The 57,671-nt window shown below is 42.5% G+C and carries 62 protein-coding genes (2 of these 62 only partly in view); 58 read left to right on the top strand and 4 right to left on the bottom strand.

Annotation, left to right across the window (positions count from 1 at the left end; translation table 11 throughout):
- From I6N90_RS02665 to coaD, 27 genes are all read left to right on the top strand, one after another.
- A protein-coding gene (locus tag I6N90_RS02665; RefSeq protein WP_197933957.1) for a hypothetical protein crosses the window boundary here: on the top strand, positions 1-223 show its 3' portion. The gene continues 59 nt to the left of window position 1, outside the view; the window shows 223 of its 282 coding nt (coding positions 60-282); its start codon lies beyond the left edge, outside the window; the stop codon is at positions 221-223.
- 117 nt (positions 224-340) lie between these two features.
- Entirely contained in the window at positions 341-1,141 is an 801-nt protein-coding gene (locus tag I6N90_RS02660; protein ID WP_232242500.1) for a hypothetical protein, read from the top strand.
- The gene (locus I6N90_RS02655; protein ID WP_197933955.1) at positions 1,068-1,919 is read left to right on the top strand and encodes an ATP-binding protein; all 852 of its coding nucleotides are present in this window, start codon (positions 1,068-1,070) and stop codon (positions 1,917-1,919) included. Before I6N90_RS02660 ends, I6N90_RS02655 begins: the two co-directional genes overlap by 74 nt.
- Positions 1,920-1,938: 19 nt before the next feature.
- Complete coding sequence (locus I6N90_RS02650; protein ID WP_197933954.1) at positions 1,939-2,130, top strand: hypothetical protein; 192 nt, start codon at positions 1,939-1,941, stop codon at positions 2,128-2,130.
- A 753-nt stretch (positions 2,131-2,883) separates the two neighbouring features.
- Entirely contained in the window at positions 2,884-3,330 is a 447-nt protein-coding gene (locus tag I6N90_RS02645) for an ArpU family phage packaging/lysis transcriptional regulator (RefSeq protein ID WP_197933953.1), read from the top strand.
- Between the two features lie 181 nt (positions 3,331-3,511).
- Positions 3,512-3,682 (top strand): hypothetical protein, encoded by a 171-nt coding sequence (locus I6N90_RS02640; protein ID WP_197933952.1) that lies wholly within the window; start codon positions 3,512-3,514, stop codon positions 3,680-3,682.
- A gap of 198 nt (positions 3,683-3,880) precedes the next feature.
- Positions 3,881-4,363 (top strand): phage neck terminator protein, encoded by a 483-nt coding sequence (locus I6N90_RS02635; RefSeq protein ID WP_197933951.1) that lies wholly within the window; start codon positions 3,881-3,883, stop codon positions 4,361-4,363.
- A gap of 1 nt (position 4,364) precedes the next feature.
- On the top strand, positions 4,365-5,366 hold the full coding sequence (locus tag I6N90_RS02630) for a DUF3383 family protein (protein ID WP_197933950.1): 1,002 nt from the start codon (positions 4,365-4,367) through the stop codon (positions 5,364-5,366).
- A 14-nt stretch (positions 5,367-5,380) separates the two neighbouring features.
- On the top strand, positions 5,381-5,773 hold the full coding sequence (locus I6N90_RS02625; RefSeq protein WP_197933949.1) for a phage structural protein: 393 nt from the start codon (positions 5,381-5,383) through the stop codon (positions 5,771-5,773).
- A 47-nt stretch (positions 5,774-5,820) separates the two neighbouring features.
- On the top strand, positions 5,821-6,126 hold the full coding sequence (locus tag I6N90_RS02620) for a hypothetical protein (RefSeq protein WP_197933948.1): 306 nt from the start codon (positions 5,821-5,823) through the stop codon (positions 6,124-6,126).
- A complete protein-coding gene (locus tag I6N90_RS02615; protein ID WP_232242669.1) occupies positions 6,089-6,283 on the top strand; it encodes a hypothetical protein in 195 nt (64 codons plus the stop codon). The genes I6N90_RS02620 and I6N90_RS02615 overlap by 38 nt, the downstream gene beginning before the upstream one ends.
- A 37-nt stretch (positions 6,284-6,320) precedes the next feature.
- Positions 6,321-9,242, top strand: a complete 2,922-nt coding sequence (locus tag I6N90_RS02610; protein ID WP_232242498.1) for a phage tail tape measure protein — start codon at positions 6,321-6,323, stop codon at positions 9,240-9,242.
- Positions 9,242-9,760: a phage baseplate protein gene (locus I6N90_RS02605; RefSeq protein WP_197933946.1), complete on the top strand. Its 519-nt coding sequence runs from the start codon at positions 9,242-9,244 to the stop codon at positions 9,758-9,760. The genes I6N90_RS02610 and I6N90_RS02605 overlap by 1 nt, the downstream gene beginning before the upstream one ends.
- 5 nt (positions 9,761-9,765) lie before the next feature.
- Positions 9,766-10,086 carry a phage baseplate plug family protein gene (locus tag I6N90_RS02600; protein WP_197933945.1) on the top strand — a complete coding sequence of 107 codons (321 nt, stop codon included), beginning with the start codon at positions 9,766-9,768 and terminating at the stop codon, positions 10,084-10,086.
- Entirely contained in the window at positions 10,079-10,867 is a 789-nt protein-coding gene (locus I6N90_RS02595; RefSeq protein ID WP_197933944.1) for a phage protein, read from the top strand. Before I6N90_RS02600 ends, I6N90_RS02595 begins: the two co-directional genes overlap by 8 nt.
- Entirely contained in the window at positions 10,864-11,253 is a 390-nt protein-coding gene (locus I6N90_RS02590) for a Gp138 family membrane-puncturing spike protein (RefSeq protein ID WP_197933943.1), read from the top strand. Before I6N90_RS02595 ends, I6N90_RS02590 begins: the two co-directional genes overlap by 4 nt.
- Positions 11,241-11,597, top strand: a complete 357-nt coding sequence (locus I6N90_RS02585; protein ID WP_197933942.1) for a DUF2634 domain-containing protein — start codon at positions 11,241-11,243, stop codon at positions 11,595-11,597. The genes I6N90_RS02590 and I6N90_RS02585 overlap by 13 nt, the downstream gene beginning before the upstream one ends.
- Entirely contained in the window at positions 11,590-12,669 is a 1,080-nt protein-coding gene (locus I6N90_RS02580) for a baseplate J/gp47 family protein (protein ID WP_197933941.1), read from the top strand. Before I6N90_RS02585 ends, I6N90_RS02580 begins: the two co-directional genes overlap by 8 nt.
- Position 12,670: 1 nt before the next feature.
- Positions 12,671-13,084: a phosphoglucomutase gene (locus I6N90_RS02575; RefSeq protein WP_197933940.1), complete on the top strand. Its 414-nt coding sequence runs from the start codon at positions 12,671-12,673 to the stop codon at positions 13,082-13,084.
- Positions 13,085-13,090: 6 nt separating this feature from the next.
- Positions 13,091-14,116 carry a DUF2793 domain-containing protein gene (locus I6N90_RS02570; protein ID WP_197933939.1) on the top strand — a complete coding sequence of 342 codons (1,026 nt, stop codon included), beginning with the start codon at positions 13,091-13,093 and terminating at the stop codon, positions 14,114-14,116.
- A 12-nt stretch (positions 14,117-14,128) separates the two neighbouring features.
- Positions 14,129-14,623, top strand: coding sequence for a tail fiber protein (locus I6N90_RS02565; protein WP_197933938.1), 495 nt, complete (start codon positions 14,129-14,131; stop codon positions 14,621-14,623).
- Between the two features lies 1 nt (position 14,624).
- Entirely contained in the window at positions 14,625-15,236 is a 612-nt protein-coding gene (locus I6N90_RS02560; RefSeq protein WP_197933937.1) for a putative phage tail protein, read from the top strand.
- A 4-nt stretch (positions 15,237-15,240) separates the two neighbouring features.
- Positions 15,241-18,063, top strand: coding sequence for a pyocin knob domain-containing protein (locus I6N90_RS02555; protein ID WP_197933936.1), 2,823 nt, complete (start codon positions 15,241-15,243; stop codon positions 18,061-18,063).
- 162 nt (positions 18,064-18,225) lie between these two features.
- The gene (locus I6N90_RS02550) at positions 18,226-18,696 is read left to right on the top strand and encodes a phage holin family protein (protein ID WP_197933935.1); all 471 of its coding nucleotides are present in this window, start codon (positions 18,226-18,228) and stop codon (positions 18,694-18,696) included.
- Positions 18,697-18,793: 97 nt separating this feature from the next.
- Positions 18,794-19,399, top strand: coding sequence for an N-acetylmuramoyl-L-alanine amidase (locus tag I6N90_RS02545; protein ID WP_197934772.1), 606 nt, complete (start codon positions 18,794-18,796; stop codon positions 19,397-19,399).
- A 175-nt stretch (positions 19,400-19,574) separates the two neighbouring features.
- Positions 19,575-20,171 carry a 16S rRNA (guanine(966)-N(2))-methyltransferase RsmD gene (rsmD, locus tag I6N90_RS02540; RefSeq protein WP_332262381.1) on the top strand — a complete coding sequence of 199 codons (597 nt, stop codon included), beginning with the start codon at positions 19,575-19,577 and terminating at the stop codon, positions 20,169-20,171.
- Complete coding sequence (gene coaD, locus I6N90_RS02535; protein WP_197933933.1) at positions 20,158-20,700, top strand: pantetheine-phosphate adenylyltransferase; 543 nt, start codon at positions 20,158-20,160, stop codon at positions 20,698-20,700. The genes rsmD and coaD overlap by 14 nt, the downstream gene beginning before the upstream one ends.
- Before the next feature lie 3 nt (positions 20,701-20,703).
- Here coaD and I6N90_RS02530 read toward each other — a convergent pair whose 3' ends face one another.
- Complete coding sequence (locus I6N90_RS02530; RefSeq protein WP_197933932.1) at positions 20,704-21,936, bottom strand: nucleoside recognition domain-containing protein; 1,233 nt, start codon at positions 21,934-21,936, stop codon at positions 20,704-20,706.
- A 114-nt stretch (positions 21,937-22,050) separates the two neighbouring features.
- Here I6N90_RS02530 and I6N90_RS02525 point away from each other — a divergent pair, with 114 nt between their 5' ends.
- The gene (locus I6N90_RS02525; protein ID WP_197933931.1) at positions 22,051-23,124 is read left to right on the top strand and encodes a S16 family serine protease; all 1,074 of its coding nucleotides are present in this window, start codon (positions 22,051-22,053) and stop codon (positions 23,122-23,124) included.
- Here I6N90_RS02525 and I6N90_RS02520 read toward each other — a convergent pair.
- Positions 23,121-24,365: a nucleotidyltransferase gene (locus I6N90_RS02520; protein ID WP_197933930.1), complete on the bottom strand. Its 1,245-nt coding sequence runs from the start codon at positions 24,363-24,365 to the stop codon at positions 23,121-23,123. The two genes, I6N90_RS02525 and I6N90_RS02520, sit on opposite strands and share 4 nt — an antisense overlap.
- Before the next feature lie 160 nt (positions 24,366-24,525).
- Here I6N90_RS02520 and I6N90_RS02515 point away from each other — a divergent pair, with 160 nt between their 5' ends.
- The 18 genes from I6N90_RS02515 to trmD all read left to right on the top strand — a co-directional run bounded on the left by I6N90_RS02515 (position 24,526) and on the right by trmD (position 41,044).
- Positions 24,526-25,047, top strand: coding sequence for a YceD family protein (locus tag I6N90_RS02515; protein WP_197933929.1), 522 nt, complete (start codon positions 24,526-24,528; stop codon positions 25,045-25,047).
- A 33-nt stretch (positions 25,048-25,080) separates the two neighbouring features.
- Positions 25,081-25,254, top strand: a complete 174-nt coding sequence (rpmF, locus tag I6N90_RS02510; protein WP_006036546.1) for a 50S ribosomal protein L32 — start codon at positions 25,081-25,083, stop codon at positions 25,252-25,254.
- A 341-nt stretch (positions 25,255-25,595) separates the two neighbouring features.
- Complete coding sequence (fapR, locus tag I6N90_RS02505) at positions 25,596-26,189, top strand: transcription factor FapR (RefSeq protein WP_197934771.1); 594 nt, start codon at positions 25,596-25,598, stop codon at positions 26,187-26,189.
- Positions 26,173-27,162, top strand: a complete 990-nt coding sequence (gene plsX / locus I6N90_RS02500; RefSeq protein WP_197933928.1) for a phosphate acyltransferase PlsX — start codon at positions 26,173-26,175, stop codon at positions 27,160-27,162. Before fapR ends, plsX begins: the two co-directional genes overlap by 17 nt.
- Before the next feature lie 9 nt (positions 27,163-27,171).
- On the top strand, positions 27,172-28,158 hold the full coding sequence (locus I6N90_RS02495; protein WP_197933927.1) for a beta-ketoacyl-ACP synthase III: 987 nt from the start codon (positions 27,172-27,174) through the stop codon (positions 28,156-28,158).
- A 49-nt stretch (positions 28,159-28,207) separates the two neighbouring features.
- The gene (fabD, locus tag I6N90_RS02490; protein WP_197933926.1) at positions 28,208-29,140 is read left to right on the top strand and encodes an ACP S-malonyltransferase; all 933 of its coding nucleotides are present in this window, start codon (positions 28,208-28,210) and stop codon (positions 29,138-29,140) included.
- Between the two features lie 20 nt (positions 29,141-29,160).
- Positions 29,161-29,910 carry a 3-oxoacyl-[acyl-carrier-protein] reductase gene (fabG, locus tag I6N90_RS02485; RefSeq protein WP_197933925.1) on the top strand — a complete coding sequence of 250 codons (750 nt, stop codon included), beginning with the start codon at positions 29,161-29,163 and terminating at the stop codon, positions 29,908-29,910.
- A gap of 93 nt (positions 29,911-30,003) precedes the next feature.
- Positions 30,004-30,237, top strand: coding sequence for an acyl carrier protein (gene acpP, locus I6N90_RS02480; protein WP_087572610.1), 234 nt, complete (start codon positions 30,004-30,006; stop codon positions 30,235-30,237).
- Positions 30,238-30,390: 153 nt separating this feature from the next.
- Positions 30,391-31,632: a beta-ketoacyl-ACP synthase II gene (gene fabF / locus I6N90_RS02475; protein WP_197934770.1), complete on the top strand. Its 1,242-nt coding sequence runs from the start codon at positions 30,391-30,393 to the stop codon at positions 31,630-31,632.
- Positions 31,622-32,320, top strand: coding sequence for a ribonuclease III (rnc, locus tag I6N90_RS02470; protein ID WP_197933924.1), 699 nt, complete (start codon positions 31,622-31,624; stop codon positions 32,318-32,320). The genes fabF and rnc overlap by 11 nt, the downstream gene beginning before the upstream one ends.
- A gap of 225 nt (positions 32,321-32,545) precedes the next feature.
- Positions 32,546-36,121 carry a chromosome segregation protein SMC gene (gene smc, locus I6N90_RS02465; protein WP_197933923.1) on the top strand — a complete coding sequence of 1,192 codons (3,576 nt, stop codon included), beginning with the start codon at positions 32,546-32,548 and terminating at the stop codon, positions 36,119-36,121.
- A 61-nt stretch (positions 36,122-36,182) separates the two neighbouring features.
- Positions 36,183-37,181 carry a signal recognition particle-docking protein FtsY gene (gene ftsY / locus I6N90_RS02460; RefSeq protein WP_197933922.1) on the top strand — a complete coding sequence of 333 codons (999 nt, stop codon included), beginning with the start codon at positions 36,183-36,185 and terminating at the stop codon, positions 37,179-37,181.
- A gap of 134 nt (positions 37,182-37,315) precedes the next feature.
- The gene (locus tag I6N90_RS02455) at positions 37,316-37,720 is read left to right on the top strand and encodes a putative DNA-binding protein (protein WP_197933921.1); all 405 of its coding nucleotides are present in this window, start codon (positions 37,316-37,318) and stop codon (positions 37,718-37,720) included.
- Positions 37,699-39,090, top strand: coding sequence for a signal recognition particle protein (gene ffh / locus I6N90_RS02450; protein ID WP_197933920.1), 1,392 nt, complete (start codon positions 37,699-37,701; stop codon positions 39,088-39,090). The genes I6N90_RS02455 and ffh overlap by 22 nt, the downstream gene beginning before the upstream one ends.
- Before the next feature lie 57 nt (positions 39,091-39,147).
- Positions 39,148-39,420 carry a 30S ribosomal protein S16 gene (gene rpsP / locus I6N90_RS02445; RefSeq protein WP_197933919.1) on the top strand — a complete coding sequence of 91 codons (273 nt, stop codon included), beginning with the start codon at positions 39,148-39,150 and terminating at the stop codon, positions 39,418-39,420.
- Positions 39,421-39,445: 25 nt separating this feature from the next.
- The gene (locus I6N90_RS02440; protein ID WP_197933918.1) at positions 39,446-39,676 is read left to right on the top strand and encodes a KH domain-containing protein; all 231 of its coding nucleotides are present in this window, start codon (positions 39,446-39,448) and stop codon (positions 39,674-39,676) included.
- Positions 39,677-39,766: 90 nt separating this feature from the next.
- Entirely contained in the window at positions 39,767-40,291 is a 525-nt protein-coding gene (gene rimM / locus I6N90_RS02435; RefSeq protein ID WP_197933917.1) for a ribosome maturation factor RimM, read from the top strand.
- Positions 40,292-40,294: 3 nt separating this feature from the next.
- Entirely contained in the window at positions 40,295-41,044 is a 750-nt protein-coding gene (gene trmD, locus I6N90_RS02430) for a tRNA (guanosine(37)-N1)-methyltransferase TrmD (RefSeq protein WP_197933916.1), read from the top strand.
- A 46-nt stretch (positions 41,045-41,090) separates the two neighbouring features.
- Here trmD and I6N90_RS02425 read toward each other — a convergent pair whose 3' ends face one another.
- Positions 41,091-42,545: an S-layer homology domain-containing protein gene (locus I6N90_RS02425; RefSeq protein ID WP_197933915.1), complete on the bottom strand. Its 1,455-nt coding sequence runs from the start codon at positions 42,543-42,545 to the stop codon at positions 41,091-41,093.
- A gap of 201 nt (positions 42,546-42,746) precedes the next feature.
- Here I6N90_RS02425 and rplS point away from each other — a divergent pair, with 201 nt between their 5' ends.
- The 7 genes from rplS (at position 42,747) to I6N90_RS02390 (ending at position 48,251) form a co-directional block, all read left to right on the top strand.
- Positions 42,747-43,088, top strand: a complete 342-nt coding sequence (rplS, locus tag I6N90_RS02420; protein ID WP_197933914.1) for a 50S ribosomal protein L19 — start codon at positions 42,747-42,749, stop codon at positions 43,086-43,088.
- Between the two features lie 96 nt (positions 43,089-43,184).
- On the top strand, positions 43,185-43,889 hold the full coding sequence (lepB, locus tag I6N90_RS02415; RefSeq protein ID WP_197933913.1) for a signal peptidase I: 705 nt from the start codon (positions 43,185-43,187) through the stop codon (positions 43,887-43,889).
- A gap of 13 nt (positions 43,890-43,902) precedes the next feature.
- Positions 43,903-44,790 carry a ribosome biogenesis GTPase YlqF gene (ylqF, locus tag I6N90_RS02410; RefSeq protein ID WP_197933912.1) on the top strand — a complete coding sequence of 296 codons (888 nt, stop codon included), beginning with the start codon at positions 43,903-43,905 and terminating at the stop codon, positions 44,788-44,790.
- Positions 44,762-45,427, top strand: coding sequence for a ribonuclease HII (locus I6N90_RS02405; protein ID WP_197933911.1), 666 nt, complete (start codon positions 44,762-44,764; stop codon positions 45,425-45,427). The genes ylqF and I6N90_RS02405 overlap by 29 nt, the downstream gene beginning before the upstream one ends.
- Before the next feature lie 241 nt (positions 45,428-45,668).
- On the top strand, positions 45,669-47,582 hold the full coding sequence (locus I6N90_RS02400; protein ID WP_197933910.1) for a flagellar hook-length control protein FliK: 1,914 nt from the start codon (positions 45,669-45,671) through the stop codon (positions 47,580-47,582).
- Positions 47,579-47,893: an EscU/YscU/HrcU family type III secretion system export apparatus switch protein gene (locus tag I6N90_RS02395; RefSeq protein ID WP_197933909.1), complete on the top strand. Its 315-nt coding sequence runs from the start codon at positions 47,579-47,581 to the stop codon at positions 47,891-47,893. The genes I6N90_RS02400 and I6N90_RS02395 overlap by 4 nt, the downstream gene beginning before the upstream one ends.
- Positions 47,880-48,251: a YraN family protein gene (locus I6N90_RS02390; RefSeq protein WP_197933908.1), complete on the top strand. Its 372-nt coding sequence runs from the start codon at positions 47,880-47,882 to the stop codon at positions 48,249-48,251. The genes I6N90_RS02395 and I6N90_RS02390 overlap by 14 nt, the downstream gene beginning before the upstream one ends.
- A gap of 291 nt (positions 48,252-48,542) precedes the next feature.
- Here I6N90_RS02390 and I6N90_RS02385 read toward each other — a convergent pair whose 3' ends face one another.
- On the bottom strand, positions 48,543-50,108 hold the full coding sequence (locus tag I6N90_RS02385; RefSeq protein WP_197933907.1) for a YifB family Mg chelatase-like AAA ATPase: 1,566 nt from the start codon (positions 50,106-50,108) through the stop codon (positions 48,543-48,545).
- A 344-nt stretch (positions 50,109-50,452) separates the two neighbouring features.
- Here I6N90_RS02385 and sucC point away from each other — a divergent pair, with 344 nt between their 5' ends.
- The 5 genes from sucC to trmFO form a co-directional block, all read left to right on the top strand.
- A complete protein-coding gene (gene sucC / locus I6N90_RS02380) occupies positions 50,453-51,613 on the top strand; it encodes an ADP-forming succinate--CoA ligase subunit beta (protein WP_197933906.1) in 1,161 nt (386 codons plus the stop codon).
- A 57-nt stretch (positions 51,614-51,670) separates the two neighbouring features.
- Positions 51,671-52,603 (top strand): succinate--CoA ligase subunit alpha, encoded by a 933-nt coding sequence (sucD, locus tag I6N90_RS02375; RefSeq protein ID WP_197933905.1) that lies wholly within the window; start codon positions 51,671-51,673, stop codon positions 52,601-52,603.
- 176 nt (positions 52,604-52,779) lie between these two features.
- Positions 52,780-53,916 carry a DNA-processing protein DprA gene (dprA, locus tag I6N90_RS02370; protein ID WP_197933904.1) on the top strand — a complete coding sequence of 379 codons (1,137 nt, stop codon included), beginning with the start codon at positions 52,780-52,782 and terminating at the stop codon, positions 53,914-53,916.
- 28 nt (positions 53,917-53,944) lie between these two features.
- Entirely contained in the window at positions 53,945-56,044 is a 2,100-nt protein-coding gene (gene topA, locus I6N90_RS02365; protein WP_197933903.1) for a type I DNA topoisomerase, read from the top strand.
- Positions 56,045-56,763: 719 nt separating this feature from the next.
- Positions 56,764-57,671 carry the 5' portion of an FADH(2)-oxidizing methylenetetrahydrofolate--tRNA-(uracil(54)-C(5))-methyltransferase TrmFO gene (gene trmFO, locus I6N90_RS02360; protein WP_197933902.1) on the top strand. The gene runs 424 nt beyond the window's last position, so only the first 908 of its 1,332 coding nucleotides appear in the window; its start codon is at positions 56,764-56,766; its stop codon lies beyond the right edge, outside the window.

Below are 57,671 nucleotides of genomic sequence, written 5' to 3'. Positions count from 1 at the left end.
TAGAACAGTTGAAACAGGAAATTCGGCTCTAGATCAACGTGAATATATGACTAGTGAGCTTAGGTTAGGAGGTTTTATCGTAATCGATGAATGTGGTCATGTTCATTTGACTGAAAAAGGGAGAATACGTGCAGGAGCACGATTGGACAAGCTTCCGATTGGAGAGAATCTCCTGCTCGAAATTGCAATTTGCGAAGCGTATAGTATGAAGCCCAATTTGTAGATCCGGTAAATCATATATTCGTCTGCTATAGAAACTAGTTAAAGGATGTGAGGAAGATAAATGGAAGGCTGGATATGTATTCATCGTAAACTTCGAAAAAATGCAATTTTTAATGATATGGAATTGTTGAGACTGTGGCTTATTTGTTTGACAGAAGCAACCTATATTGAACGTAATCAGATGATCGGTAGACAGACCGTTCAGCTTCAACCTGGTCAGTTCGTAACGGGAAGATTTGACCTCCATGACATGTATAACAATGGGCTAAAAAGTGATCAGAAAAAAAGTCCAAAAACAATTTGGAGATGGCTCGAAACATTGCAAAGGGGACATTTTTTGACCATCCAATCGACAACGAAATTTTCAGTTGTAACGATACTTAATTGGGATTTATACCAAGAGCAAAAGAGTGAAAATGACCAGCAAATAACCAACAAGCGACCAGCAAATGACCAACTAGTGGCCACAAACAAAAATGATAACAATGACTACAAGGTAAACAAAGAGGAAAACAAGATAACAAATAAACGAAAAACGTATGCCGAAGATACTTCTTCTTACAGAATGGCAGTATTTCTTTTTTCAAAAATCACTGAATGGACGGGTAGCCTGAAACAACCAGATTTCCAGCACTGGGCAGACGATTTCCGGAAAATATATGAGATCGACAAACGGGAGACGGAGCAAGTAAAGGCAGTAATTGAATGGGTAACAACGGACACCTTTTGGCGGAGAAATATTTTAAGCCCAGGCAAACTTCGGAAGCAATTTGATCGGTTAGTCATCGAAATGGAGAACAAAGCTGACAAAAAGATTAAAGCGCAGCGTTATGGAGGTGGAACGAATGAACGTAGAAGCGATCACGGAAGCGATATTATCAGTTCCAAACAAAACTATGACCTCTTTGTACGCCGCTGACCCTGTCGAAGGTACATATTGCTGCTTGAGTTGCCGAGTTGAGATGAAAAGAGTATTTTTCCCGCTATTTCAGAAATACGTCATGCCCTCTGCATGTAAATGTGATGCGGGTAGGATGGAAAAGGAGCGGCAGGACCTTGAACGGAAAGTACGTCGGGATCGGCTTGAGAGGCATTATAAGCGTAACATCATAAGTGACAGTCTTAAACGTGCCTCCTTCGAAAACTTTATTATTCGTAGAGGTACAGAAAATGTGTTTAATGAAGCAAAGAAGTTTGCAGATACCTTCGATACACAACAATTAGGGTTAGTGTTGTATGGGAAGCCAGGCAACGGTAAAAGCCATCTGATGGCATCCATTCATCATGAATTAGATAAACGAGGGTTTGTGTGTTTGTTCCTCGATGTTTCACAGCTCTTTAATATTGCAAAAGATACGTTCAAGTTTAGCAGCAAAGTTTCATTAACGGACATTATTACGGCAGCGGTTGATTGTGACCTGCTGACATTGGATGAAATCGGTTCTGGTATATTGTCCGAAACGGAGTTTAATGACATCTTATTTCCAATTATAAACGGTAGAATGGGCAAAAAAACGAACTACTCTACCAATCTAGATCTCAATCGACTAAGCAAGTGGTTTGAGAAAGGTAGAAATGGGGAGCAATTGGATGTAGACGGAAGATTGATTGATCGTATTATTGGATCTTGCAGAGTGTTTGAAAACATGGCTACTTCAAAACGGCATGAGGACGCGCTCAAAAGAATGTATGATTAAGTATAGAAGGAGTTAAGTAATGATTAATTCGAAATTAAAAAATAGATGGAAAATAGATATTAAACCGACAAAGGAGCTGTGTGAGGCCCTTAAGGAGATTGAGGTAGGCGAAGAAATGGTGTGGTGGAACGGAAGTGAACCTTTTATTATAACTCGTGCAACGGATGATGATATAGAACGAATCGGAAGAGGAGTTTTTTGTTTAGATTAAAAGATCCTCGTCGCTTGGCAGTATAACAATCTTGTTGCAAACGTGAATTGAATTGAAATGAAGTATGGCTTGGAAGTATGAAAAAGACACATTCCTGTGCCTTTTTCTCCTTCATCAGTTATTGTCTGATAACTAAAATATCACGTGGAGGGACACCTGTACGTTGGATCTGTTGAATCTCGGCATCTGTAAGGTTGCGCCCTACTAAAATTAGTGAAGAAGTTAGATTATTGAAATTACCTAAATTAGACACGTTTTGGCGCCCACGAAATACGCGAGTGGATCCCTGAAAGTTAATTCGTGAAAATAAAACAAGTGTAACAGAATCTGTGGTTGAGACATTTCTTAGACGAAAACTGGAAAGAACATTATCAAAACGAAATGCTCCCAAGTCTTGAACTGCTACGCCTCCACGTCTAAAAACAATCCGCCGATTTGTGAAGTTATTGCCAGAGAATAGTTGGAGCCTTACATCAACGTTTGCCAATTCTATCACCCTTTCTTTTGGGATGATATATTCTATGATTGATTCATAGGAAAGGTTTGGACAAATATGCAAGGCGAGATCACCGTTTCTTGTAGACTTGATGAACAAAAAGAATAATGGGGAACATGAGGGGCAACAGTCTCGGCGAATTTCGCGAAGAAGGGTAGCAGCAGTAGTAATCAAATAAATGTAAATAAGCACGTTGGAGAATGGTAGCAAGGGGTTTAAATAATTTTATCTATAAAATAGCAGAGGAGATGGGAGTAATGGGAGCAAAACGAATGAGTTTGGAAAATTACAAAGTGGATGACAGTGCAACGAAGGATGCAGTGGAGAAATATCTATTACAAGCCAGGGAGTACCAAGTAACCGCCTATATACCAATGGAGCAGTCTATAACAGCTTCCTATAATGACATGCCGCGAAGCTATACAGGTATGACAAGCGATCATACGGGGAGATTAGCCGCTATTAATGTAGATGAGCCCGAACGGAGGCGTCGTCACATTGAGCGAGCGGAGAGTGCTATCAGTAGGCTGGGAGCTAAACAACAGCAATTAATACGCGCTAGATATTTAGACGAGGACAGTGTGCTTGATATCGATGTAGCGATGGAGATGGGATATAGTGATCGCCATTACCGCCGGATAAAGTCAGATACTTTGTATCGCATTGCAACTATTCTAGGTTTATTGGTACTAAAAGAGTGCTAAAATACGATGTCCGCTTTATGTCCGTTCTACGTCCGCTTCATGTCCGACAAGTTGCAAAAGAACATGGTAATATTGAATTATGGAAGTATGAAATATGGCAAGTGTGCGTGAGGGGTCGTCCAATGGGCGGCCCCTTTTGCATGGGTTAGTATCCCGCTAAAGGTAGGGAGGGACCGGGGATATGAAGGAAACAGAGGAATCATCGGTTAAAGAACCGCCACTTCCAAAGCAACCGGCGAAATGTAAAGGATGTTATTGGGGTGAATGGCGAGAGACGAAGCAATTATGTCATTTGCCGAAGTGTGTTTTGGAGAAAAACAATCTACGCAAGATTAAAACGCAGCAACTCTGAACTTTTCAAGTGAAGGGGGTGATGATATGGATACGATTCAATCGATGGCTTTCACTAAGGAATGGTCTACTCTGGGACAACATAATTGTGAAGGGATACGGGAGCGTGCATCCCCCAAACGAAGTATCTACTCGCTGTTCTATTGACGATTAATAGCATGTTGTTCAGAGTAAGGTGTTATGAAAAGGGTGATTGCACTTGTTAGCAATTAGGGTAATTCGTTCTGCTATCGTTACTAATCTATCAGAACATTTGAAGTTTCCCGTTATTGAGATGCATAGCGGGGTTGATAGACCTGTAGGTTCGTTTTTTACTTATGATTTTGTTGGCGGGTTTAGAGCATCGAAGGGGCAACCGTCAATCTATTTTGAATCAAATAAACGAATCGAGAGAGAGACAGTATCATTTACGGTCTCTTTTTTGTCTCATGCAAGCGATCGTGCCACAAGCATCGAAAATGGGTTGGTTGCCAGAGATTGGTTCAAAACAGCAGGACATGTTTTATTGAAAGAACTAGTAGATGTAGTTGTAGTTAATGTTGGAGATCTCGAAAATCGGGACGTAACCAATAATAACGTGTTAGAGCTGCGTCAAGGGTTTGAAGTAGAGTTTCGAACTACGAGTGTAGTAGAAACTCTTAATGAAGTTATTGAAAAAATTAATATTCAAGGAGGAAATTAAATTGTCCATACAAGATGTAATTGTCACAATTGATATTCAAAAACCGACTCCAAAGCTGAGTTTTGGTAAAACACTAATTATCGGTTCTAGCGCTACAGGGCAGGACTACAAATCATATGCGAACTTAGAAGCGGTTAAGACAGATTTCGCTACGACAAGTGAAGTTTATAAGGCGGCTTTTGCTTTATTTAACCAAGGGGATAATGCACCAGCTGAAATTGCGGTAATGCTGCATAAAACTGCGGGAGAGACTCTTGAGGTATTTTTGCCATCGATTTTCTCAAAGGATTGGTATTTCCTTGTTTCAACAGACCGAACAGTCGACAGTATTACTACAATTGCTGATGCAGTAGAGCTTGATGGAACGAGGCAGTTCCTAACAAGTTCAAGCACCAAAGCGGATTTGGCTGCGATTAAAGCCAAGGGCTATGGCCGTACAAGCATTCTTTATCATACCAATACATCAAATTATCCAGAAGCAGCATGGATCGGTGAAACGGGTTCTGACGAAGTTGGTAGTGCTACTTGGAAGTTTAAGACGTTAAGAGGAATCGTTCCTCTTGATCTGACTGCTACAGAATTGAATGAAATTCATGAGCTGAGTGCAAACACATATGTCATGAAAGCTGGAAAAGCTGTAACGAGCGAAGGCAAAGTAGCTAGTGGCGAATATATCGATATCGTTCATAGCAAAGATTTTCTAGTCCAATCGATTGAATTCTCTGTTCAAGATTTGTTAAACCAAACACGTAAATTGAGCTACGATGACAACGGCATTGCGCTTATTGAGAGCAGCGTGCGGACCGTCTTACAACGTGCATTTAATAATGGCATGATTGCTCGGGATGAAAAGGGAATGGGTCTGTTCTCCACAACATTCAAATCGAGAAACGAAGTGGATGCTGCAGATCGAGCAAATCGTCTCTACAAGGGTGGAGAATTCTCGTTTGAACTTGCAGGTGCGATCCATAAAACAGCAATTAGAGGTTACATCAAAATTTAAGGAGATGAAAAAGTATGAGTTATACGTATGATCCCAAAAGTGTAAGTGTCATTATCCAAAATGTTCATTTAACTGGTTTCGGTGAATCTATGGTAGAAATTGAAAAAGATGAGGACAATTACGAGACTTCAGTAGGAGCACAAGGAGACGTTGTCCGTACGAAGATTAACAATAATCTCGGAACGATTACGCTAACGTTGCAGCCGACGAGCCCTCAGATTCCTTTTATGAATAACTTAGCCAATACAGGTGATTTGGTTCCGGTAACCGTTATTTATGCAGGCGAACAGAAAGAAATTACATCAGCGACACAATGCTATATCTCAAAGCCTGGTGCGCGCAAGTATGCAAATGCACTAGAAGATCGGGAATATGAAATTAAATGTCTTGATCTTGTATTTGAATAATTGTATTTAAATAATTCAAAAGCTTAAATTAAAGGAGAAGATACCGCATGACTAATTTTAATCAGAAAGATTTCATTTCAAAACAAGGAAATAAGTATATTTTCCAGCATCCCGGTGTGCGTATGGTATCGAAAATTAATGACGCATCAAAAAATAAGCATGGAGTTGTGCTAGAAGAGCGTCTGTCAGAAGAAATGCTGAAGCATGTAGTCGTCGAGCCAAAGAAACGGATTGACGATTTTAAAGACTATACTGAATATAGCGAAGTTATTAATGCTGCCTACTCTTTCATCTCAGGGCAAGATGGTGACAACGATGATGATCAGCAAGCTGGAAGCGGAGAAGAGGGCTAGAGCAAATTGGTCTCAATGGCGCTTACTTTTATCAGATATGAATATTTCCTATTCCGATCTTCAAATGATGGATCAGAATGATCTGATGGAAGCGAACGCGGCGTTAGATATATATGTTCAGCTGCAAAAGCAGGCTTCTAGAAGCAAAAAGAAATAGCGTCCTTCGGGGCGCTTTTTTGTTGCATGGGGGGTGAATGGAAGCGATGGCGGAGCAAACAATCGGAATATTGATGTACAACGTAGCGATAAACGTGAATATGGAACAAGTAGCTGAAGCAGAGGTCAAAACTTCGAAGTTTGCTGAAAGTATTAAAAAACTAAAGGCTAATGCTGCTGAAGCAGCTATAGAATTAGCAATGTCTCTCCCTGGAGCTATTATTGGAATTGGTGTAGCAGCTCAAACAGCAGCATCGAATTTTGAAAAAGCGATGTCAGATGTGCAAGGAGCAACAGCTGCAACAAAAGCTCAAATGGAAGAGACAAGTGGGATAGCGAAAAATCTTTATAATCAAAATTTCGGAAAAGATTGGGCAGATCTCGGAAATGCAATCGTAGCAGTAAAAACAGTTACCGGACAAACAGGAGATCAATTAGAAAATACGACGCGTAATGCGATCTTACTTCAAGACTCTTTTGGGTTTAAATTAACAGATAGTGTTAAAACCGCTGATACGATGATGAGGCAATTTGGCATTTCGTCAGAGCAGGCAATGAATTTACTTGCGCAAGGATCTCAGCAGGGACTTAACAAATCGGGAGATTTGTTAGATAGTGCTAACAAATATTCCAATCAGTTTAAGGCACTGGGCTTTACTGCTGAGGGAATGTTCGATGTGTTATCAGCAGGAGCAATCGAAGGTGCATACCAGTTAGATAAAGTAGGCCTTGCTGTAAAAGATTTTAATAGTATAGCTAAAGACAACTCTAAATCGACAAGAGGGGCTTTTAAAGAGCTAGGTTTTGATGCTAATGCTATGACGAAAACATTTGCTGAGGGTGGTTCTAAGGCTAGTCAGGCGTTTAGCCAAGTAATAAAGGGTATAGCAGCGATAGAAGATCCCGTTAAAAGGAATAAAATTGGTGTAGCTCTAATGGGTGCTCAATTTAAAGAGCTGGAAGCGGACGTAGTTACAGCAATGGGAAATGCAACTGACAAGTTCGACGAAACTGCGGCTAGTATGAATGAGCTAAATCAAATTAAATTTAATAAGCCTGGTGAAGCATTTGCGATGTTCGGGCGACAGATCGAGACAGGGTTTCTTATGCCTATTGGTCAGAAAATGCTTCCCCACCTGTCGAAGTTAGGCCAATGGCTGGTTGATCACAAACCGCAAATCGAAGCAGTTGGTACTGCAGTTGCTAACTTCCTTGGTAAAGGTTTTAACGTTGTAGCGGGTGCAATACCAGCATTAATATCCGGTTTTAATGCGTTTACTGGATTTATTGCAGAGAACAAAAACGCTATCCTTGCAACGACGGCCGTCTTAACAACAATCTTTTTGCCGGCTTTGATCCGAACAGGAGTCCAAGCAGCAATTAGTGGTGCAAAGATGTCAGGTTCTTTCCTAAAAGGTATTATATTGACTGGGGTAGAGTCCGTAAAAACAGCTGCAAAAATGACTGGTAGTTTAATTGTATCCATCTACAAGTACGCAGCTTCGGGATGGGTAGCGGTGGGATCGATTATAAGAATGACAGCTGCTTGGATTGCTAGTAAGGTGCCGTTAGTTACACATAAAGCGTTGTTATTAGCAGTAAACGCTGAACTAGTTGCTCTTAAAGCAAGGTTGGTTCTTTCTACGATAGCGGCTAAAGCAAAAACAGCAGCGTTAAGGATTATGACATTTACGACTACAACAGCTTCAGCAGCAATGAGAGTAATGACAATTGGAACTTGGTTATCTACAGCGGGAACATGGGCTATGACAGCAGCACAATGGGCATTGAATTCTGCTTTTTGGGCAAATCCGATAACTTGGATCGTAGCTGGTATCATTGCAGTCATCATAGCTGCCATTCTTATTTTCAAAAATTGGGGAACGATTGGTCCATGGTTATTAGCACAATGGACAGTATTTAAAAATGGATTTTTCAACATTTTTAATAGCATTGTTACTTTCGTTAGTGGATGGGGTTTGCTGATTATAACAGCCATCGTCGGTGCTATTTCATGGATAGTTACAACGGTTACCGGTTATTGGACTCAAATTACGACAATAACAACAAACGTATTTAACGGCATAGTTACTTTCTTTAGTGGGTGGGTTTTACTCATTCATACGGCTATCGTTGGCGCTATATCATGGATTGTTACAGTTATTACCGGTTACTGGACTCAGATCTCAACAATAACCACTAACGTATTTTCGGGTATTGGAACTTTTTTCACTGGAATTTGGACAACGATAACAGGATTTTTTCAAGGGATTGATTTGCAAGAAATCGGTAGGAACATTATTCAAGGCTTAATTGACGGTATTGTGAATATGGCAGGTGCTGTAGTTACTGCTATTACAAATGTAGCAGGTAAGATAACAACCGGGATCAAAAATTTCTTAGGCATTAAATCGCCCTCACGAGTAATGATGGAAGTCGGCTACTATACAGGTGAAGGGTTAGCTGATGGTATTACAGGTACACAGGCTATGGTATCAGTTGCATCGACAGCACTAGCGGGTGAAGTAATTGCACCGTACGCACAGACCGCACTAGCGGGAGAAGTAACTGCGCCGTACGTTCAGACCGCACTAGCGGGAGAAGTAACTGCGTCGTACGTTCAGAATGCACTTGCGAGTGAAGCAACTGCGTCGTATGCCCAGACTGCACTTTTGAGTGATGCAACTGCGTCGTACACCCAAACTGCTCTAGCAGGAGAAGTAACTGCACCACTTAGTGATCCTGCACAGAAAGTATCAGCTACAACCTATACACCAGAGTCTGCCCCAGTACGAGCCAACACAACTCAACGACTTGAGATCGATCTGAATATAGACATGAAAGGAAGTACTTCAGGAGGATCGGTCAATAGTGATATGGCGGAACAAATGAAGAGAGTCATTCAAGATGCTGTTGATTCAGCTATTCGTAGAATGGGGCTATTGGAGGTTGAGGTTTAGTGGCAATCTTAAACGGTCAATATATCCATGTTATTAATGAAGATCCCTCATATGAAGTAGATATTACAGACCAACCCGTTGAAAAAGGAATCAACCTTAGCGACCATGTACAACGCAAACCGCGCACCCTTTCATTAAATGGGTATATTGTAGGTGATGATGCTGCTCAGGTCCGAGCCAAAATTATTTCGAACATGGATCAAGGAATTATTGCGAAATATGTGGGAAGGAATGCTTTTACAGGTCTCATTACGAGTTTTTCATCAAAACATGATCATCGAGTAGCAAATGGTTTTTCGTTTTCATTGACGATTAAATCCGTTAGAATTGCTACGACCTCCTATGAAGGGACTTTACCTACCCCACTAGGGACACAGGTTGATGCAGTTGACAACTCGGGCTTGAAGCAGCCTAAGGAGAAGAGTCCATCTTCAAAAGGAAAAACATCATCACCTAAATCAAACGAAACGACTCAAAAGGCTGTCATTAAAATAGAAGGCCCTTGGCAGGAAGGGTGATAGATATGAGGTATATTGCGATTGAAAAAAATCTTGTGCCCTATCGGTTTGATATGGGGATAGATAATGAGTTGTTTACGTTCGAAATCCACTATAATAGTGAGTTTGATTTTTTTACAGTAGATCTTGAGCGTAATGGTGAGACATTAGTAGTCGGTGAAAAAATGGTTTACGGTGTTCAGTTGTTTGGCGATGTACTGGACAATCGGTTCCCTAAAACAGCCATCATTCCGTACGATGAATCAGGGAATGCACAAGAAGTAACTTGGAACACGCTATCGGATAGCGTGTTTTTGTTTTTGTATGAGGGGGCGGACGATGCGTAATTTTGGGCGTGTCATTGAAATTATGACGAACGATATGCGTTTTTCCAGCACCGACTTTACGATGGAGGGAACGGTACCCTTTGATGATGATCCATTACCAAACGAAAGTGAACTTAAATTATGGAATTTATCTAATCGATCTATTCAATCCCTAAAGCTAGGTAAAACGTTGACGGTAAATGCAGGTTATGGCCGAGATGTTGGTGTTATTCTTCAAGGTTTTGTTAGCAAAGTGACAACTGAAACGGACGGGGTTAATCGAATTACGACGATTCATGTGCTTGATTCAGAAGATTTTAGTAAGCGTGCAGAAATTGAAAAAACGTACACATCTGGTACGTTGGCAAGTTATATTTTGAGGGATATGGCAGAATCAATTGGCTTGAAAATTGCTCAATTCGAACTTGTTAATGATTTCCTCTATGTAGAGGGCTTTACCGCAAAAGGTGCAGTGACACAAATATTAACTGACGTGGCTACTGACTGTCAGACAGCTGCTTACATTAATAAAGGCAAGCTATATATTCGTAATCTCAAAAAAGGTAAAGATGATGTTTTTCGATTATCTGCAGATACGGGACTTATCGGATCTCCTTCCTATTTTAATGAAAATGAAGCAAAAGGATATCAGGCAACATCACAGTTGCAATATCGCTTAACGACAGCTTCTATCATTGAATTGAGATGTAATGCTTTTGAGGGAAAGCTTTTCGTCCGGAAGGGGTCACATCGCTTTAGCAATACGGGCGATTTCAAAACAGAAGTGGAGGCGGTAATGTGAAGCAAGCTGATCCATCAGCCGCGCTAGCTGCGATGCTGACTCGATGGTGGAACAAAATGGCGGGTGGTATGCACGTCGCTTTTCCGTGCAAAGTCATTTCCTATCAAGCGGCAACAAATAGAGCTAGCCTGCAACCACTTACTCGAACGACTAATGCAGAGCCAGCTATTATTGAACATGTTTCTGTTCTTGGTCAGCGTTATATGATAAACGGCTATGAAACGACGTGTATACCATATGTAAAAGCAGGGGACATAGTGCTCGTCGTTTGTTCGGATCGTGAACTAAAAAACGCACAGACGGGTAAAGTATCAAAACCGGACAGCTCTCGTATGCACGACGTAAATGATGCTGTCATTGTGGGGGTGTTTCCTTGGAGTCTTTGAAAATGGAAGGCGGCGATCTAGTCATACAAAATGGTGACTTCCAGCTGATTAGAGGTCACGAAGAAGTTATACAATGCTGTCGCCACGAAATTGCAACGAATGTTGGAGAATGGTTTCTCAATCCGAGTATGGGAATTAATTATGATCTTTTTGTTGGCAAGCAAACAAATGAAGATATGATGCGTAGTGAGCTACAGCAAGCTCTACTCCGTGATGAACGGATTGAGTCGGTAGATTCAATACATTTTGAAACAGATCGGAAAGCAAGAGCTTTGCAAATATCATTTATGCTCATAGGTAAAAATGGCGAGAGCTATCGAGGGGAGGTGGGTAATCTTGCTTAATCAGAATGGTTTTAAACGAAAACGATTTGCAGATATATTTTCTGAAATGGAAGTTAAAGCAAAGGAAGTGTACGGTCAACAGATTAATACGACTGAACGATCCGCGCTTGGCATTCTGCTTCGTCTTGTTGCATGGTTTCTTGGGCGTTTGTGGCAGAGTTTAGAAGATGTCTATTATAGCGGTCATATTCATAGTGCAACTGGTCGTAATTTGGATAGGCTAGGTGCAAATTATAATCTCGCTCGTACACTCGCTCATCGAGCAATAGGTGAAGTCACATTAACGGGGACTCCTTTATTTTCTGTACCCTTAGGATTTCGTGTGCAAACTGCAACTAATATCATCTTTGAGACTGTTTCCATTCAAATACTGGATAGCAACGGCTTGGCAAAATTACAAGTGCGGGCAGTGGAAACAGGTAGTCGGGGCAATGTTGGAGCAGGGACAATTACAAAGATCGTTAATCCAGATGCGAATGTATTCAGTGTTTTGAATGTTGCAGAAGCAAGTGGAGGACTAGATACGGAAAGTGATCCAGTATTCCGCAGCCGTATCTTAACGAAAACTCAGAATCCTGGTTCAAGTGGAAATGCAGCGGATTATCTGAATTGGGCTCTAAACGTTAGAGGTGTCGGAAAAGCAAAAGTTTTTCCTCTCTGGAGTGGACCAGGAACAGTAAAAGTTGTTTTGGCGGACACAGAGATGCTTCCGGCAAGTATTGAACTTGTTAATGAAGCGTCATTATATATTGAAAAAATGCGACCAATTGGCGCAGAAGTTACAGTTGTTGCTGCTCGTTCTAAAGCGCTAAACGTAAGTGTTCATGTCACATTAGCTCCGGGTACGTATTTACAAGCTGTTACAGACACTTTTAAAAATGATTTATTGGTTCATCTGAAAGAAAATGCACTTGTTTCTTCTTATATAAGCATAGCAAAGATTGGAACACTTCTACTTGGAGTACCCGGTGTGCTTGATTACAACCATATGCTGTTAAATGGTAGTGATACTAATGTACTCTTACAATCCGATGAGTTAGCTTTAATGGGTCTCTTGACAGTGGAGGTGTAACATGGCGTATCCGAATTCTGTGGATCAATTTAACGAAAAGCTAAATAAGCGGGCAGATGAAAGTAACTATGCAATTGAAGAAGTCATCAAGACTCATGCTGGTAAATATGAAAAATGGCTTGCACATGACAATATTGTAACTAATTCCATTAATGTATACACAGGTCCTAAGTTAACGGGGCGAGAAGTGACCACATGGAGTCTCTCATCATCTGCTGAGATGCCGTGGAAGAGACAGATACGAATTTTTGATAGTGCACCAATTCTCTATATTTCATATGAGACACCTGGTGATACGGTAGAGGCAGAAGATATAAATATACTTCAAACCTCTCTGATTACCACTCAGGTAGAAATTGAACGGTATAAATTTGAAGGCGTCATTGATGGAGGCTCGTTTAATGAAGGGGAGTAAGCAGACATGTCACAGACGATAAAAATTAAACGCGGAACAAAAGCCGAATTAGTCTTAAGAGGTGCATTACTTTCCGGAGAGATGGGTTTTTGCACGGATACAAAAGAAGTTTATATAGGCGATGGCACATCTAACGTATTTGTAGGAAGGGTGTTAACAGGTCCGTATACGTCTCGCCCAAGTGCTGCTGTTCCTGGTCGAAACTATTTTGTAACTGGTGGCGGCGCTAACAATGGTTATCTGTATTTGGATGATGGTACACAATGGGTGAGAATTAATGCATTAGCGCTTACTGATTTAAGTGGAACATTGGATGATATTGTGGACGGTGCCAGCTATGCTCGTGTAAAAAAAGCAGATATATCGAATGGCAGTGTTAATAAAGTGTCGGACGGTGTGAACACGAAAACGGCTTCTGAAATAAAAGTTCATATTGATGATGCAACTAAACATCGGGTCATTAATGATGCAAGCACAGCAACGACTGACTTGTGGTCGGCTCAGAAGATTCGTAATGAAATTGAGCTTGCAAAACATAATATTGAACCGCAAGCCTCCGTCAAGGATCAGCATCTTGTTGCTCCACCAGTAAGCCCAGTAGAAAATGATCGATATATCATTCCTACAGGGGCTACGGGAGCTTGGGCAGGAAAGACGAATCAAATTGCAGATTATACGGCTGGATCGTGGATTTATTACACACCTCAAGTTGGTTGGACTGTTTATGTAGATGATGAGCAAAAAGTGTACAGTTGGAATGGCAGTGCATGGGTAAGAACTGGCGGTGCACTCCAGACAATTACGGCAGGTAATGGATTAACTGGTGGAGGACAGTCCGATACGGTGACACTTGCTGTCGGAGCAGGAAATGGGATATCTGTAGAGGCTGACGTTGTGTCAGTAAAACCAAGTAGAGGAATTGTTGTTAATGGGACAGGTATTGAAGTAAATATCGATGCTGATAGTATCGTATTTGATTCAGTTAATGGAAATAAATTGACTTTGGGTGTTATCGATGGTGGCACGTTCTAAGGAGGTGGTCGAGTGCCACGAAAAACATTAATTCAAATTAGGCGGGGCCTCGAAGCTAATATTGGCAAGCTTGAGCCTGGGGAGCTCGGTTTTTGTACCGACACGCATAAGTTTTATATCGGAACTAGTACAAGTAATGTATTGCTTGTAGCCGCTCAGTCATCAGGAGATATGTTGAAATCCATTTACGATACAAACAATAATGGGAAAATCGATTCAGCGGAGATAGCAGACAGTGTGTCGTGGGCAGGGATAAGTGGTAAACCTACAACTTTTGTACCTGCCTCACATCAACATAGCGGGGCAGATATAACATCAGGAACAATACTTGCTGCCCGATTACCTGTTGCAAGCTTATCAACTGCTGGTATAGCACAACTTAGTAGTGCAACTAACAGTACGAGTGCAACAGTAGCCGCTACTTCAGCAGCTGTTAAAGCTACTATGGATTTTGCTGCTGCAAAGCTATCACCTGGCGTGACTTGGGGCCAATTAAAGGGGGTGTAACATGTACGGGCATAATCCATATGGTACACATGCTTATAGTGATAACAATACGGAAGATAACGACATAGAGAATACTAAACCTGATCTTCATAAGTATTTGCCTGATTGGATGCGACTAGGATTTAATGTTCGTAAATTACTTGAATTGATCGCGGATCAATTAGGCATCTTAGGCGCGTTTATTATCGAGACTCGTATGCAAAAGTCGATTGATCATGCTACTTGGGGGCTTGTTGATTGGGAAAAGGACTTTGGACTGATGTCAGAAAGTTCCCTTTCTTCAAATCGTAGAAGAGAGATTGTTAAGGCAAAATTGATTGGTGCTGGTACGACAACAAACGAAATGGTTGTACGCACTGCAGCAGCTTTCAGCGGCGGCGAGGTCGATGTTGTAGAGTATGCTGCTGAGAGCAGAGTTGAAATTGTTTTTATTGGGGTTAAAGGTATACCGCCTAATATGGCAGCTTTTATCCGCATGCTTGAAGATATTAAACCTGCGCATTTGACATACAGTTTCCGTTATACCTATTCCATTTGGGATGATATAAAGTATTTGAAATGGGCTGCAACGAAAATGAAAACATGGGGCGAATTACGAGTTTACGAGGAGTGATACGATGTTAAAGACTAGTATTTTAGGATTGAAAAAACCAGAATATACAGATGTAACGGACATTAAAGATCTTAACGATAACTCAGATATTATCGATGCCGCGATTGGTGGGAAAGTAGATAAAGTAGCAGGTAAACAGTTGTCCACAGAAGATTATTCGACCGCTGAGAAAACGAAGCTTGCTGGTATAGCTGCGAGTGCCAATAATTATGTGCATCCAGCTAATCATCCCCCTGCAATTATTATGCAAGATGCTAATAATCGTTTTGTGACAGATGTTGAGAAAGCGGCTTGGAATGCCAAATATACTAGGGCTGAAGTAAATGGAATGATTGATCCTATTAATCAGAAGTTAGATCAGGATGTTAGAAAAGCGGCTAAGCCAACATTTGCGAGGGTTGTAGCTCCTGAAATACAGAATGGAAATAAATTCAGTAAAACTCTAGGCAATATTACTACGATTGTTAATTCGAGTGTTCAGAAATTTGATATTAATTTCACTGGGCCTTTTAGTGGTTGCTTAGATGTTAGTGTTACTAGTATGCGGAATGGTAATAATAGACCTGGCAGGGTATGTAAAGGTTTCGTTATAGTCATGAGTGATAATATTAATATCAGTTCGGAGAATATTAGATATACAGATGTGATCGGTGAACTAGGTGAGATTCTTTCAATTTCGGATCTATTTTATGATGATTCAAAAGGTAAGTTGCAGATATTTATAGCATATCAACATAGTAGTGCCTATCGAGAAGTTCTTACTGTTCATGTAGAAGGGTTATCTCCGGAAGGGACAACTATAACTAGTGTTCTGGATAGTATGACACTTTCTGAAATTTATACTGGTGATGATAGGGTATTACCTAAAGCGAAAGTAGAATTTACTGGGGATGTATCTATTGGTGGACAGGCAAACTTTTTGACACCTCAAGGAATTGCCCCATTTACAGTTGATAGTTCTACTGTGGTACCAAACTTAAATGCTAAGTTTCTTGATGGTAAAGCAGCAACAGATTTTGCTCCTAGTGGGTCAGGCATCGGATCTATAGGTGCTACTATTACAAATGCAAACACTTGGACTACAAATGGATTCTTTATTGTCACTGACACTTGGGTAGGAAGCCCTTTTGCCGGTCAAAATGGCATTAATCAAGGATATTTAGAACATCATACTTGGAATGCTGGTAGTACCTATGCAATCCAGAGGTTCCATCCGATAAATGCTACTGGTTTAATGGATGTAGGTCCACGATACCGTATCAAAAACAACGGAACTTGGGGTAATTGGATTAGAATTTGGAGTTCTGAAAATGATGGAGCTGGTAGTGGTTTAGATGCTGATTTATTGGATGGGAAAAACGCAAGTGACTTTGCAAGCTCGATTGATGTTGGTGATAAAGCACAGCTAGCTACAACCTCAAAAACCAACGTAGTTAGTGCGATCAATGAGCTTTTTCAATCTGCCAGTAACGGTAAATCGTCTGTAGCTGCTGCGATTACTGGCATGGGACAAACGGCAGTGGCGGTAGATACATTTGCACAGTTAGCGACAAAGATTGGAAACATTTCTAAAGACGCTGATGCATCAACAAGCCACGTATTATCAAATCGCACTTTTTATCAAGGTGGTCTTAAGCGTACAGGTACGATGCCTGATAGAGCTGGTGATACAGCTGCAATATCTAGTGCGGTTAGTGGGACAACATTGCGATTAGGGGCTTCCGAGGGTTATCGGGATGGTGTAAATGACTTCGTAACGATTACTGATAACGATTTTGTATCATCCAATATACGCAGCGGAGTCAATGTATTTGGTCTAACGGGATCACTGGTAGAAGGAAAGTATAAGATTGGAGATACTATTCAACCTGCCTCTATGTCACCTAACGGATCGACTACTTCAACACTTAAGACTATTTTCGCTAACAATACGAGCTCAGTATACATTGATCCATTAACAGGGCTGCTTTATTATTTGACAACAGCTACTAATCGCTTTCTCATACACAAATACAATCCACTAACCAATCAAACTACTCTTGTTTTAGACAAGCCTACTAGTGACATTATTTTTAGTGGTCACAACAATATTTATTATGGAGGACATCATTACATTTGTTTGCATGATCTTGTAACAGGCAACAAAGTAATACGCAAATATAGTAATGACGGCAATTTGCAAAACTTTCAGACACTTTACGGTGGTTATTCGTCCTATGAAATGATAAAAGGCATTGATAATCATTATGCTGTTTTTAGTGATATGTTGGGAACGTCAAACTATTTAAGAATTCTAGACCTTCGAACTATGTACTTTAATAACCTGATAAATACATCGGAGAGCGTGAGATCGGTCGCATCACGTGGCATGTATTCATATATGTTGACGAACACAAAGTTACGTAAAATGACTAATGAAGGAGGTTATGTTTGGGAAGTAAACCCGAACCTCGCACAGTATGGTGGCGAACCTTACGGTGGCGCAATGTCGGTAGATGAACTTGATAATGTATACGTGGCTCATACAGCTATCTCAGGGAATGATACGCTAATCAAGTTCAATTCAACTGGAACGAAATTATGGGAGACTCGCATTATACGAGGAAATCCTGAAGGAGCTTATGCGACAGGAGAGGCAATATACGTAGGTTGCTTATCGGGGGTAGCTGTATATGATCCAGCCACAGGAGCAGAAACAGGATGGATTCCTGGTGGATCGGGTTACTTAAATATTAGTAATTCAGTAGTTGGTAACCGCATAGGGGTTATTGGGAGTTCTGCTGGAAGATATATCGAAATAGAGCCAGTACGCACGATTAATGCTTAGTATTTGTCGGTGGACATAACATAACCTATGCGCAATATTAAGTAATCACAGAACAGGGTTATATAGTATTAGTGCAGCCAAATGTCAGCAATTAAACAGACGTTATCCATTAATGGGTAGCGTCTCTTTCTTTTTATAAAAAATTAATAGGGGTGATACGATTTGGAAAATTTCACATTCAAGTTTTTAGCGAATAGAGATTGGACGATGCTTTACGCCACATCGGGATTTTTTGGTTCATTACTATCATATATGTTTGGCGGGTGGACCGGCATCTTGGAGCTGTTAATAATTGTATTTGGAATCGATTATATCTCTGGAATAGCTGCAAGCATTATTGAAAGAAAAGGTGTTAAAAGTACAGTGGGGTTTATTGGACTAGGGAAAAAAGGGCTAGTGCTGCTTACTGTTTTCCTTGGCTATAAATTGGATCAAGCACTTGGTTTAACTATTGTTATGAATGGTGTAATTTACTTTTGGCTTTCTAACGAAATGGTATCAATATTAGAAAATTATGCTCGTTGTGGACTTAAAACACCAGAAGTTTTCAAAAAAATTCTTACTATTCTTCAAGAGAAAAGCGGAGAGAAAACAGAGATTAAGCCGGATGCCATACAAACTAAAGTGGAATAAAAGTAAGTAAAGAAGGGGAGTAGATCAATTGCTATGTACATACACAAAAAATCACATCCCAAAATCTACACCTCATAATCGTCGTCCTGGGTATTATATGGAAGCGAGTACTATAACAATTCATAATACGGCAAACCCAGCTAGTACAGCAATGAATGAACGTAATTGGCTCACCAATCCTTCTAACAAACGTACAGCAAGTTATCATCTAGTCATTGATGAGAATGAAGTAATAGAGTGCTTGCCACTTAATGAAACTGCTTGGCATTCTGGAGATGGGTCAAGCTCAATGAGTGGAAATAGATCTAGCATAGGAATCGAAATATGCGAAAGTGGAGACTATGAAAAAACGTTAGATAACGCCGTAGCACTTGTAGCTAAGTTGCTCATTGAACGTGGATGGGGTATTGAGAGACTAAGACGACATTTTGATTGGTCAGGAAAAATTTGTCCTAGATTGATGTATGATGGGGGCGAGTGGACTGGATGGACAGAGTTTAAAAAAAGAGTAGCAACTAAGTTGAAACCTGAGATTAAGCCCGTGAGTGAGTATGTTAACATTCGGCTTGATGGAAACTTGTTGGCACAGAAGGGGACGCTCAAAAATGGCGTCACAACTGTTCCCGTAAGAGCTATTGCTGAAGCATTTGGCGCCAAGGTGAGCTTTAATGAAGCAACTAGAACGGTAATTATAGATAAATAACATTAGCCCAGCGGCCCTCGTGGTCGGTGGGTTTATTTGCATTTTCTCAAACGTTTGGTTTTATTTTATAACTTGATTGACGTAATAGGCAGGTCTCACCGCCTCTCTTTTCCTTTATTCTTAAACATAATATATGGTACGATAGGCGGGAATGAAAGCGAGAGGGGTAGTTGCAGTGAGAGTCATTGCGGGCGTGGCTAGAGGGCGCGCGCTTAAAGCCGTGCCGGGAACGAATACAAGACCGACGACGGATAAAGTGAAGGAAGCCATATTTAGTATGATCGGTCCTTATTTTGACGGAGGAACGGTGCTTGATCTGTTTGCAGGAACAGGTGGTCTTGGCATCGAGGCATGGAGTAGAGGCGCAGACAAGATTATTTTGGTAGATAAAGAAAAAACGAGTATCGATATTATTCGTCTAAATGTAAAGACAGCGGGCGCAGAAAGCGCTGTAGAAATATATCGCAACGATGCGGAGCGGGCACTAAAAGCTTTATCCAAACGTGATTTGAAGTTTACGCTCGTTTTTTTGGATCCGCCGTATCGTATGACGGAGATGGACAAACTAATGAATGAGCTTGCAGAAACAGATATGCTTGATCCTGATGCACTTGTCGTTGTTGAGCATGATGCATCTTTCCGTTATCCGGAAGAGATGACGTCATTCCATCAGATCAAATTTGCTAAATACGGTGATACAGCCGTCACAATATATCGTTACGAAAGCATAGCGGATAGCACGGATAGGAGCGAAGTTGATGACAACAACTAATAACGAACCAACCAAGGAAACTAGTCCATTCGTCAAAAAGGAAAGAATCGCGGTATACCCTGGAAGCTTTGATCCTGTTACCTACGGTCATCTGGATATTATTCGAAGATCTGCTAAACAATTTGATCGATTGATCGTTGCTGTCCTCAACAATTCGAGTAAAAATCCGCTGTTTTCAGTTGAGGAGCGCAAAGAACTGCTAACTGAGGTAACAAAAGATATTCCCAATGTAGAAATTGACAGCTTCCGCGATCTTCTAGTTAGATTTATGAAGTCAAAGCAAGCTGATGTCATTATTCGCGGCATCCGTTCTGTTACCGATTTTGAATATGAACTGACGCTTGCCTCAACAAATCATCTTCTTGATGCTGATATTGACACGATGTTTATGATGACTAATCCGAAATACTCATACTTAAGTTCCAGCATTGTAAAAGAAATCGCTCAGTTCCACGGTGAGGTGCGCGAGCTTGTTCCGCCAGAAGTTGAAGTCAGACTGTCAGCTAAATACCAAGCCAAAAAACAGTAATGATTAGTGATGCAATCGTGGGGGACGAGTTCTGCCTACTATTAAATATACAATTGACATAACGATGAGTAAGAGGCCAATAAGTGCAACTGAATAAGGCCAGAGGACAGGTAATTCATCGATTCCTAGTGTTGAAAGCGGCATACTTACGTTTGCAGATGAAGCATGGTACTGCCCGGATAATATAACGGGAAAGCTCCCATGGGGAACGAGTTTATGGAAAAGCCAGCTTAGCGGATGCCATAAAAGCAACGTAAGTAAAAAGGCATGTAATGCATGGTTCAATCGATGAGCAACAAACGGCATTAGCTTAAGGTCGGTCCCAGCAACAGCGTAACCGGTTTGCAAAATGCCGCTAAGCCCGCTCCAAGCCAGAATAGCAGCGATTATGGCTGAGCCAAATGCTGCATCCATACCAGCGGAGTTCCAGACGGCTGCAGCATAAGCTCCTAGATGACTTTCGAATATGGCAGGACCAGCAAATGGCAAGCCTAGTTTCAGTAAAGGTGCAAGGAGCGGCTCAGTCAGCTTAGCTATTACTGCTGCGAAGATCATGAAGCCACCAATCATCATCAGCTTTTGTACACTATTTGTGACAGCGTCTCCGAGCACTTTCCCAAAACTTCGTCCATCTTGCTCTCTACCTGTCTGAAGAGCTAACGAAGCAGAGCGAATAGAACCGAGACGTGGCCCACTTTCATTGTCGAGTACAGCTGGCTGCACATCATTCGGTTTCTTTTGAAAGAGTGAAGCAATCAAAAGCAGCCAAATGGCAGAAATCCAAACGGATGCTGCTATCATAATGCCTGCAAACGGCTTGTGTAGGAAACCTGCGCCGATAACTACTAACATAAATAATGGGTTTGGCATATGGGCATATGCTAACAAGCGTTGGCCTTGTGCCTGATCTATCAACTCACGTTTCCTTAATGACGCGACAGCCTCGGAACCTGAAGGGTAACCTCCTAACCAGCCAAAGACGATTGCTAGAGCTGCCTCTCCAGGTAGTTTAATAAGTCGTTTTGTGGAAGGTTCCAGTAGCGCACCTAATGCATGGGCGAGGCCAAAGGCAAGCATAATCTCGTATAATACAAGAAAGGGAAGTAATCCCGGAAAGACGATATTCCACCAGACTGTAAGTCCCTGCAGCGAAGCTTGGAAAGATTCATCTGGCTGCAAGATGATACTGGAGACTAATAGAATAGAGACAATGGCGAGAAGGATGGTTTTGTACAATTCCGTTCAACTCCTCAGCTTTCTTGGACAAACCTGTTCGTTTAATAGTACGCTAATCGCTTTAGAGATAGACCATTGTCTCATTGTGCAAGCATAGAATGGAGGAATCAGCCTATGCGGAAAAGCATGCCGATAGTACGAAGAGTCATATTATCGGCTTCGATAACGGCTTTTGCGATGTGGTTGCTGTTATACTCGCCAACTCCATATGTCGTATATGAGCCTGGACTTGCTGTGCCGGTTAATCCTATGATTACTTTGGAAGGTACGTCAGCCAATAATGGGGATAGTGGTGAATTTATGCTTACTGCGGTCAAATTAACTGCTCCTAACTTGTGGGGCGTTCTTTGTGCTGTTTTCGATTCGGATCGGGATGTGTACATGAAGAAGGATGTATTCCGAGGTGAGTCCCAAAAGCAGTATGCAGAACGACTTACTGTAATTATGGAGGGCTCGCAAAATGACGCAGTTGAAGCGGTATATCGATACTTACATATTCCGTATGAGGCCAAGACAGAATCGATAATCGTATCGGATGTTTATCATATCGATGGCGTACGAGATAGTCCTTTTCGCAGAGGAGATCACGTAGTTGGTCTTAATAGTGGAGAAAGATTCCGCAGTGTGGAGGATGCCATATCTAAGCTGAGATTGGCGTGGGATGGTAAAGATGGCAGCACAATTTCACTTGATGTTGAGCGTCAAGGTAAGGTAATGTCAGTTGATATTGCTTTAACTGACGTGGCTCAAGGCGAATGGACAGCGGAGCATCTAGCAAAGTTGCTAGGGGTGACAGGTTTTACGGAACTTCGATCTATTTTGCCAAATGATCAAAAGCAACAACTTAACATTGCAGCGGGGGAAATAGGTGGACCTTCTGCAGGTTTGGTATTTACCCTTCAAGGGATAGATCTACTCACAGACGGAGAATTGTCAGGTGGAGCTCGCATCGCTGCGACGGGGACGATTGATGGGGAAGGCAAGATTGGCGCAATAGGCGGAATTAAACAGAAGGTTGTCATTACAAGCGAGCAAGGCGCAGACCTCTTCCTCGTGCCGAAGCAAAATGAGAAGGCTGCCCGCGCCAAAGCAAAGTCGATGAAATCGGAGATGAAAGTTGTAGCTGTTGAAACGCTGCAGGAAGCAATTAATGCTATCTCAGCTTTCCAATCGCAATCCAAACATTAGCCGAAAATTGGTTTATCGCGGTAATCACGATAGAGGGAAGTAACGATATCAGCGTCTGGGATACCAAGCATATAGGCATTGCTCGCTTGAACGTCCATTTCCAAATAGTTGCACGATTGCGGTGGTCTAGCTGCACTCATCAATACGGGAAGTTTTGATGATGTTCGCATTCTTTTAAGAAGTTGCCGACCCTTATCTGAAAATCCGAGTACTCGAATATATTGAACGCCAGTAGACAACTTGTCGGGTGAGAAATCTGACTTCCTATGACCTAAAAGGATGGACAACAATGCTCTTTGCAGTTTAGTCCTTGTATAACGTTTGGTTTTCAACAATGAAAGCAACTGTTCAAAATTAGCGGACGTTAAGTTTGGTAAGTTATTCAAAATGCGATGTTCCAATCCTTCGGATAGTTCATTCATATCTGAAAGTTGCTGGGCGGAATGAGTTAACATAGTGTGCATTAGCGGTACAATATAATTGTCCCAACTTATTGGTTTCATACCTTTTGCCCAGCATTTATCGATAATATCGTAAGTGGTTGATGGAATGTAGCTTTGAATTTCCTTTACGGATTGATGAATTAATAATTGTTTTCTTAAAGCCGTCGCACTTGCGATTTCCCCATCAGTAATAGTATCCTGATTGTATTGCGCCCTTTCTCTTGCAATAGTAAAAGGCCTCATTACTCCTTTTATTCTTTTTAGGGCTAGTAAATAATGCAGAGCTAGTGTATGATTGGGCATTGCGTAAGGAAATTTTGCAAACCCTGCATATCCTTGTTCTTCCAAATAAGTACTTATAGATGTGCTAAATGCGCTAGGATAGCTAGTGCCCGTAGCAAGCTGCTCTTTTAGGATCGTTTTGAATGCGGGCGGTTCATCAACAATTAGCTCTGCTGCCATTTGAAGTGGTTCGAGTTGACCACTTTCCGTACCGAAGCAGAAAGCGTCTACGACGCCAGTTGCTTCAAGAAGCGATACAGAACCGTAAGCGAACCATTCGGCTGCTTGAGTTGCATAGGCGACAGGTAACTCAATAACTAAGTCGCAGCCACCTGCGAGTGCCATTCGCGTTCTTGTCCACTTGTCCCACATGGCAGGTTCGCCTCTTTGGAGAAAGTGTCCGCTCATGACAGCGACAACGGTGTCGGCACCTGTTATTTTGCGAGATTGCTGCAAATGATAATAATGTCCATTATGAAATGGGTTGTATTCTACAATAACTCCGACGGCGCGCATGAAGCTTCAACCTCTCTTGTATTTTCTAGTGGTTTCACTATAGCATAGAGAGGGCGGCCAATCACGATTATATGTGTTTAATGCGAATTGGAAACGCGAAATTGTTGACAAAAGGGTATAAAAATAGCTATAATAATCTTTGTTTGTTTGGGGTGATAGTATGCAGTTTCGTATGCAAGAGATGATGGCCAAAGGCCTGAAGTCAACTATTAAAGAAGATCTGGATGTAAGTGGCCTCTTCGAGGGGCGGATCGATGTCATTAGTACAAGTCCGCTGCACATATCGCTTGAGGTTGTCGGTCATGATGGATTTATTACGGCTGACGGCGAACTATCCGCTGATCTAGTATTGGCGTGCTCACGTTGTTTGGAGCCGACCAAGGCACATACGGTTATCCCATTCTTTGAGCAGTTTAAGCCTGCTTCCAAAGGTGATCCTGAGGAAGACACAGGCGAGGACGAAGATAGTGATTTTGTCGAAGTTGAAGCGGACAAACTGGACTTGAAGCCTTATGTGGAAGAAGCACTTCAATTGTTTATGCCATTTGCCCCGCTTTGCGATGGAAAATGTAAGGGACTCTGTCAGTCATGTGGACAGAACTTAAATGAGCGTACATGCGATTGTAATAACGAGCGGGTTGACCCTCGATTTGCTTCGCTGAAGGATCTATTTAAGGATTAAGAGTGATTGAATTTTGTGAAGGAGGTGGGAAATATGGCAGTACCTCAACGTAGAACATCCAAGACTCGCCGCGACAAACGTCGTACGCATTTCAAATTGGCAGTACCTGGTATGGTGAAGTGCGAGCAATGTGGAGAGCTTAAGTTGGCTCACCATGTATGCAAAGTTTGTGGATATTACAAAACAAAAGAGATCATTTCCCAATAATTAATGATTTCAATGATAGCACTTCATCTAGCGGTGAAGTGCTATTTTTTTGATTTCATTAAGGAAAATGATTTTACACATAAGAATATGTTCGTTCTGAGATTACTCGGATAACAAGTTCTTATTGGCGATAAAACGTACCTCTAGCCGCGGTCGTTCATCATGAGTTGACCGCGATAGAGGTTTTCTCATATACTTAATTAGTACCAGGTGATAAAAATAAACGCTTTACATATATTTATATGGAATATGCCATTTTCGCTTCTAACATTCATTTGTGAGTGTACCTAGGTATTCTAGAAATCACTACAGACTAAAAGGTGGTGCCGAGCATGGAACGAATGCCCAAACGGCAGCGGCATCAGCAGCTGGCCCAGTGTATAGAAGAAAATCCTTTTATAACCGATCGTGAGCTTACTCGTTTTCTAAAAGTTAGTATCCAAACGATTCGACTTGATCGGATGGAGCTTGGTATTCCTGAACTTAGAGAGCGCATGAAGCTGATGGCGGAACGCTCCTATGATTCTGTTCGCTCATTGCCGTTACATGAAGTTATCGGTGAGATTGTTGATTTGGAGCTGGACAAGAGCGGTATTTCTATCTTTGAAATTCGCGAAGAACATGTCTTTTCTCGAACAGCTATTGCTAGGGGGCACCATGTGTTTGCACAGGCGAACTCACTTGCGGTAGCGGTCATTAACGATGCGATTGCACTTACAGTAACTGCAGATATTCGCTTTATCCGCCCGGTTAAGCTGGGAGAGAAGTGTATAGCTAAAGCTTATGTCCGATCCATTTCAGGGGAACGTGGCAAGTCTAAAGTTGAACTTTTCACATATGTAGGTGACGAGATGGTGTTTCAAGGCAATTTCGTGATCTATCGATCTGAAGGTGAAGCAGACAGAGGAGGAGATGAAAGTGCGGATCGCCATTGATGCAATGGGTGGAGATCATGCCCCCGCGCTTATTGTTCAAGGAGCATTGGAAGCTGCGGCGGAATGGCCAGATACGGAACTTTTGTTAGTTGGAGATAAGGCGGCGATTGAGCCACTTTTGAAGGACAACCTTCCGGCTAATGTTAAAATCATTCACGCGGATGATGTTATCGGTCCTGATGATGAGCCAGTCAAAGCAGTTAGAAGGAAAAAAGGCGCGTCGATGGTTGTAGCAGGTCAACTGGTCAAAGAGAAGCAAGCCGACGCTATGTTATCTGCAGGCAATACAGGTGCGCTTATGACTACTGGGCTGCTAATAGTTGGTCGGATGGACGGTATTGAACGTCCTGCTCTTGCCCCGATGATGCCAACGATGGATGATGTTGGTGTGCTCGCACTTGATTTAGGTGCGAATATGGATGCGAAGCCGGAACATTTGCTTCAATACGCAATAATGGGCAGTATATATCGCTCTAAAGTTCACGGACTGAAGGAGCCGCGTGTCGGCTTGCTCAATGTTGGTACTGAAGCTAAGAAGGGCAACGAGACAACTAAAGCTGCATTTGATCTGCTTGAGAAAGCACCGATAAACTTCATCGGAAATGTGGAAGCGAGAGACATATTGAATCGTAGTTGTGATGTGCTCATCTGTGACGGCTTTGCAGGGAATATAATGCTTAAGTCGATGGAAGGTACGGCAGGTACAATTTTCAATATGCTTAAGGAAGCGTTCGGCAGCTCTTTGCTGACGAAAGTTGCTGCGGCAATTATGCTTCCAAAGCTTAAACAATTGAAGAAGAAGATGGATTATAAGGAGCATGGCGGCGCTCCACTCCTTGGATTGAATGGTCTTGTCGTTAAGTGCCACGGTTCGTCTGACGTTAGAGCAGTGAAAAATGCTGTTCGACAAGCACGAATCGCACTTCAGGGAAATTTGATCGACTCGATCTCCGCAGAAATTAACGGGAAGTGAGTGTGTGACATGAGTTTGCAACCTGTAGGCATTATTGGAACAGGCAAATATGTGCCTGAACGTATTATAACGAATCAACATCTAGAACAAATGGTGGAAACGAATGACGAGTGGATCGTAACGCGTACAGGAATTAAAGAACGCAGAATGGCAGCAGCTTCGGAAGCGACTTCCGACCTTGCGCTGGAAGCATCCAAACGCGCAATAGAAGCTGCAGGACTGACTGCTGAAGATATCGATTTAATTATCGTTGCAACGATTACACCGGACATGTTCTTTCCATCAACGGCCTGTTTATTGCAAAGTAAGTTAGGTGCAAGCAAAGCGGCAGCATTCGATTTGTCAGCTGCCTGCTCCGGTTTCATCTACGGCTTAGCAACAGCGTCAAGTATGATTACTTCTGGAATGTACAAGCATGTACTTGTTGTAGGGGCGGAAACATTATCGCGCATCACTGATTATACTGATCGTAATACTTGCATCCTGTTTGGAGATGGCGCAGGGGCAGTCGTTCTAGGCCACGTTGCTGAAGGACGCGGTTTCAAATCTTTCGAGCTTGGAGCAGATGGCAGTGGCGGCGAACTTCTGAAAGTGAGCGGTGGCGGTTCACGAATTCCTGCTTCTGAAGAAAGTGTATCGACAAAACAACATTTTATTCATATGGCTGGTAACGATGTATTCAAATTTGCGGTTCGTATTATGGGCAGTGCGGCAGAAGATGCACTTGCAAAAGCGGGTATGACCAAAGAAGATATCGATCTTCTTATTCCGCACCAAGCTAACATTCGCATTATTCAATCTGCAATGAATCGTCTAAACCTCCCTGAGGAGAAGGCGATGATTAATTTGCACAACTACGGCAATATGTCCGCTGCATCCATTCCGGTTGCACTAGCTGAAGCTGTTGAGCAAAATCGGATTAAGGAAGGCGACCGTATCGTATTCGTTGGCTTCGGCGGCGGATTAACATGGGGTTCGTCAGTACTAGTTTGGTAGAAATGTATAAGTTGCAATGAAGTTGTTCATGGTGTAGGGGGAGAAATCGTTGACTAAAACGGCATTCGTATTTCCAGGGCAAGGAGCTCAAGTTGTCGGAATGGGGAAAGACGCTTACGATACGTTCGAAAGTGCCCGAATTATTTTCGATGAAGCAAACGAAGCATTAGGCTTTGATTTGAAATCACTGATCTTCGACGGTCCAGATGAGCTATTGAAACAAACGGCTAATACTCAACCAGCACTGCTTACTGTTAGTGTTGCTTTCCTGAAGTTGCTTGAAGGCAGTGGACTAAGGGCTGATTACGTAGCAGGCCATAGTTTGGGTGAGTATAGTGCTCTTGTTGCAGCTGACGTTCTTTCTTTTAAGGACGCCGTTCGCACAGTTCGGGCCCGCGGATTGTATATGGAGCAGGCTGTTCCGAGTGGACAAGGTGCGATGGCAGCTGTACTTGGCGCTGAACGTGAAGCGCTGGCTAGTCTGTGCACAACGATTTCGGCGGAAGGTTCGGCAGTTGAGCTTGCTAATGTGAATTGTCCAGGCCAGATCGTAGTGTCTGGTACAGCTGCTGGTGTCCAAGCGGTAGTTGAAAGAGGCAAAGATGAAGCCGGTGCAAAGCGGGTCATTCCGCTAGAGGTTAGTGGTCCGTTCCATTCATCCTTAATGAAGCCTGCTGCTGAACAACTAGCAAGTACGCTTGCAAATGTAAATGTAGGCAATGCTTCGATTCCGGTTGTTGCGAATGTAACAGCACGTGAAGAAGTCCAAGGTAGCGAGCTTCGTAAGTTGCTAGTAGAGCAAGTGTATTCGCCTGTACTTTGGGAGGATAGCATCCGTTATTTGCTCGAGCAAGGTGTAGATACGTTTGTTGAGATTGGTTCAGGTACTGTACTGGCAGGACTTATCAAAAAAATCGATAAAAATGTTCGCATCATATCGATCAATAACATTTCCGCGCTGGAAGCGTTACAGGTCAATTAACGATATCGGAGGTAAATGTTATGTTTGCTAGTTTGGAAGGCAAGAAGGCGCTCGTTACGGGTGCATCGAGAGGTATCGGAAGAGCCATTGCTATCGCTCTTGCGGAAGCGGGCGCAGATGTTGCTATTAATTATTCTGGCAATGAAGCGTCTGCTGCGGAGACAGCTGCTGCTGTAGAGGCGCTTGGACGACGTGCATTCATCGTTAAAGCAAATGTTGGTAAAGCAGCGGAGTTTGATGCAATGGTCAAAGATGTGCTTGAGCAGTTCGGAGCACTAGATATTTTAGTTAATAATGCTGGTATTACTAGAGATAACCTAATTATGCGAATGAAGGAAGAGGAGTTCGATTCAGTAATCGAAACGAATCTTAAAGGAGTCTTTAACGGTATAAAAGCCGTATCCCGTTCGATGATGAAGCAACGCTCTGGTCGTATTATTAATATTTCGTCGGTTGTTGGCGTTCTTGGTAATCCGGGTCAAGCTAACTATGTTGCTGCCAAAGCGGGTGTAATTGGCCTGACGAAGGCTAGTGCTCGTGAGTTGTCTTCACGCGGTATTACAGTCAACTGTGTTGCCCCAGGATTTATCCAAACGGAAATGACGGATAAATTGTCGGATGACATGAAAGAGACGTTGTCTGGACAGATCCCGTTAGCGCGTCTGGGAGAAGCTACGGACATCGCGAATGTTGTTCGATTCCTTGCTTCTGACGCTGCTGCATATATGACCGGACAGACCGTTCACGTAGATGGCGGCATGTATATGTAGCACGCACTGCTGCTCTAAAACTGCTTAACCTAAAAGGTAAAGTTGGCATTTTATCAGTAATTCTCGTATAATACGGTGGAGGAGGTGAACCGGATGTCTGAAGTAGTAGATCGCGTTAAACGTATTGTCATCGACCGCCTAGGCGTAGACGAAGCAGAGGTAACACTAGAAGCTTCTTTCAAAGATGACCTCGGCGCTGACTCTCTTGACGTTGTAGAATTGGTCATGGAGCTAGAAGACGAGTTTGATATGGAAATCTCTGATGAAGATGCAGAGAAAATCACTACGGTGGGAGAAGTTGTAACTTACATACAATCTCATACCTAAGGATGGACAAGTCCCGTCGTAACAGACGGGACTTCTCTCCATGTTAACTGTCTTTATCTCACATTTTACTTAAATAATGAAGCTTTTTAGCTATTTATATACATGAAGATTACGCTAGCGGTCTTCTATACGCTGTCTGCAGAGGTGAATGTAATGAAACAAAGAGTTGTCGTTACAGGCATGGGGGTTATGACCTCGCTTGGTTCTGATTTGGAGCAATTCTGGAGTAACTTGCTTGAAGGGAAATCTGGTGTTTCTGTCGTTGAGGCATTTGATTTTTCTGAATATCCAACACGTATCGCTGCTGAGATCAAAAACTTCAATCCAGAAGACTACGGTTTGGATAGAAAAGAAGCGCGCCGAATGGATCGTTTCGTGCAATTTGCGGCAGTAGCGAGTAATCTTGCTGTCCAAGATGCTGGTCTTCAAATCGGTGAAAACGCTGATCCAGAACGTGTAGGTGTAATGATCGGCTCCGGCATCGGCGGACTTGGTACTTGGGAGGATCAGCATAATATCCTTCTAGAGAAAGGTCCAAAACGAGTTAGTCCATTTTTTATCCCGATGATGATTGCTAATATGGCATCCGGCCAAGTGTCGATGTTAACTGGCGCAAAAGGACCTAACAGCACTGCAGTTACTGCATGTGCAACAGGGACTCACTCCATTGGTGATTCTTTCAAAATGATTCAACGCGGCGATGCTGACGTTATGCTCGCAGGCGGTGCGGAAGCAACGATCCGTCCAACTGGAATGGCTGGTTTCTGTTCTATGAGAGCAATGTCAGTGCGTAATGACGAGCCTCATAAGGCAAGTCGTCCGTTCGACGTTGACCGCGATGGTTTCGTTATGGGCGAAGGTGCAGGCGTTCTCGTTCTTGAATCACTCGAACACGCAAAGGCGCGCGGTGCCAAAATCTACGCAGAAGTTATCGGCTATGGAATGAGCGGTGACGCTCATCATATGACTGAGCCTGATCCTGATGGAGCAGCACGTTGTATGACTAAGGCGATCAAGGATGCTGGAATTGAACCGTCGGACATCGATTATATTAATGCACATGGAACGTCAACACCTGTTGGTGATCGTTCTGAAACAACTGCTATTAAGAAAACGTTTGGAGAGCATGCTTATAAAGTAGCAATCAGCTCGACGAAATCGATGACTGGTCACTTGCTTGGCGCGGCTGGCGGTGTAGAAGCGGTAATTCTTGGGCTAACACTGAAAAACAGCATCATTGCACCAACGATAAATCTGGACAATCAGGATCCAGAGTTTGACTTGGATTATGTACCAAACAAACCGCGTGAGGCGAATGTAAAGGTTGCCCTTTCCAATTCATTTGGATTTGGTGGACATAACGCGACGATCGTGATGAAAGCATATGAAGAATGACAACTTTGACGAGCTGCAGCAGACGCTGCAGCTCGCTTTCAAGCGCACGAAGTTATTAAGGCAAGCATTCACGCACACTTCCTATGTAAATGAACATAAACGCGGCTTCGTACAAGATAATGAACGACTAGAGTTTCTAGGAGATGCAGTGCTTCAGCTACTTGTCTCTGAATATTTGTTCAATACTTATCCGAAGCGTCCTGAAGGTGAATTAACAAGGATGCGTGCATCGGTTGTATGTGAGCCATCGCTCGCATATTTCGCAGAAAGGCTTGAGCTCGGAAAACATGTTCTACTGGGACGTGGAGAAGAGCAACTAGGAGGAAGACATCGGCAAGCACTACTTGCAGATTTGTTTGAATCCTTTATTGGAGCGATATTCCTTGATGCAGGTATTGAACGTACAAGAGTTTTTCTAGAAGCTCATATGTTCCCGTACATAGAATCAAATGATTTTGGCTTACTTATGAAGGATGCTAAATCTAAGCTTCAAGAACGTTCTCAGCATTATGGTCTTGGTCCTGTGGAATACCGAATTTTGGAAGAAAGAGGGCCTGCTCACGATAGAGAGTTTGTTGTCGAGGTTAGTCTTGGCGAGGAACGTTATGGTGTAGGGGCTGGACGTACAAAGAAGGAAGCAGAGCAAAGAGCTGCAGCCGAAGCGTGGAACAAACTTTCACAAACTTAGTAGCTTACATATCCGCATTCAAATGCTTGAACGGTTATGTATGTATAGTAATTATGTAATCCCTTCCGGTCGTTTGGCTGGAGGGGATTTTTTTGGAATAGAGTATGCAATAAGCGCTTGAAATATGGGACTAAAGTTATATATTGGAGGGTAGCCAAGGTAGTGAAATGATTAACGCAAATAACAAATTTGTGATACAATGGTGGGTGAGGTGAAAGCCAAGCCATGTTTTTGAAACGGATTGAATTAGCAGGTTTTAAATCCTTCGCCGACAAGACGGAATTGGAATTTGTAACCGGAATTACAGCGGTAGTTGGGCCGAATGGCTCCGGGAAAAGTAACATATCCGATGGCATCCGCTGGGTTCTAGGGGAGCAAAGTGCCAAAAGTCTTCGTGGTGGCAAAATGGAGGATATTATATTCGCTGGAAGTGACGCGCGTAAAGCAGTCAATTACGGTGAGGTGTCATTGACCTTGGATAATACGGACGGGGCATTGCCGCTAGAGTATAACGAAGTTACGGTAACTAGAAGGGTTCATCGTAGCGGAGATAGTGAATATTTGATTAATAAACAACCATGCCGTCTAAGAGATATTACGGAATTGTTTATGGATACAGGTATCGGTAAAGAAGCATATTCGATTATTGGTCAAGGACGTATTGAGGAAATATTAAGTACACGTTCAGAGGATCGTAGAGGAATATTCGAGGAAGCGGCGGGTATAGTCAAATATAAGTCGCGCAAACGTGAGGCACAAAAAAAACTGGATGAGACGGAGCAAAATTTGCTGCGGATTCATGATCTAGTGACAGAGCTTGAAGATCAGGTTGAACCACTGCGGAAGCAGTCGGAGAAAGCTATACACTTCAAAGCTTTGAAGGAGCAGCTCAAATCTAAAGAAATTTCCATGTACGTACATAATATAGAGACGGTACATCAATCATGGTCTGAGGCAACCGATAAGCTCGGGAAGCTCCAAGAAGAACAGCTTCAATTATCGACAGTTGTTAACAAACATGATGCTCATCTTGAACAAGATCGGCAGCAACTGCGAGGACTTGAGCTTGAACTGGACAATTTGCATGAATCCATGCTTCAAATTAGTGAGGACGCGGAGAAATGTGAAGGATATGGTGAAGTTCTGAAAGAGCGGAAACGTAATTTGGAGCAAAACAAACGTCAACTTGAAGAATCGATTGCTGTTCAAGATACTCGTATTACTGCACTTACGAAAAATGAAGCCGAGTTTAGAAGTCGTGCTGCAACACTTGAACTTGAACTTGCTGATTTGCGTACGAAGCTTGCTTATGAAGAAGCTAATCTAATTGGAGTTGCTGGTGGAGCTGTTATAGATGCTGAGGAGAAGCTGAAAGGCGAACTTTTGGACATTCTTAGTAGTATGGCCCAAGTTCGTAATGAGATTCGTTATGCGACGCAGCAACAAGAAACACTGCAGCGGCGCATGGAGAGAATTAGCGAAGATGAATTAAAGTGGTCAGAGCAAGGAGCTAAACTTGCCAAACGTCGCTCGGATTTGGAATCAGCTCTAATAGAAACCATTGAGAAGCTTGAGCAGACGAGAAATCGTATGTTAGAAGAGTCAGGACAAATGAAGTCGCTTGCACAACATTTAGATGACATTATGTCTGCTATACGCAAGTGGGAGCAGAAGCTGGACAGTCATATTTCTAGACGTGACACGATGAAAGAAATGCAAGACGCGCTTGACGGTTTTATGCAGGGTGTTAAAGAAGTACTTAAGTCTGCACGTAGAGGTTCTGGAGCACTTGAAGGTGTTCATGGCGCGGTTGCTGAACTTATGCGAGTGCCTGAACGTATTGAAGTTGCTGTAGAAACAGCACTTGGTGGAGCACTTCAACACATCGTTATGGAAGATGAACGAACAGCGCGAACAGCGATTTCTTTTTTAAAGCAGAGACAACTTGGACGAGCAACCTTCTTACCGCTTGATGTCATTCGTGGACGTATGGTACCTGACAGTGACAAACGAATGGCTGCGTCGATTGAAGGCTTTATCGGTGTTGCCGCAGATTTAGTGCAATGTGATGATCGTTATCAGGCGATTATTAATAATTTGCTCGGTAATGTTATGTTAGCGGAGACGTTGGAACAAGCGAATCGTATTGCGTCCAAATGCCAATATCGCTACCGTATCGTGACACTTGAAGGCGATGTCGTCAATGCAGGTGGTTCGATGACAGGCGGAAGTTTGCAAAAGAAAGGCGCTAGTTTGCTCGGCAGAGGTCGTCAAATTGAGGCGCTTGATCAAGAAATTAAAGATGCTAAAACAACAGTAGTGGAGCTGAGGAACAAACTTAGTGATCTACGCAAAGAAAATGCTATTCGTTCCCAAAACATGGAGGAACTCCGGACGCAATCGGAGCAAGGACGTATCCAAGAACAGGGTATCCATGCGGAGCTTCAACAGCTCAAATCGGAAGAAAAACATCTTATGGAGCAGAGCCAGCTATCAACCTCAGATAAAAGTACTCATATTGAAGAGGAGCAAAAGATTCAAGAGGCTGCTGCAACTGCGAAAATTAAGCTTGAGCAGTTGACATTAGATGAAGCAAGACTACAAGAAGCGATTCGTTTGGCTGAGGAACGACGCAAAGAAAGTGAATCTGCCAAAGAGGAACTTCAAGGTCAATTGACGGATATTAAGATTGCAGTAGCGAAAACTGATCAAGAAAAACTTAGCTTCCAAGATCAAGCTGATCGTGTAAGAACGGATGTTCAGAGTGCAAAACAGGATTTGTCGAATTTACGATCTTTGGCAGCTCAACAAGAAGTGGAGCTCGGCAGGCATAGTGAAGAGAGCATAGCTCAAATTGCACAACTGAACGATTTGCGAATCAAAAAAGCGAACTGCGCAGAGCAGACTGATTTGAAAAGATCAGCTAGAGCGAAACGTATCTCAGAGCTTGAACAAGGTGAGAGCGAGACGAAGGAACAGCGGACTAGACTTCGTTCAGTTGAAGAACAGATGCGTAGCACTGAAATCGCAGTGAACCGACAAGATGTTGAGCTGGACAACTTGTTACGCAAATTAAGTGAAGAATACGAACTTAGCTATGAATTAGCCAAGGAACAGTATCCTCTTCCGGAAGATGTTCTGGGCACACAAAATGACGTTCGCGATATAAGGCGTCAAATTAGTGCACTTGGTGATGTTAACTTAGGTGCAATCGAAGAATACGATCGAGTGAAGGAAAGATATCAATTCCTATTCGAGCAAAAAAATGATTTAGTCGAAGCGAAAACTACGCTTTACCAAGTTATCAAAGAAATGGACGACGAGATGTCGAAACGATTCAAAACGACATTTGAAGCGATTAGATCTCATTTTGTCGTCGTATTCAGTAAGTTGTTCGGTGGTGGACGTGCTGATTTGATCTTGGTTGAACCCGATCGTGTGTTAGACACGGGCATCGATATCGTCGCACAGCCTCCGGGTAAGAAGTTGCAAAACTTGCAGCTATTATCGGGTGGAGAAAGGGCATTAACAGCAATAGCATTATTATTTGCAATTTTACAAGTTAAGCCTGTACCATTCTGTGTACTCGATGAAGTTGAAGCAGCGCTCGATGAAGCTAACGTTTCAAGATTCGCTCAGTACTTGCGCGAGTTTTCGGAGCTTACACAATTTATTGTAGTTACTCATCGAAAAGGTACAATGGAGGAAGCCGATGTGCTCTATGGAGTTACAATGGAGGAAGGCGGCGTTTCAAAACTTGTTTCGGTTCGTATGGAGGAAGAAGAGTCAGTATCAGCATAACAAGTTACTAGCGTGACAATCGTGATTGGACGCTTCAAGTATGGATGGAGGAACGGCTATAATGAGTTTTTTTAAGAGGCTGAAGGAAAGTATCGCATCCAAAGCGGAGGCGGTCACAAATGTATTTAAAGAAGGACTAGAAAAAACTCGTACAGCATTTGTGGAGAAGGTTGAGGAACTTATTACTCGACGTAAAAAGATCGATGAAGAGTTTTACGAGGAACTAGAAGAAATATTGATTGGCGCAGACGTAGGCGTAAATACGGTTATGACGCTCATCGATGAATTACGTGTGGAAGTGAAGAAACGTAAAATCGAAGATGCTGCTGAATTACAGCCAATATTGTCCGAGAAGCTAATTGGACTACTAAAAGGTGATGATCGATCTGATCTTCGTATGGCACCAAACGGAGAAATTACAGTCATTCTCTTTGTAGGTGTGAACGGCGTCGGCAAAACAACAACAATCGGTAAACTTGCTCACAAATTTAAAAGTGAGGGCAAAAAAGTGTTGATGGCTGCAGGAGATACTTTCCGTGCAGGTGCCATTGAGCAATTGGAAGTATGGGGAGAACGAGTTGGCGTAGATGTTATTAAACAATCATCCGGTTCGGATCCTGCTGCTGTAATGTTTGATGCTGTTCATGCAGCTAAGCAACGCGGTGTTGATGTTCTTCTGTGCGATACGGCAGGAAGACTTCAGAATAAATCAAACTTGATGGAGGAGCTAAACAAAATATTCCGCGTTATTCAACGCGAATTGCCTGATGCACCTCATGAAGTTCTTCTTGTTCTTGATGCAACAACGGGACAAAATGCACTTAGCCAGGCGAAGTTGTTCGGTGAAAAGAGCGGTGTTACTGGACTTGTGCTCACAAAGCTTGATGGTACAGCAAAGGGCGGCATCGTTATTGCCATCCGCAATGAACTCAATTTACCTGTTAAGTTAGTAGGTTTAGGAGAAAAAATGGGTGACTTGCAGCAATTTGATTCAGAGCAATTTGTACATGCATTGTTCGCTGGTCTAATTAAACAAGAGGACGAGCAATCGGAAACATAAACTCATTTTTTAACTGACAAGGTAAAAGACTTGACAGTGGCATTTGTCATCGTGTATGATAAGAGTCGTTGAAGTGCTGTAAAGGTTTTTGCCTTGACAGCATAATCAAGGGCCGAGTGAAGGAGGCGTTAAAGGTGAATGAACCAGATGCCTTAGCTAGAACGACAAGAATTAATTTGCTGTTCGACTTCTACGAAAGCCTGTTGACTGAAAAGCAGCGTACAATACTTACTTATTATTATCACGATGATTTCTCTTTAGGAGAAATCGCTTCGGAATTCGGGATTAGCCGTCAGGCAGTCTACGATAATATAAAGCGGGCCGAACAAGCTTTGGAAGGTTATGAAAGTAAACTAGCCTTGCACGCCAAACATGAACGGTTAATGGAGTTAACAGATCGGCTTGAAAGAGATGTTAACGCCTTAGTAACGAATGAATGGGATAAACAGTCGCTAATTGAAGCCATTGGGCAATTCAAAGCGTCAGAAGGAACGGCAAGAGAAGGAGGCGATAGTTCATGGCAGCATTTGAAAGCTTAAGCAATCGGCTACAAAATGTATTCAGCAAGCTGAAGGGCAAAGGCAAAGTTTCGGAAGCCGATGTTAACGATGCAATGCGTGAGGTTCGCCTAGCGCTTCTGGAAGCCGATGTTAACTTTAAAGTCGTTAAAGACTTCATCGCAAAGGTGAAGGATCAAGCCATCGGGTTAGAAGTAACCAAAAGCTTTACACCTGGCATGGTCATCATCGACATCGTAAACAAAGAGCTTACCGAGCTAATGGGTGGAACTCAATCGAAACTTGCTAGATCGAACAAGCCACCAACTGTAATCATGATGGTCGGTTTGCAAGGTGCAGGTAAAACAACAACTTCCGGAAAGCTGGCTAAGTTGCTTCAAAAGGGCAATCATAGACCGCTTCTCGTAGCCTGCGATATTTATCGCCCAGCTGCGATTAAGCAATTGCAAGTACTTGGCGAGCAAATTAAAGCTCCAGTGTTTTCACTTGGTGATAAGACATCACCTGTTGAAATCGCAAAAGCAGGTTTGCAACATGCTAAGGAAAATGGCAATGATTACGTCATTTTCGATACAGCGGGTCGTCTTCACATTGATGAAGCGCTGATGGAAGAATTGAAACAAATTCATGAGAATGTAAAACCTGATGAAGTACTTCTTGTCGTTGATGCGATGACTGGTCAAGATGCTGTTAATGTAGCGCAAAGCTTTCATGAACAGCTTGAGTTGACAGGAGTTGTGTTAACAAAGCTAGACGGAGATACGCGAGGCGGTGCTGCGTTGTCCGTCAAGGCAGTAACAGGTCGTCCGATCAAATTCGCAGCAATGGGCGAAAAGATCGACTCGCTTGAACCGTTCCACCCGGAACGTATGGCTTCACGTATTTTAGGTATGGGAGATATGTTATCTCTTATCGAGAAGGCACAATCCGGAATCGATGCTGAGAAAGCGGCAGAGATGGAACGTAAGATGCGTAATGCAGAATTTACTTTTGATGATTTCCTTGACCAAATGGAGCAGGTACGTAAGCTTGGCCCGCTCGATCAAATTATGGATATGTTGCCTGGCATGAACAAGATGAAGGGCGGCATGAAAGATCTCAAAGTAGATGAGAAGCAACTAGGCCGCATCGAAGCCATCGTTCGTTCTATGACGAAGGAAGAGAAAGAAAAGCCAGAACTTCTTAACAACAGCAGACGTAGACGTGTAGCAGCTGGAAGTGGTACAACCATCGTTGAAGTAAATCGTCTCATTAAGCAATTTGACGATATGCGCAAGATGATGAAACAGTTCTCGTCCATGATGGGTCCAAAAGGACCAAAAGGTCTTCTAAAAGGCGGCAAAAAAGGGCTTAAGGGCATGATTGGCAACAAAATGAAGTTCCCGTTTTAATAAGTTTGACTAACGGATCATATAGAGTTTAATTCTTTTAGAAGGAGGTGAATTATCATGGCAGTACGTATTCGTTTGAAACGTATGGGCGCTCACAAAGCACCTTTCTACCGCGTAGTTGTATCGGATTCCCGTTCCCCACGTGATGGACGTTTTATTGAAGAAATCGGTACTTACAATCCAGTTGCTCAGCCAGCTCAAGTCAGCATTGACGAAGAGAAAGCTTTGAAATGGCTACAAACTGGTGCGCAAGCATCTGACACTGTTCGCAACTTGCTTTCCAAAGCAGGTGTTATGAAGAAGTTCCACGAGCTAAAACAACAGAAGTAATTGTTGAAGAGCAGGAGGCTTTGAGATGAAAGAATTAATTCTTGTCATAGCGAAGGCTTTGGTGGATCATCCGGATGACGTGCGAGTTGGCGTGAAGGATGATGACCGCAGCACGATTTACGAGCTTTCAGTTCACCCCGAGGACGTAGGAAAAGTAATCGGAAAACAAGGACGTATTGCTAAAGCGATGCGTACAGTTGTGACTTCTGCTTCTGTAAAGTCGAACAAGCGTGTCATTGTTGATATAATTTCATAAGCAACAAGCAGAGTTGAGGGTTGGGATGAATGTCCTGGCCCTCTTTTGCGTGTTATAATAGATATAACTAACCGAAGAAGGACTGATTTAATGAGCGAGAAATGGTTCACAGTTGGAAACATAGTCAATACGCATGGTATTCGTGGAGATGTAAAGGTGTTGTCTCAATCGGACTTTGCACAAGAACGGTTTGCAGTTGGCAAAAAGTTGCTCATGATTAATGAGGCGACTGGACAATCCCGTGAAGTGAAAATTGTAAGTTCCCGTGAGCAAAAAAACATTTATATTTTGAAACTTGAAGGTTTTAATAACATTAACGATGTTGAAAAATATAAAGGTTGGGCACTAAAGATTTCAGAGGCTGAGCAAGGGGCACTCGAAGACGGCGAATATTATTACCATCAAATTATTGGCTGTGAAGTTGTAACGGAAGAAGGCGAAAGTTTGGGCGTTATTTCAGAGATCTTGAGCCCTGGAGCAAACGATGTTTGGGTCGTCGATCGTCCAAAAGGAAAAGGTAACCAAATCCTTATTCCAGTTATAGATGAAGTGGTGCTTCAAGTGAATGTTACGGATAAGAAGGTAACGGTTCATTTGATGGAAGGATTGATCTAAACGATGAAAATTGACGTACTTACGTTGTTTCCTGAAATGTTCGATGGTGTTTTCGGTGCGAGTATTTTAGGGAAAGCTAAAGATAAAGGAATCGTATCCCTTCAAGCGATCAACTTCCGTAATTATTCGAACAACAAACATAATACGGTAGATGATTACCCTTATGGTGGCGGCGGGGGAATGGTGCTTAAACCCGAGCCCGTATTCGCAGCTGTTGAGGATCTTCAAATTGACCCCAATAAGAAACCACGCGTTATTCTTATGTGCCCTCAGGGCGAACAGTTTACACAGCGTAAAGCAGAAGAACTAGCAGGAGAAGAGCATCTTGTACTCATCTGTGGGCACTACGAAGGTTATGACGAGCGGATTCGCAAATATTTGGTGACGGACGAGCTGTCAGTTGGTGATTATGTATTAACTGGTGGGGAAATTCCTGCGATGACCGTTATTGATAGTGTCGTTCGTTTGCTTCCAGGTGTATTAGGAAATGAAACGTCAGCTGTTACAGATTCTTATAGTACAGGTCTTCTGGAATACCCGCATTATACAAGACCTGCGGAGTTTCGTGGTTGGACTGTGCCGGATATTCTTGTTTCCGGTCATCATGCCAAAATTGATTTATGGCGCAGAGAGCAATCATTGCTACGGACACTGCAACGTCGACCTGATTTACTTAAAGACGCTGAGTTAACAAAAAAAGAACGTCATTGGTTGGCTACTATGGCCGCTAATACGAAGGTAGAACAACAATAAGGGAATGCGGTCTCCATCGGAGGCTGCATTCCCTTATTTGTCGTTACTAGTTGCTCTCTAAAGGCGTGTAATATTCTTGTGTATAATAAACCTTATAACGTCCGCCGAACGCAACGCCCGTCCCTAGTCGCTGTAAATCACCATTTAATATCGTGTCCCTATGGCCAGTAGTCGAATTGAGTAAATTATAATGGGCGAATATACTGTTTGCAAAGCCAGCTGCAATATTTTCTGAAGCGATACTGAATGTTATACCTCTTGCTCTCATACGATCAAAAGGCGTTTCCTTATCCAAGTTTTTATGATTAAAATAATTGTTTTTCATCATATCTTCACTATGTGCTTTAGCCGCTGCACTAGCAAGAGAGTCTGTTTGCAATAAACTAATACCACGTTTCGCTCGCTCAGAATTGACTAACTCGAATAATTGCTTCTCCATTGCAATTCGATGTTCTTCTTTTAATGAAGAAAACTCATATTTTTTAAGTCCATCAACTTGTTGAAGTATGCCAACGACTTGACCTTTCATATGTGCATCAATAAAAAGAGTGATACGAATTCCGTTTTTTGTGTAGGCATAATAAGTGGCATCTTCTTTTATGTTTTCTTCACCATTTATTTTGCTTTTTGCTTCTGTTATGGATTGGCCTAGTTTGATCCCGTCATGGTTCGACCAATGATTTGGTGTGTTGGCATATAGAGCAACTACTTTATTGTTTAGTACACCGAATAAGGCATATTGCTTGTAATTATTTTTGTCTAAATTGTACACATACCATTTGTAGTCGTATTCGCTTGGATCAATTCGAAGTGGCTTCCCTAGTACAAAAAGAAGTTTCTCAACATGATCGTTTATTGCGATAGTATGAAGTGTCGTTTGGTTCTGAATAATTTTTGTCGTAGACAAGTTACCGCTATGCTCTTTTAACTTGTACAAAAAAGTTAGTGCTTCAGCACGAGTAATGGATTCGTTTGCAGCGAAACCATTGACTGTAGCTGCTGTGCGGCCTTTGGAAATGCCTTCGTCAAGTAGCCACTGAATAGCAGCTTTCATGTCAAACGGTTTACCATTTGCAGCAGAAGCCATTAACAAAGCAGCATGTCCTCTCTGAAAGTTGCCGCGTTCGTTGTTAAATGTACTTGGCCAGCCTAATGATTGAGCATATGTATAATAAGGTTTGTGCCAATCGCTACCTTGCACTTCAGAAATTGTTGGAGCAACATTATAAGCTCTCATTAACATAGCAAGAAATTCAGCCTCGTTTATTGGTTTGTTTGGCTTAAAAGTACCATCTTCATAACCTTGAATAATGTTTTCTTTTAAAGCCCAATCAATGTGTGAACTAGCCCAATGCCCCGCAGTATCACGGTAGGTATTGGAATGAGCTAAAGTAGGAATACTGGTAAGGACGACTACAAGAGATAATACAATAAGTGTGCTCCAATAAATAAATCTGTTTGGCATTTGCTTCCGACAATGCCCGATGTGCTGTTGCAACAATGTGCACCTCCATTTGACTACTTTCGTCATTATAGTATACATGAATATGGTATGTAGAATAAACGTGTTGATTTGTGAGCTTATCTATGGTAAAATTTCTAATGTTGTTCATAAAGTCGGGCGGTCCGCTATAAGCAAAGATCAACTCATTTGGAGTATTGGGAGCTTACATGAACGTCTATGGTGGAAGGAGTGAACTCAATGAATATTGTACAAGCAATTACACAAGAGCAATTGCGCAGTGATCTTCCAAACTTTCGCCCAGGCGACACTTTGAAGGTACACGTTAAAGTAATCGAGGGATCGCGCGAGCGTATCCAGTTGTTCGAAGGCGTTGTAATTAAACGTCGCGGCGGCGGAATCAGCGAAACTTTTACGGTGCGTAAAATCTCGTACGGTGTAGGTGTGGAAAGAACTTTCCCGCTTCATTCACCAAAGATTGACAAAATCGACGTTGCTCGCCGTGGTAAAGTACGTCGCGCTAAGTTGTACTACTTGCGTGAACTACGCGGTAAAGCTGCTAGAATTAAAGAAATTCGTTAAGATGGAACGTCAAGAGGGGCTTGCGAAATCAAGCTCCTTTTCGTTTTTCAATTATGGAAACTACATAATTACTCTTTGAGGAAAGAGGGCGAGAATATGGATTCGCAGCAACGAAATGATGAAGGAAAGTCATTCAGCACGGATGAGAATAAGCACCCGGATGAATCGCGTAACCAAATAGGTTTAACACATGAGCGTTCTGTGACTCATAATTCTGGTTCGGGAAAGAAGGGCGGAGTTTATAAGGAGATTGTAGAGTGGACTAAAGCAATTGTTATTGCAGTAGTGCTCGTCTTATTAATTCGCCAGTTTCTGTTCTCGCCTTATATTGTAGATGGAGAGTCAATGGAACCGAATTTTATATCGGGTGAACGATTAATTGTGAATAAAATACTATATACCTTTAAAGAGCCGAAGTTTGGTGAGGTAGTCGTATTTGATGTTCCAGAGGAAAAACGAAAGTTTATTAAAAGGGTAATTGGAGTTCCAGGCGATAAGATTCGACTGGAAGGCGATGATCTATATATAAATGATGTTAAGGTTGAAGAACCTTATATTAAGGAAGTACTTGAGGAAGCACATGCTAAGGGCGAATTGTACAATAATACAGAAAACTTCCCTAACAATACGTTCACAGAATCGGTAGTTCCTGAAGGTATGATCTTTGCAATGGGGGATAATCGCAGCAATAGTAGAGATAGCCGAAGCATTGGTTTCGTTAAAGATGACGAAATTGTTGGACGAGCTGACATTGTTTTTTGGCCGCTGAACAAACTAGAGTTTATTAAGCATCGGTATTAAATGAGGTGAAAGAATGAGCATTCAATGGTTTCCGGGTCATATGACTCGTGCCAAGAGGCAAATACAAGACAAGTTAAAACTAATCGATATTACAATAGAGCTGCTCGATGCAAGAGTACCAATATCAAGTCGTAACCCTATGGTTGACGAGATTTTGCATGGAAAGCCTAGACTTATCGTTCTGAATAAATCGGATCTTGCAGATCCAAAAACAACAGAGAAGTGGATGACTTACTTCGCTCATGAAGGTCATGAGTGTATTGCTGTTGACTCGCAAACCGGCACTAAAGTAGGCGAAATCCCGCTTAAAGCTAAAGAAATTTTGCATGAGAAAATAAATAGACAAATCTCTAAAGGTATTAATCCGCGTGCAGTTAGAGGATTAATCGTTGGTATTCCGAACGTTGGTAAATCTACACTGATTAATCGACTTGCAGGTCGTAATATCGCAATAACTGGAGATAGACCAGGTGTAACAAAAGGTCAGCAATGGATCAAAGTTGGTACTGAAATGGAGCTTCTAGATACTCCTGGTATTTTGTGGCCGAAATTTGAAGATCAATTAGTCGGGTATCGTCTGGCGATGACTGGAGCAATACGTGAGCAAATTCTTAACGTAGATGAAATTGCTTATTTTGCTGTCAAAGAACTGGCAGACCGTTATTGGCCAGCTTTGCAGGAAAGGTATGACCTGGAAACTCCCCCTAGTGACATAGAAGATAATCAAGAGATCGTTCGTATTATGGAAGACATTGGTCGTCGCCGCGGTTGTCTAATTGGTGGTGGACGTGTAGATTTGGAAAAGGCTTCCGGTATTATTTTGCGTGACCTTAGAGCGGGTAAGTTAGGCCGTATTACGCTTGAAGCGCCATATGATAACATGCCGGTTAAAAAGCGTTAGCAAAAACGATAAATGGGGGACGAATGACGTGCTGCAATATGAGCAATCGTTATGGGGAGAAGGTTTTACCCGGGTAGCGGGTGTTGATGAGGTAGGACGAGGTTGCCTATTCGGAGACGTTGTTGCTGGGGCGGTCATTTTACCACCTGGGCTCGTGATAGAAGGCGTAAACGACTCAAAGAAGCTGTCAGAGAAGAAGCGTGAGCAACTTTATGAAGTCATCGCGAATTCATCCATTGCTTGGTCAGTAGCTAGAGTGAACGCTTCGATCGTTGACGATATTAATATTAAACAAGCTGCAAGACTCGCTATGAAAATTGCGGTGGAATCGCTACAGGTTGCTGCCGATTATTTATTAGTAGATGCAGAAAAAGTGGATCTTTCTCTACCGCAACAATCCATTATTAAAGGAGATGCAACAAGTCAGTCTATTGCTGCTGCATCTATTATGGCTAAGGTGACGAGAGATCGACTTTGTATGGGGGAATGGGAAGAGCAATTCCCGGAATACGGTATTTGTATTCATAAAGGATACGCAACTAAATTGCATCGGGAACGTTTACTTGAGCATGGACCAAGTTTACAGCACAGGAGAACTTTTTTGCGGAAATTGCTTGGTGATTCACCCTCGATATAGATTAGACGGATTATACGCTTATTTATTAGCTAGCATGCCTAATTAGGGGTGCTCTGATAGAGAGGCGTATTTTTTATGTCTTTTCATATAAAGAGTTTTTTTGTTGATTCAGCATGGAGATGTGTGCCAGTAAATTAGACTCCGTTAATTCCTTTGAGTGTTGCCCTTCATGGATGGAGGCGACGGGCCGATATAAAGCATATATCGTGTAGCGCCATTTGCTATCGGAGGAGAAATGAACGTGAATATCAGTCAAATGATGAGAGGACTGCTTGGCGATGCTACAGCAGGTGACTCAAGAGCTTTGGAGTTAAAGGCTGGTCAAGTCGTTAGAGGCGTCGTTTTGCAAATGCTTGAAAACAACGAAGCAGTTGTTCAAATTAATGGCGTGCAAGTTCGTGCTAAGTTAGAAATCCCACTACAACCGGGTCAATCAGCTATGTTGCAAGTTCAACCAGAAACAAACGGTGCAGTTATAACGCTTAAACCCGTCGACTTAAGTGCTTCTGGTTTGTTAGACGATACTTTTCGAGACTATGCCAAGCTGTTAGGCTTACCTGATCAGCGATGGGCTTTAGATATTATAAAAGATTTGCGACGTGAGGGCTTTCCATTTAACCGAATAACGTCGAAGGCTTTCCAAGAGGCAGCCGCTGTCATGCCGCATGGTACGGATCAGGAGCAATGGATGCAAGCTACTGCGGCTACATTTAAGAGAGGACTGCCGATGACCGCCACAACGATAAGTTCCATGCAGCAAGCTATGTTTGGAAAAGGGGCTCATGAGCTTCTTGATACACTTCATACACAGCTCGGAGCTTTCCTTACAAGTGATGTGAATGTTGCAGATGGAGATGGGCAGTCTGCACATCCGGCAACGCGTGTTTTAGCGCTTTTGGATCAAGGGGCAGAACTACTTCGAGGAGCGATGATTCCTCGTGAAGGTGCGACAGTAGTTGCGGGACAGTCAGCATCAACTGCTTCGCAAGGGGCAAATACGATGCTGCAAGGAAGTGCTGTAGTTGCTCAACTGACGGCAAATAACATGGATGATAACAATAATACGGCTAACGCAGCTTCAAGACCAATAGTTAATACGTCTAATTGGCTCAGTGGAATGATGAAATGGATGGGCGTCGATCACGAGTTGCAGTTAGCAAAGGCAGCTACTTCAGGCGATCAATCAAGTTCGTCACCAGCTTCACAGTCACGAACTTTTGCAACTGAAAATGAAGGAACTGTGCGTACAATGACAGTAAGTACTCAGCAAGGTGGGTCAGCCCAACTTCAAAGAGGGATCGATATCGCAGCATCAAATGTACAAAATGGCATGAATATGACAGCATCGACAATTGTACAGGGGACATTGAATGTTTCAAATGTTGGGGTTCTAGCAGAAGGTATTCATGAGAACGTTGCTTCTATTAAGCAGGAAGCCAGTCAAGGGCAAAATGTAAGCGCGCGTTCTGTATCACAACAAATGCTTCCTGGTGGATCGCAAGTTCCGCTACTGACTCAAGATGTAATAGGTCTAGACCTTACTCAACCTGGTCAAAGCACACAGCCTGTTCAACAGCAGCCGACTCAACAAGATACGATGAAAAATGCTTTGCTCACTTTAATGGGCTCAAATGATACTCCACCTGCAATCAGAGAGACAGCTCAGCAACTTATTCATCAAATTACAGGTCAACAACTACTATTGACTCCAGAACGAAATAGTTCGGTGTTAACTCATGTGACCATGTTTATTCCATTGCAAGATTCACAAGGTGGCAGCACTGCTTCTGTACACATTCAGACGAGAAGAGGACGCAGGGGTGAGCTTGATGCTGATAACTGTCGATTGCTTTTTAATTTATCAATGGCATCATTGGGTGATACTTTGGTAGATGTTAATGTAACGGATAAAATAGTTAGTTTGAATTTATGGAATGATCATCCGTCAATTAATGAGTTGGTTGAAGGTTCACGTGCAGATATAGCCGAGCGACTTAAAGAAACAGGCTATCAACTTTCGTCGCTTCGTACTACACCGCTACCTACAAATAATGATGAGGCAACAGCCACTGAGCAAAAGGTTAAACGGCAAGCGCCACCCGATTTATCACAATTTGCTTCTACTCGCTACAAAGGAGTGGATTTTAAAGCATGAGCAAGGAGCAAGAAGGTACAAGTGGGAAAATGTCTCTACGCAAAGCAGTAGCACTTAAATATGAACCTGGCGAACGGACAGCTCCAGTTCTAATTGCTAAGGGAAGCGGACAAATAGCAGATCGTATTTTGGAGAAAGCAAAAGAAAATGGTATTCCTGTGCAAGAGGATGCTTCGTTAGTGGAAGTATTGTCTAAGCTCGATGTGGATCAGGAAATACCGCCAGAACTTTACGCACTCGTTGCGGAAATATTAAGTTTTGTCTACCAATCAGATCGTAAAGCGAGGGATTGGAGTCATGACAATAGATAGACAGAGAATAGGTAAACTAGGTGAATTAGAAGCATGCCGAAGATTAATAGATGCTGGCTACAGTATAAAAGAAACGAACTGGCGCTCTCGGCGCGGGGAACTAGATATTATAGCTACGATTGGAGATAAGTTAGTTTTCTTTGAAGTAAGAACTAGAGGGGCAGTGAGTGTAGGTCGATTTGGATCAGCTGCCGAGTCAGTTGACTATCGCAAGCAGCAACAAGTGAGAGCAATAGCTCAAACCTATATGCAATACACGAAACAACAGGACGCCCCTATTCGGTTCGATGTAATTACTATTTTAATAGGAGCAGATGATGTCATTCATGAGTATCGGCATTATGAAGCGGCGTTTTGATAATCAAAATGAATTAAACTAATACATACATTCTAACGATTTGGCGCTGCGAAAACGGCGTCTTTTTTGAGAATAAACAGTATAAGTCTTCAAAGTAGGAGCAGGTAAAATCTATAGCACTGAGTGATGTTCGGTTTGTGGGAAGTGGAAATTTGTAAACTATTTGTTTAGTTAAGTATTCATAATTACAATTGATAAATGAAAATAAAGCCCCTGTCCGATTAGTCACAATGGGCATTTTGATAGGGGCGGATGATGCCATTTAATACTATCATGCTGCGAGTCAACTAATTATTGCAATTGCATATCGAGCCTGCGATATTGAATAGCTTCGGCTACATGCTCTGTTTCTACCGTTTCACTTTGTTCAACATCTGCGATCGTTCTTGCGAGTTTCAGCAATCGATCATAAGCACGCATACTTATTCCTAACACTTGAAAAGCACTTTCGAGCAATCGAGAAGCCTCTGCTCTTAATTCAACTGCACGTCGCAGTGCATCCCCAGACAACTCGTTATTACAAACGGCTCCGTATTTTTTGTTGCGTTCAGCTTGCCTATCTCTAGCCAGTTGGACTTTGGCACGGAGTGAGGCTGAAGTAATAATTTCTTCTTCTTTCAAACGTTCGAAAGAAATAGGTCTAGGCACTTCCAGCTGTAAATCAATACGGTCAAGGAGCGGGCCAGACATTTTTGAGCGATAGCGTGCAACAGTAGGAGCGCTGCAAGTACATCTTTTCTCTCCATATTCATGTCCGTGGTATCCGCACGGACATGGGTTAAATGAAGCAGCAAGCATAATATTAGCTGGAAATTGTACCGTCGCTCTTGCCCTTGCGATGGAGACGATTCGATCTTCCAGCGGTTGACGTAGCAATTCTAACACCATTCTAGGAAATTCGGGAAGCTCATCCAGATACAAAACGCCTCGGTGTGCGAGTGTTACTTCACCGGGTTTTGGAATGCTTCCACCGCCAATTAGACCACCGGAAGAGATGCTGTGATGTGGGGAACGGAATGGAGGTCTAACGATAAGTCCGCCAATTCCTTCTTGCAGCTTTCCAGCAACACTATATATTTTCGTTACTTCAAGTGCTTCTCGCTCACTAAGTGGAGGTAGTATACCGGGCAAACGCCGGATCATCATCGTTTTACCAGTACCAGGTGGTCCACTTAACAAAATATTATGTTTACCTGAGGCCGCGATGAGCATAGAACGTTTCGCTTGATGTTGACCGATAATATCAGAAAAATCTTCAATTTGGTCGGTTTTCACTTGAAAGTTATGCTGCTCTGAAACCTCGTTACGAGCAATTTCAGAATCAACTCTTCTTTGCTCCCAAAACGAAGTACCATCTTTCGGTTGTTTTAATTGAATAAGATGAGACACCGTATAGATCTCGATGCCAGATATCCACTCAGCTTCTTCTCTGTTAGCAAGTGGAAGGAGTACTCGTTTAATGCCAACCCGCTGCGCTTGCTCCAGCATGGCAAGAACGCCGGAAACAGGACGGATACTTCCGTTAAGTGATAGTTCCCCGATTAGTAGTGATTCTGTTAGCAAACTAGCATTTAATTGTCCGCTGGATGCCAAAATTCCGGCGGCTATAGCCAAATCAAAGGCTGTTCCTTCTTTTCTAAGATCAGCAGGGGCAAGGTTTACCGTAATTCTCTCCATCGGAAAAGTAAATCCACTATTTTTGATAGCTGCTCTAACTCTTTCTACAGATTCTCTTACAGCAGGATCAGGCAAACCAACGATCGCTATTTGAGGCAGCCCATTACTTATATCTACTTCTACCGATATACTTCTACCTTCAACGCCAAACACACTTGCACTATGCATTAAACTAAACAAAAAAGCACCCCCATGAGCTATAATTAGCTAATAATGAAGGTGCTTCCTTACACGTCAGATCTCTTAATATGAAGTTGTTTAAGATATTAGCGTCAATAGAAATGAATGTCAATGAGTTATGGTAGGTAATAGAAAATAAACGGCGTATTATTTGGATATATTACCAACTATGGGTCATACTAGAGGGCGTAATTGGTTTAATCTCATTTTGAGATGATATCCATATCAAAAAAGCTTGCGCTTTCAAAGAGAAAAATAAGGTATTGGACAAGGAAAGATGCTACAATGATAAAGGTTTGTGTACATATGACTGATTTGAGTCTGTGAAATGGAGGATTTCAACAATGAATATCCATGAGTATCAAGGCAAAGCGGTGCTAAAACAGTATGGTGTAATCGTACCGGAGGGTAAAGTTGCTTTCTCCGTTGATGAAGCTGTTGCGGCAGCTGAGGCACTAGGAACACCTGTAGTAGTCGTGAAAGCACAAATTCACGCGGGTGGACGCGGTAAAGCGGGCGGCGTAAAAGTTGCTAAAAGTTTAGAAGAAGTTCGAACTTATGCTAGTGAAATTCTTGGGAAAGTACTAGTCACTCACCAAACAGGTCCAGAAGGCAAAGAAGTAAAACGTCTTCTTATCGAGCAAGGCTGTGACATTAAGAAAGAATACTACATTGGGGTAGTATTGGATCGTGGTACTGGCCGAGTAACGATGATGGCTTCAGAAGAGGGCGGCACTGAGATTGAAGAAGTTGCTGAACATTCCCCTGAGAAGATCTTCAAAGAAGTAATCGATCCGGCTGTCGGCATGCAAGCTTTCCAAGCGCGCAAGTTGGCATATGCTATAAATATCCCAAGTGAGCTGGTTAACAAAACAGTAAAGTTTATGCTTGCACTGTACACAGCTTTCGTAGAAAAAGATTGCTCTATTGCTGAGATCAATCCGCTAGTTGTAACTGGCGACGGTCAAGTAATGGCGCTTGATGCTAAGCTTAACTTTGATTCCAATGCGCTTTATCGCAATAAGGATATCTTAGAGCTTCGCGACCTAGAAGAAGAAGACGCAAAAGAAATTGAAGCGTCCAAATACGATCTTAGTTACATTGCGCTTGACGGCAATATCGGCTGTATGGTTAACGGTGCGGGACTTGCAATGGCGACAATGGATATTATTAAATATTATGGCGGCGACCCAGCTAACTTCCTTGATGTTGGGGGCGGTGCTACAAAAGAGAAAGTAACTGAAGCTTTCAAAATCATTTTGTCTGATGAGAAAGTTAAAGGTATTTTCGTTAACATCTTCGGCGGAATCATGAAGTGCGACATTATTGCTGAGGGCGTAGTTGCAGCAGCAAAAGAATTGGGACTTAGCCGTCCACTAGTCGTTCGTCTTGAAGGTACGAACGTTGAGCTTGGTAAGAAAATATTGAACGAATCGGGATTGAACATTGTAGCTGCTGATTCCATGGCGGACGGCGCACAGAAGATTGTCGCTCTCGTGAAATAAGATAGCTTACTGTGCGGCTTACACGCATACGAATTCAATCAGGGGATGTGAGTTAAGTTGAGTATTTTGGTCAATAAAGATACTAAGGTCATCACTCAAGGCATTACAGGTGCAACTGGCTTGTTCCATGCAAAAGGCGCACTAGATTACGGTACACAAATGGTAGGCGGCGTTACACCTGGTAAAGGCGGAACGAACGTTGACATTACACTTGAAAACGGTTCCGTTGTTGCACTTCCTGTATTTAATACAGTTAGCGAAGCAGTAAAAGCTACTGGTGCAACAGCTTCTGTTATCTATGTACCACCTGCTTTCGCTGCTGACGCAATTATGGAAGCGGTTGACGCTGAGCTTGATCTTGTTATTTGTATCACAGAAGGCATTCCAGTTTTGGATATGGTTAATGTGAAACGTTATATGGACGGAAGCAAAACTGTACTAATCGGACCTAACTGCCCAGGTGTTATTACACCAGGCGAATGCAAAATCGGTATTATGCCGGGCTACATTCATTCCGTTGGTCATGTAGGCGTTGTATCTCGTTCAGGAACATTGACGTACGAAGCTGTTCATCAGCTTACGACTCGTGGAATTGGACAATCCTCAGCAGTTGGTATTGGCGGCGACCCTGTTAAAGGTTCCGAGTTTATCGACATTCTAAGCCGTTTCAATGATGATCCTGATACTTATGCAGTTATTATGATCGGTGAAATTGGTGGTACAGCTGAAGAAGAAGCTGCTGAGTGGGTTAAAGCTAACATGACTAAGCCGGTTGTAGGCTTCATCGGCGGCGCAACTGCGCCTCCGGGCAAACGGATGGGACATGCTGGTGCAATCATCTCTGGTGGTAAAGGTACAGCAGCTGAAAAGATCAAAACTCTTGAAGCTTGCGGTATCAAAGTTGCTCCAACTCCTTCCGAGATGGGCTCCACTCTTGTAAGCGTGCTTGAAGAGCAAGGCTTGCTTGAAAAATGTATTACTCGCAAATAGTGATAGCGTAAAACGATAAGGTAGGCAACCTTTCGACACCCTTTACAGGGGTGCTCGGAGGTTGCCTTTTTTTTGTTCAGCTCCATAATTTTAATGGTTGACTTGCATTCTTGTGCTATGTAACGCACAATAGATAAGAATGCAAGCCAGCCCATTTAGCGAGAGGGTTGGTTGATATGGACAATAACGAACACATTTGCAGACGTATGATTATTGCTTTTTATGAACTTCCGGGTATAGGATGGCATGCGATTGACAAAGCAGTTCGTCATAACTTATGGCTGAAGGAATCTTGGACAATTGAGGATTTAACAGCAATTGGCTTACGACGGGATCAAGCTGCTATAGCAGTTGAGTTATACAAAGAACATCCGTGGAAGTTTACTGAGGATACACCTATTAATAATCGTAATGCCGGATCAGAGATATTAACTCCATTCGACGATCGTTATCCGGAAATATTGAGACAGATCGCTCAACCTCCATGGGTATTATATGCCCGTGGTCGTCTCGAACTATTAAATAAACCAGCTATTGCAATCGTAGGAACTCGAGTGCCAACAGCATATGGAAGACATACAGCATCATTAATGGCTGAGCAACTCTCTGCTTATGGTATAACGGTCGTTAGTGGGTTGGCTAAAGGTGTTGATAGCCGTGCCCATGAAGCCGCTCTAGAAGGCGCTGGAGGGACAATTGCTGTAATGCCTACACCAATTGATACCTGTTATCCACCAGAAAATGATTACTTATTTCGAAAAATTGCTGAAAAAGGTTTATTGCTTTCGGAAACTCCATTCGGGACACCTCTTCATCGCGGTCAATTTCATCAACGAAATCGTATTATTGCAGCACTGTCTAGAGCGACAATTGTTGTAGAAGGTGAACGTAAAAGTGGATCATTAATTACCGCAAAACATGCGATGGAGATGAATCGTGAATTGTTTGCTGTTCCTGGACCAATTTCATCGCCGAAGAGTGAAGGGCCTAATGAATTGATTCGTGAAGGAAAGGCTTTGTTAATTAGCGAAATCAACCAGATCTTTACAGAGCTACCTTGGCTACAAGATGAAATGTTAAAGATGAAAGCTGCTAAAGATCAGAATGAACAGCATTATGCACAGAAACATATGGATGGTCTGGAACCGGAAGAATGTAAATTGATTACTCTTTTGCGTGATCAGCCATTGTCAATTAATGAACTACACGAGCTGTCATCTATTCCGTTTGGACATTTGAACGCACTTCTGCTAAATTTATGTATAAAACGGAAAATCGAGCTTCAGCCCGGTTCCATATATATTGCATTGTAACTTGTCGTAGAGAGAGGAGGCACCTCGCATGGCAGATTCATTAGTTATTGTAGAATCACCGGCCAAAGCTAAGACGATAGGAAAGTATTTAGGAAGTAAATATATCGTAAAAGCATCAATGGGTCACATTCGAGATTTGCCTAAGAGTCAAATTGGTGTTGAGGTCGAAAATGATTTTAATCCCAAATATATTACTATTCGCGGTAAAGGCAGTGTTCTGAAAGAATTGAAGGATGCCAGCAAAAAAGTGAAACATGTCTTTCTAGCGGCCGATCCGGATCGCGAAGGAGAGGCAATTGCTTGGCATTTGGCTCATTACTTGGAGCTTAATGAAGGCGACACTTGTCGTGTTGTATTTAATGAGATAACGAAACAAGCGGTTAAGGATGCTTTTAAAAGTCCACGTAAAATTAATATGGATTTAGTTAATGCTCAGCAAGCTAGACGGATACTAGATCGTTTAGTGGGGTATAAGATTAGTCCATTATTATGGAAAAAAGTTAAAAAGGGTCTGTCCGCAGGGCGTGTGCAGTCCGTAGCAGTGAAGTTAATAATTGATCGGGAAAATGAGATTGATGCTTTTGTACCGGAAGAGTACTGGTCGATTACTGCAAAGCTGGCTCAAAACGGGATGAACTTCGACGGGAAATATTTCTCCATCAATGGAGTGAAACGAGAGCTTAATAAAGAAGCTGACGTGCAGGAAGTACTACAAGCGATGGGTGGCAATCCATTTAGCGTTGTCGAAGTTAAAGAAAAAGAGCGACTTCGCAATCCTGCACCACCATTTATTACGAGCTCCCTTCAACAAGAGGCTGCACGTAAAATTGGTTTCCGTGCATCTAAGACGATGTCAGTGGCACAACAGCTTTACGAGGGTGTGGAGCTTGGCAAAGAAGGTACAGTCGGTTTAATTACGTATATGAGAACAGACTCTACACGTATTTCACCAATTGCACAGGAAGAAGCGAAAGAGTACATTACGGAGAAGTATGGAGCAGATTTTGTTCCAGAACAACCTCGTATATATACGAAAAAAAATAGCAATGCACAAGATGCGCATGAAGCCATTCGCCCTACTTCCATTCTACGTGATCCTGAATCGATGAAACCGTTCCTATCTCGTGACCAATTAAGGCTATATAAGCTAGTATGGGAACGTTTTACTTCCAGTCAGATGTCATCGGCAGTACTAGATACTATGACTGTGGACATGGCGAGCGGAGATACAATTTTTAGAGCTAACGGTTCTAAGGTGAAGTTTGCAGGTTTTATGAAAGTGTACGTTGAAGGTAATGATGACGGCGCAGTAGAGGAACATAAGTTTTTACCTCCTCTAGCTGTTGGAGATATCATTGCTTCGGAATCTATTGAGCCAAAGCAACATTTCACACAGCCGCCGCCTCGTTATTCGGAAGCTCGGCTTGTTCGTACGCTTGAGGAACTTGGTATAGGTAGACCAAGTACTTATGCACCAACACTTGAGACGATCCAAAAGCGCGGTTACATTGCTATGGAAGAGAAAAAATTTATACCAACAGAGCTAGGGGATTTAGTTATTCAGCTCATGGAGGAATTTTTCCCGGAAATTTTGAATGCGGAGTTTACAGCGAATATGGAAGGCAACCTTGACCAAGTCGAGGAAGGTACTGAAGATTGGGTGAAGGTGCTTGCCACGTTCTACGAAACTTTCGAGAAGCGCCTTGAAGTAGCAGAAGATGAAATGAAGGAGATCGAGATTCAAGATGAAGTATCCGATGAAATATGCGAGAAGTGCGGCAAGCATCTTGTGTACAAAATGGGACGTTTCGGTAAGTTTCTCGCATGTTCTGGTTTTCCTGATTGCCGCAACACGAAACCGATTGTTAAAGATATCGGTGTAGCGTGTCCGAAATGTGCCGAAGGAAAAATTATCGAGCGCCGCAGCAAAAAGGGCCGTTTCTTCTACGGCTGTGACCAGTACCCTGGCTGTGACTATGTATCATGGGATAAGCCAACAGGGAAACCTTGTCCAAACTGTGAATCCATGTTAGTTGAGAAGCGCAATCGTAGTGGTGCAAAGTTGCAATGTGTGACTTGTGACTACTCAGAAGAAGTATTGGACGACGATCACGAGGAGCAAGCATAATCGTAGCTATTATTGAGTGATTTATGTTAGATTAGCTAACCTCGAATTGAAACCCTTACGATTGCTAATAAGCCTTGTGATCGACTTGGGTTTATAGTGTTGGATTGCATTGAAAATGAATTACTTCGAACTTCACTGGTTCTTCGAGGAGTAGCTGATTCTGTTGAATCTAAGTTATAATAGTTTTGAAAAAACAGCGTTTAACACATAGCTAACCAAACAACCTATTATATTGAACAACACGTCCTCCCTGAACAAGGGAGGATGATGTTGTTCTAAGACCTGACATCCCATTAGTAATGTATTTGTTAATCGGATGTAAGCAATAGAAAAAAGTCGCTGAAATAGCTATATAAGTGGCTATGAAAGTAGCTGTAAGGGCAAAAAGTGCTCTTACAGCAGCAAAAGTGGTCGTGAAGGTAGCTCTAAGGGTAAAAAGTGCCCTTACAGCTAGAACTGAATTAATGCTGGGAAGTTTACAGTACTTACTGTCATTACACTAACTATGTTTACTCTTATTCTAGCGTGTCCCAAGGGGACCAGAGCGCTCCAAGCACAAAATATCTTCATACAGACACAATAGCTCCAACGTTTCTCGAAGCGGGTGTCCAGAGGGCGCAGCGCCTAGGGGCCCTCCCTTGGAAGGGAGGGTTTGGGTGGGTTCGAATGCCTGCCCTGTGGGTTTGGGTATCATTTACTATCGAAAGGAATGACTTAAATTGTCACATCAAAAAGTAACAGTAATCGGAGCAGGACTTGCTGGGAGCGAGGCTGCATGGCAGATCGCTTCTCAGGGTGTGCCCGTTGTATTATATGAAATGCGTCCAGTAACACAAACACCAGCTCATCATACGAATCAATTTGCTGAACTCGTATGTAGTAATAGTCTTCGCGCAAACGGCTTAGCGAACGCTGTAGGCGTCTTGAAGGAAGAAATGCGCCGTCTGGATTCCATCATCTTAAGCAGCGCTGATCAACATGCTGTTCCTGCAGGAGGAGCATTAGCAGTAGATCGCGACGGCTTCTCAGGAGAAGTTACACGTAGACTTCACGATCATCCATTAATTGAAGTTAGAAATGAAGAAGTAACTGAAATTCCAACGGATGGTATCGTAGTCATTGCTACAGGACCACTTACAGCACCGGATCTTTCTAAACAAATTCAAAGCCTGTTAGGTGAGGAATATTTCTACTTCTATGATGCTGCAGCACCAATTATCGAAAAAGATTCAATAGATATGAGTAAAGTTTATCTTGCATCACGATATGATAAAGGTGAAGCAGCCTATTTGAATTGTCCGATGACTGAAGAAGAGTTTAACGTTTTTTATGATGCAATTATTACTGCAGAGAAAGCGGAACTTAAGGAGTTCGAGAAAGAGATTTATTTTGAAGGTTGTATGCCGATTGAGGTTATGATGAGCCGTGGTAAACAAACAGCCCTTTTTGGACCGATGAAGCCGGTTGGGTTAGTTAATCCGCATACTGGAAAGCTACCGCATGCCGTAATTCAATTGCGTCAAGACAACGCGGCTGGAACACTGTATAATATGGTAGGCTTCCAGACTCACTTGAAGTGGGGCGAGCAAAAACGAGTGTTCTCACTCATTCCTGGTCTTGAGAATGC

The organism is Paenibacillus sp. GSMTC-2017, from assembly GCF_016019935.1.
Lineage (GTDB): Bacteria > Bacillota > Bacilli > Paenibacillales > Paenibacillaceae > Pristimantibacillus.
Note: the sequence above shows the minus strand (reverse complement) of the source record. Positions and strands in the feature narration are given on the sequence as shown.

Bases quoted from the DNA above. Each gene is read 5' to 3' on its own strand.
- I6N90_RS02650 (WP_197933954.1), top strand. From the start codon at position 1,939: ATGATTAATTCGAAATTAAAAAATAGATGGAAAATAGATATTAAACCG.
- dprA (WP_197933904.1), top strand. From the start codon at position 52,780: ATGGACAATAACGAACACATTTGCAGACGTATGATTATTGCTTTTTAT.
- I6N90_RS02515 (WP_197933929.1), top strand. From the start codon at position 24,526: ATGCAGTTTCGTATGCAAGAGATGATGGCCAAAGGCCTGAAGTCAACT.
- coaD (WP_197933933.1), top strand. From the start codon at position 20,158: ATGACAACAACTAATAACGAACCAACCAAGGAAACTAGTCCATTCGTC.
- rpsP (WP_197933919.1), top strand. From the start codon at position 39,148: ATGGCAGTACGTATTCGTTTGAAACGTATGGGCGCTCACAAAGCACCT.
- I6N90_RS02560 (WP_197933937.1), top strand. From the start codon at position 14,625: ATGTACGGGCATAATCCATATGGTACACATGCTTATAGTGATAACAAT.
- rimM (WP_197933917.1), top strand. From the start codon at position 39,767: ATGAGCGAGAAATGGTTCACAGTTGGAAACATAGTCAATACGCATGGT.
- I6N90_RS02640 (WP_197933952.1), top strand. From the start codon at position 3,512: ATGAAGGAAACAGAGGAATCATCGGTTAAAGAACCGCCACTTCCAAAG.
- I6N90_RS02545 (WP_197934772.1), top strand. From the start codon at position 18,794: ATGGAAGCGAGTACTATAACAATTCATAATACGGCAAACCCAGCTAGT.
- rplS (WP_197933914.1), top strand. From the start codon at position 42,747: ATGAATATTGTACAAGCAATTACACAAGAGCAATTGCGCAGTGATCTT.
- I6N90_RS02390 (WP_197933908.1), top strand. From the start codon at position 47,880: ATGACAATAGATAGACAGAGAATAGGTAAACTAGGTGAATTAGAAGCA.
- ftsY (WP_197933922.1), top strand. From the start codon at position 36,183: ATGAGTTTTTTTAAGAGGCTGAAGGAAAGTATCGCATCCAAAGCGGAG.
- I6N90_RS02610 (WP_232242498.1), top strand. From the start codon at position 6,321: ATGGAAGCGATGGCGGAGCAAACAATCGGAATATTGATGTACAACGTA.
- rpmF (WP_006036546.1), top strand. From the start codon at position 25,081: ATGGCAGTACCTCAACGTAGAACATCCAAGACTCGCCGCGACAAACGT.
- I6N90_RS02575 (WP_197933940.1), top strand. From the start codon at position 12,671: ATGGCGTATCCGAATTCTGTGGATCAATTTAACGAAAAGCTAAATAAG.
- ffh (WP_197933920.1), top strand. From the start codon at position 37,699: ATGGCAGCATTTGAAAGCTTAAGCAATCGGCTACAAAATGTATTCAGC.
- I6N90_RS02525 (WP_197933931.1), top strand. From the start codon at position 22,051: ATGCGGAAAAGCATGCCGATAGTACGAAGAGTCATATTATCGGCTTCG.
- lepB (WP_197933913.1), top strand. From the start codon at position 43,185: ATGGATTCGCAGCAACGAAATGATGAAGGAAAGTCATTCAGCACGGAT.
- I6N90_RS02440 (WP_197933918.1), top strand. From the start codon at position 39,446: ATGAAAGAATTAATTCTTGTCATAGCGAAGGCTTTGGTGGATCATCCG.
- I6N90_RS02595 (WP_197933944.1), top strand. From the start codon at position 10,079: ATGCGTAATTTTGGGCGTGTCATTGAAATTATGACGAACGATATGCGT.
- fabF (WP_197934770.1), top strand. From the start codon at position 30,391: ATGAAACAAAGAGTTGTCGTTACAGGCATGGGGGTTATGACCTCGCTT.
- smc (WP_197933923.1), top strand. From the start codon at position 32,546: ATGTTTTTGAAACGGATTGAATTAGCAGGTTTTAAATCCTTCGCCGAC.
- I6N90_RS02660 (WP_232242500.1), top strand. From the start codon at position 341: ATGGAATTGTTGAGACTGTGGCTTATTTGTTTGACAGAAGCAACCTAT.
- I6N90_RS02555 (WP_197933936.1), top strand. From the start codon at position 15,241: ATGTTAAAGACTAGTATTTTAGGATTGAAAAAACCAGAATATACAGAT.
- ylqF (WP_197933912.1), top strand. From the start codon at position 43,903: ATGAGCATTCAATGGTTTCCGGGTCATATGACTCGTGCCAAGAGGCAA.
- I6N90_RS02405 (WP_197933911.1), top strand. From the start codon at position 44,762: ATGATAACATGCCGGTTAAAAAGCGTTAGCAAAAACGATAAATGGGGG.
- I6N90_RS02495 (WP_197933927.1), top strand. From the start codon at position 27,172: ATGAGTTTGCAACCTGTAGGCATTATTGGAACAGGCAAATATGTGCCT.
- topA (WP_197933903.1), top strand. From the start codon at position 53,945: ATGGCAGATTCATTAGTTATTGTAGAATCACCGGCCAAAGCTAAGACG.
- fabG (WP_197933925.1), top strand. From the start codon at position 29,161: ATGTTTGCTAGTTTGGAAGGCAAGAAGGCGCTCGTTACGGGTGCATCG.
- sucC (WP_197933906.1), top strand. From the start codon at position 50,453: ATGAATATCCATGAGTATCAAGGCAAAGCGGTGCTAAAACAGTATGGT.
- I6N90_RS02600 (WP_197933945.1), top strand. From the start codon at position 9,766: ATGAGGTATATTGCGATTGAAAAAAATCTTGTGCCCTATCGGTTTGAT.
- fapR (WP_197934771.1), top strand. From the start codon at position 25,596: ATGCCCAAACGGCAGCGGCATCAGCAGCTGGCCCAGTGTATAGAAGAA.
- trmD (WP_197933916.1), top strand. From the start codon at position 40,295: ATGAAAATTGACGTACTTACGTTGTTTCCTGAAATGTTCGATGGTGTT.
- I6N90_RS02615 (WP_232242669.1), top strand. From the start codon at position 6,089: ATGATGATCAGCAAGCTGGAAGCGGAGAAGAGGGCTAGAGCAAATTGG.
- rnc (WP_197933924.1), top strand. From the start codon at position 31,622: ATGAAGAATGACAACTTTGACGAGCTGCAGCAGACGCTGCAGCTCGCT.
- I6N90_RS02625 (WP_197933949.1), top strand. From the start codon at position 5,381: ATGAGTTATACGTATGATCCCAAAAGTGTAAGTGTCATTATCCAAAAT.
- I6N90_RS02395 (WP_197933909.1), top strand. From the start codon at position 47,579: ATGAGCAAGGAGCAAGAAGGTACAAGTGGGAAAATGTCTCTACGCAAA.
- I6N90_RS02570 (WP_197933939.1), top strand. From the start codon at position 13,091: ATGTCACAGACGATAAAAATTAAACGCGGAACAAAAGCCGAATTAGTC.
- I6N90_RS02620 (WP_197933948.1), top strand. From the start codon at position 5,821: ATGACTAATTTTAATCAGAAAGATTTCATTTCAAAACAAGGAAATAAG.
- I6N90_RS02645 (WP_197933953.1), top strand. From the start codon at position 2,884: ATGGGAGCAAAACGAATGAGTTTGGAAAATTACAAAGTGGATGACAGT.
- I6N90_RS02655 (WP_197933955.1), top strand. From the start codon at position 1,068: ATGAACGTAGAAGCGATCACGGAAGCGATATTATCAGTTCCAAACAAA.
- I6N90_RS02520 (WP_197933930.1), bottom strand. From the start codon at position 24,365: ATGCGCGCCGTCGGAGTTATTGTAGAATACAACCCATTTCATAATGGA.
- acpP (WP_087572610.1), top strand. From the start codon at position 30,004: ATGTCTGAAGTAGTAGATCGCGTTAAACGTATTGTCATCGACCGCCTA.